This is a genomic window from Microvirga puerhi (assembly GCF_020089865.1).
GTDB classification, from domain to species: domain Bacteria; phylum Pseudomonadota; class Alphaproteobacteria; order Rhizobiales; family Beijerinckiaceae; genus Microvirga; species Microvirga puerhi.
In genome coordinates, this window is the sequence record NZ_JAIRBM010000013.1 from 1 (window position 1) to 55,925 (window position 55,925).

General features: G+C 62.3%; 57 protein-coding genes and 1 tRNA gene (1 of these 58 running past the window's edge). 33 read left to right on the forward strand and 25 right to left on the reverse strand.

Annotated features, from left to right (window positions below; translation table 11 throughout):
- On the reverse strand, positions 1-934 hold a 934-nt coding region (locus tag K9B37_RS16365), incomplete at its 3' end, for a right-handed parallel beta-helix repeat-containing protein (protein WP_224314616.1).
- 919 nt (positions 935-1,853) lie between these two features.
- Here K9B37_RS16365 and K9B37_RS16370 point away from each other — a divergent pair.
- Positions 1,854-2,612, forward strand: coding sequence for a hypothetical protein (locus K9B37_RS16370; protein WP_224314617.1), 759 nt, complete (start codon positions 1,854-1,856; stop codon positions 2,610-2,612).
- Between the two features lie 112 nt (positions 2,613-2,724).
- On the opposite strand, the gene K9B37_RS16375 is transcribed toward K9B37_RS16370, so the two are convergent.
- From K9B37_RS16375 to K9B37_RS16395, 5 genes are all read right to left on the reverse strand, one after another.
- Entirely contained in the window at positions 2,725-3,381 is a 657-nt protein-coding gene (locus tag K9B37_RS16375) for a metallophosphoesterase family protein (protein WP_224314618.1), read from the reverse strand.
- Positions 3,382-3,454: 73 nt separating this feature from the next.
- Positions 3,455-4,207, reverse strand: a complete 753-nt coding sequence (locus K9B37_RS16380; RefSeq protein WP_224314619.1) for a L,D-transpeptidase — start codon at positions 4,205-4,207, stop codon at positions 3,455-3,457.
- 229 nt (positions 4,208-4,436) lie between these two features.
- Positions 4,437-4,910 (reverse strand): Cu(I)-responsive transcriptional regulator, encoded by a 474-nt coding sequence (gene cueR, locus K9B37_RS16385; protein WP_224314620.1) that lies wholly within the window; start codon positions 4,908-4,910, stop codon positions 4,437-4,439.
- Positions 4,907-7,435 carry a heavy metal translocating P-type ATPase gene (locus K9B37_RS16390; RefSeq protein ID WP_224314621.1) on the reverse strand — a complete coding sequence of 843 codons (2,529 nt, stop codon included), beginning with the start codon at positions 7,433-7,435 and terminating at the stop codon, positions 4,907-4,909. Before K9B37_RS16390 ends, cueR begins: the two co-directional genes overlap by 4 nt.
- 160 nt (positions 7,436-7,595) lie before the next feature.
- A complete protein-coding gene (locus K9B37_RS16395) occupies positions 7,596-7,751 on the reverse strand; it encodes a hypothetical protein (protein ID WP_224314622.1) in 156 nt (51 codons plus the stop codon).
- 289 nt (positions 7,752-8,040) lie between these two features.
- On the opposite strand from K9B37_RS16395, the gene K9B37_RS16400 reads away from it, so the two are divergent.
- The 3 genes from K9B37_RS16400 to K9B37_RS16410 all read left to right on the forward strand — a co-directional run bounded on the left by K9B37_RS16400 (position 8,041) and on the right by K9B37_RS16410 (position 10,492).
- Positions 8,041-8,856: an endonuclease/exonuclease/phosphatase family protein gene (locus K9B37_RS16400; protein ID WP_224314623.1), complete on the forward strand. Its 816-nt coding sequence runs from the start codon at positions 8,041-8,043 to the stop codon at positions 8,854-8,856.
- 129 nt (positions 8,857-8,985) lie between these two features.
- On the forward strand, positions 8,986-9,597 hold the full coding sequence (gstA, locus tag K9B37_RS16405; RefSeq protein WP_224314731.1) for a glutathione transferase GstA: 612 nt from the start codon (positions 8,986-8,988) through the stop codon (positions 9,595-9,597).
- Positions 9,598-9,694: 97 nt separating this feature from the next.
- Positions 9,695-10,492 (forward strand): glycosyltransferase family 2 protein, encoded by a 798-nt coding sequence (locus K9B37_RS16410; protein WP_224314624.1) that lies wholly within the window; start codon positions 9,695-9,697, stop codon positions 10,490-10,492.
- Between the two features lie 16 nt (positions 10,493-10,508).
- On the opposite strand, the gene K9B37_RS16415 is transcribed toward K9B37_RS16410, so the two are convergent.
- A complete protein-coding gene (locus K9B37_RS16415; protein WP_224314625.1) occupies positions 10,509-10,763 on the reverse strand; it encodes a hypothetical protein in 255 nt (84 codons plus the stop codon).
- A gap of 239 nt (positions 10,764-11,002) precedes the next feature.
- Here K9B37_RS16415 and K9B37_RS16420 point away from each other — a divergent pair.
- From K9B37_RS16420 to K9B37_RS16435, 4 genes are all read left to right on the forward strand, one after another.
- A tRNA-Ser gene (locus K9B37_RS16420) sits at positions 11,003-11,093 on the forward strand.
- Between the two features lie 121 nt (positions 11,094-11,214).
- Positions 11,215-11,607 (forward strand): GFA family protein, encoded by a 393-nt coding sequence (locus K9B37_RS16425; protein WP_224314626.1) that lies wholly within the window; start codon positions 11,215-11,217, stop codon positions 11,605-11,607.
- Between the two features lie 215 nt (positions 11,608-11,822).
- Entirely contained in the window at positions 11,823-12,344 is a 522-nt protein-coding gene (locus K9B37_RS16430) for a hypothetical protein (RefSeq protein ID WP_224314627.1), read from the forward strand.
- A 380-nt stretch (positions 12,345-12,724) separates the two neighbouring features.
- A complete protein-coding gene (locus tag K9B37_RS16435; protein ID WP_224314628.1) occupies positions 12,725-12,961 on the forward strand; it encodes a hypothetical protein in 237 nt (78 codons plus the stop codon).
- Between the two features lie 102 nt (positions 12,962-13,063).
- Here the strand turns inward: K9B37_RS16435 and K9B37_RS16440 are convergent, their stop codons facing one another.
- From K9B37_RS16440 to glsA, 3 genes are all read right to left on the reverse strand, one after another.
- The gene (locus K9B37_RS16440; protein ID WP_369414335.1) at positions 13,064-14,422 is read right to left on the reverse strand and encodes a metal-dependent hydrolase family protein; all 1,359 of its coding nucleotides are present in this window, start codon (positions 14,420-14,422) and stop codon (positions 13,064-13,066) included.
- Between the two features lie 211 nt (positions 14,423-14,633).
- Positions 14,634-16,253 carry an MFS transporter gene (locus K9B37_RS16445; protein WP_224314630.1) on the reverse strand — a complete coding sequence of 540 codons (1,620 nt, stop codon included), beginning with the start codon at positions 16,251-16,253 and terminating at the stop codon, positions 14,634-14,636.
- Between the two features lie 59 nt (positions 16,254-16,312).
- Positions 16,313-17,314, reverse strand: coding sequence for a glutaminase A (glsA, locus tag K9B37_RS16450; protein WP_224314631.1), 1,002 nt, complete (start codon positions 17,312-17,314; stop codon positions 16,313-16,315).
- A gap of 366 nt (positions 17,315-17,680) precedes the next feature.
- Here glsA and K9B37_RS16455 point away from each other — a divergent pair, with 366 nt between their 5' ends.
- Positions 17,681-18,124 (forward strand): response regulator, encoded by a 444-nt coding sequence (locus tag K9B37_RS16455; RefSeq protein WP_369414336.1) that lies wholly within the window; start codon positions 17,681-17,683, stop codon positions 18,122-18,124.
- Between the two features lie 45 nt (positions 18,125-18,169).
- On the opposite strand, the gene K9B37_RS16460 is transcribed toward K9B37_RS16455, so the two are convergent.
- The 3 genes from K9B37_RS16460 to K9B37_RS16470 all read right to left on the reverse strand — a co-directional run bounded on the left by K9B37_RS16460 (position 18,170) and on the right by K9B37_RS16470 (position 20,427).
- Positions 18,170-18,931 carry an ABC transporter permease gene (locus K9B37_RS16460; protein ID WP_224314632.1) on the reverse strand — a complete coding sequence of 254 codons (762 nt, stop codon included), beginning with the start codon at positions 18,929-18,931 and terminating at the stop codon, positions 18,170-18,172.
- A complete protein-coding gene (locus tag K9B37_RS16465) occupies positions 18,928-19,899 on the reverse strand; it encodes an ABC transporter ATP-binding protein (RefSeq protein ID WP_224314633.1) in 972 nt (323 codons plus the stop codon). The genes K9B37_RS16460 and K9B37_RS16465 overlap by 4 nt, the downstream gene beginning before the upstream one ends.
- Before the next feature lie 129 nt (positions 19,900-20,028).
- Positions 20,029-20,427 (reverse strand): hypothetical protein, encoded by a 399-nt coding sequence (locus K9B37_RS16470; protein ID WP_224314634.1) that lies wholly within the window; start codon positions 20,425-20,427, stop codon positions 20,029-20,031.
- A gap of 211 nt (positions 20,428-20,638) precedes the next feature.
- Between K9B37_RS16470 and K9B37_RS16475 the strand changes: the two genes are divergently transcribed.
- On the forward strand, positions 20,639-21,115 hold the full coding sequence (locus K9B37_RS16475) for an invasion associated locus B family protein (RefSeq protein ID WP_224314732.1): 477 nt from the start codon (positions 20,639-20,641) through the stop codon (positions 21,113-21,115).
- Complete coding sequence (locus K9B37_RS16480; RefSeq protein WP_224314635.1) at positions 21,106-21,651, forward strand: SH3 domain-containing protein; 546 nt, start codon at positions 21,106-21,108, stop codon at positions 21,649-21,651. Before K9B37_RS16475 ends, K9B37_RS16480 begins: the two co-directional genes overlap by 10 nt.
- Here K9B37_RS16480 and xylB read toward each other — a convergent pair.
- Together xylB and K9B37_RS16490 are read right to left on the reverse strand one after the other, a co-directional pair.
- Positions 21,615-23,072 carry a xylulokinase gene (xylB, locus tag K9B37_RS16485; RefSeq protein ID WP_224314636.1) on the reverse strand — a complete coding sequence of 486 codons (1,458 nt, stop codon included), beginning with the start codon at positions 23,070-23,072 and terminating at the stop codon, positions 21,615-21,617. The genes K9B37_RS16480 and xylB overlap by 37 nt on opposite strands.
- Positions 23,069-24,031 carry a sugar-binding transcriptional regulator gene (locus K9B37_RS16490; RefSeq protein ID WP_224314637.1) on the reverse strand — a complete coding sequence of 321 codons (963 nt, stop codon included), beginning with the start codon at positions 24,029-24,031 and terminating at the stop codon, positions 23,069-23,071. The genes xylB and K9B37_RS16490 overlap by 4 nt, the downstream gene beginning before the upstream one ends.
- 197 nt (positions 24,032-24,228) lie before the next feature.
- Here K9B37_RS16490 and K9B37_RS16495 point away from each other — a divergent pair, with 197 nt between their 5' ends.
- The 5 genes from K9B37_RS16495 (at position 24,229) to K9B37_RS16515 (ending at position 29,632) form a co-directional block, all read left to right on the forward strand.
- Positions 24,229-25,611 carry a sn-glycerol-1-phosphate dehydrogenase gene (locus K9B37_RS16495; RefSeq protein ID WP_224314638.1) on the forward strand — a complete coding sequence of 461 codons (1,383 nt, stop codon included), beginning with the start codon at positions 24,229-24,231 and terminating at the stop codon, positions 25,609-25,611.
- A 103-nt stretch (positions 25,612-25,714) separates the two neighbouring features.
- Positions 25,715-26,965: an extracellular solute-binding protein gene (locus K9B37_RS16500; protein WP_224314733.1), complete on the forward strand. Its 1,251-nt coding sequence runs from the start codon at positions 25,715-25,717 to the stop codon at positions 26,963-26,965.
- 67 nt (positions 26,966-27,032) lie between these two features.
- Entirely contained in the window at positions 27,033-27,944 is a 912-nt protein-coding gene (locus K9B37_RS16505) for an ABC transporter permease subunit (protein ID WP_439651741.1), read from the forward strand.
- A 2-nt stretch (positions 27,945-27,946) separates the two neighbouring features.
- Positions 27,947-28,867, forward strand: coding sequence for an ABC transporter permease subunit (locus tag K9B37_RS16510; RefSeq protein WP_224314639.1), 921 nt, complete (start codon positions 27,947-27,949; stop codon positions 28,865-28,867).
- Positions 28,868-28,879: 12 nt separating this feature from the next.
- Complete coding sequence (locus tag K9B37_RS16515) at positions 28,880-29,632, forward strand: glycerophosphodiester phosphodiesterase family protein (RefSeq protein WP_224314640.1); 753 nt, start codon at positions 28,880-28,882, stop codon at positions 29,630-29,632.
- Positions 29,633-29,647: 15 nt separating this feature from the next.
- On the opposite strand, the gene purU is transcribed toward K9B37_RS16515, so the two are convergent.
- Both purU and K9B37_RS16525 read right to left on the reverse strand, forming a co-directional pair.
- Entirely contained in the window at positions 29,648-30,511 is an 864-nt protein-coding gene (gene purU, locus K9B37_RS16520) for a formyltetrahydrofolate deformylase (RefSeq protein ID WP_224314641.1), read from the reverse strand.
- Between the two features lie 62 nt (positions 30,512-30,573).
- Positions 30,574-31,356, reverse strand: coding sequence for an IclR family transcriptional regulator domain-containing protein (locus K9B37_RS16525; protein WP_224314642.1), 783 nt, complete (start codon positions 31,354-31,356; stop codon positions 30,574-30,576).
- 177 nt (positions 31,357-31,533) lie between these two features.
- Here K9B37_RS16525 and K9B37_RS16530 point away from each other — a divergent pair, with 177 nt between their 5' ends.
- The 13 genes from K9B37_RS16530 (at position 31,534) to K9B37_RS16590 (ending at position 42,673) form a co-directional block, all read left to right on the forward strand.
- On the forward strand, positions 31,534-32,712 hold the full coding sequence (locus K9B37_RS16530) for an ABC transporter substrate-binding protein (RefSeq protein ID WP_224314643.1): 1,179 nt from the start codon (positions 31,534-31,536) through the stop codon (positions 32,710-32,712).
- Positions 32,713-32,791: 79 nt separating this feature from the next.
- The gene (locus K9B37_RS16535) at positions 32,792-33,655 is read left to right on the forward strand and encodes a branched-chain amino acid ABC transporter permease (protein ID WP_224314644.1); all 864 of its coding nucleotides are present in this window, start codon (positions 32,792-32,794) and stop codon (positions 33,653-33,655) included.
- A gap of 10 nt (positions 33,656-33,665) precedes the next feature.
- Positions 33,666-34,670 carry a branched-chain amino acid ABC transporter permease gene (locus K9B37_RS16540; RefSeq protein WP_439651745.1) on the forward strand — a complete coding sequence of 335 codons (1,005 nt, stop codon included), beginning with the start codon at positions 33,666-33,668 and terminating at the stop codon, positions 34,668-34,670.
- Positions 34,667-35,431, forward strand: a complete 765-nt coding sequence (locus K9B37_RS16545; RefSeq protein ID WP_224314645.1) for an ABC transporter ATP-binding protein — start codon at positions 34,667-34,669, stop codon at positions 35,429-35,431. Before K9B37_RS16540 ends, K9B37_RS16545 begins: the two co-directional genes overlap by 4 nt.
- The gene (locus tag K9B37_RS16550; protein WP_224314646.1) at positions 35,412-36,128 is read left to right on the forward strand and encodes an ABC transporter ATP-binding protein; all 717 of its coding nucleotides are present in this window, start codon (positions 35,412-35,414) and stop codon (positions 36,126-36,128) included. The genes K9B37_RS16545 and K9B37_RS16550 overlap by 20 nt, the downstream gene beginning before the upstream one ends.
- 9 nt (positions 36,129-36,137) lie before the next feature.
- Complete coding sequence (gene pcaD / locus K9B37_RS16555) at positions 36,138-36,932, forward strand: 3-oxoadipate enol-lactonase (RefSeq protein WP_224314647.1); 795 nt, start codon at positions 36,138-36,140, stop codon at positions 36,930-36,932.
- A 22-nt stretch (positions 36,933-36,954) separates the two neighbouring features.
- On the forward strand, positions 36,955-37,323 hold the full coding sequence (pcaC, locus tag K9B37_RS16560) for a 4-carboxymuconolactone decarboxylase (protein ID WP_255616643.1): 369 nt from the start codon (positions 36,955-36,957) through the stop codon (positions 37,321-37,323).
- A gap of 47 nt (positions 37,324-37,370) precedes the next feature.
- Positions 37,371-38,096, forward strand: coding sequence for a protocatechuate 3,4-dioxygenase subunit beta (gene pcaH, locus K9B37_RS16565; RefSeq protein ID WP_224314649.1), 726 nt, complete (start codon positions 37,371-37,373; stop codon positions 38,094-38,096).
- Entirely contained in the window at positions 38,096-38,722 is a 627-nt protein-coding gene (pcaG, locus tag K9B37_RS16570; RefSeq protein ID WP_224314650.1) for a protocatechuate 3,4-dioxygenase subunit alpha, read from the forward strand. The genes pcaH and pcaG overlap by 1 nt, the downstream gene beginning before the upstream one ends.
- Positions 38,723-38,742: 20 nt before the next feature.
- Entirely contained in the window at positions 38,743-39,588 is an 846-nt protein-coding gene (locus tag K9B37_RS16575) for a CoA transferase subunit A (protein ID WP_224314651.1), read from the forward strand.
- 4 nt (positions 39,589-39,592) lie between these two features.
- Positions 39,593-40,378: a CoA-transferase subunit beta gene (locus K9B37_RS16580; protein WP_224314652.1), complete on the forward strand. Its 786-nt coding sequence runs from the start codon at positions 39,593-39,595 to the stop codon at positions 40,376-40,378.
- 2 nt (positions 40,379-40,380) lie between these two features.
- Positions 40,381-41,586 carry a 3-oxoadipyl-CoA thiolase gene (pcaF, locus tag K9B37_RS16585; protein ID WP_224314653.1) on the forward strand — a complete coding sequence of 402 codons (1,206 nt, stop codon included), beginning with the start codon at positions 40,381-40,383 and terminating at the stop codon, positions 41,584-41,586.
- 10 nt (positions 41,587-41,596) lie between these two features.
- A complete protein-coding gene (locus tag K9B37_RS16590) occupies positions 41,597-42,673 on the forward strand; it encodes a 3-carboxy-cis,cis-muconate cycloisomerase (RefSeq protein WP_224314654.1) in 1,077 nt (358 codons plus the stop codon).
- Positions 42,674-42,869: 196 nt separating this feature from the next.
- Here K9B37_RS16590 and K9B37_RS16595 read toward each other — a convergent pair whose 3' ends face one another.
- Entirely contained in the window at positions 42,870-43,745 is an 876-nt protein-coding gene (locus tag K9B37_RS16595) for a helix-turn-helix domain-containing protein (protein WP_224314655.1), read from the reverse strand.
- A 134-nt stretch (positions 43,746-43,879) separates the two neighbouring features.
- Here K9B37_RS16595 and pobA point away from each other — a divergent pair, with 134 nt between their 5' ends.
- Complete coding sequence (gene pobA / locus K9B37_RS16600) at positions 43,880-45,049, forward strand: 4-hydroxybenzoate 3-monooxygenase (protein WP_224314656.1); 1,170 nt, start codon at positions 43,880-43,882, stop codon at positions 45,047-45,049.
- Positions 45,050-45,057: 8 nt separating this feature from the next.
- Here the strand turns inward: pobA and K9B37_RS16605 are convergent, their stop codons facing one another.
- Entirely contained in the window at positions 45,058-45,693 is a 636-nt protein-coding gene (locus K9B37_RS16605) for a glutathione S-transferase N-terminal domain-containing protein (protein WP_224314657.1), read from the reverse strand.
- 82 nt (positions 45,694-45,775) lie between these two features.
- On the opposite strand from K9B37_RS16605, the gene K9B37_RS16610 reads away from it, so the two are divergent.
- On the forward strand, positions 45,776-46,423 hold the full coding sequence (locus K9B37_RS16610; RefSeq protein WP_224314658.1) for a TetR/AcrR family transcriptional regulator: 648 nt from the start codon (positions 45,776-45,778) through the stop codon (positions 46,421-46,423).
- A gap of 162 nt (positions 46,424-46,585) precedes the next feature.
- The gene (locus tag K9B37_RS16615) at positions 46,586-47,968 is read left to right on the forward strand and encodes an amidase (protein ID WP_224314736.1); all 1,383 of its coding nucleotides are present in this window, start codon (positions 46,586-46,588) and stop codon (positions 47,966-47,968) included.
- Positions 47,969-47,971: 3 nt separating this feature from the next.
- Here the strand turns inward: K9B37_RS16615 and K9B37_RS16620 are convergent, their stop codons facing one another.
- A complete protein-coding gene (locus K9B37_RS16620; protein ID WP_224314659.1) occupies positions 47,972-48,739 on the reverse strand; it encodes a prolipoprotein diacylglyceryl transferase in 768 nt (255 codons plus the stop codon).
- 261 nt (positions 48,740-49,000) lie between these two features.
- On the opposite strand from K9B37_RS16620, the gene K9B37_RS16625 reads away from it, so the two are divergent.
- The gene (locus tag K9B37_RS16625; protein WP_224314660.1) at positions 49,001-50,008 is read left to right on the forward strand and encodes an LLM class flavin-dependent oxidoreductase; all 1,008 of its coding nucleotides are present in this window, start codon (positions 49,001-49,003) and stop codon (positions 50,006-50,008) included.
- Positions 50,009-50,020: 12 nt separating this feature from the next.
- On the opposite strand, the gene K9B37_RS16630 is transcribed toward K9B37_RS16625, so the two are convergent.
- From K9B37_RS16630 to K9B37_RS16650, 5 genes are all read right to left on the reverse strand, one after another.
- Positions 50,021-50,857 carry an ABC transporter permease gene (locus tag K9B37_RS16630; protein ID WP_224314661.1) on the reverse strand — a complete coding sequence of 279 codons (837 nt, stop codon included), beginning with the start codon at positions 50,855-50,857 and terminating at the stop codon, positions 50,021-50,023.
- On the reverse strand, positions 50,854-51,801 hold the full coding sequence (locus K9B37_RS16635; protein ID WP_224314662.1) for an ABC transporter permease: 948 nt from the start codon (positions 51,799-51,801) through the stop codon (positions 50,854-50,856). Before K9B37_RS16635 ends, K9B37_RS16630 begins: the two co-directional genes overlap by 4 nt.
- A gap of 246 nt (positions 51,802-52,047) precedes the next feature.
- Positions 52,048-53,529: an ABC transporter substrate-binding protein gene (locus K9B37_RS16640; RefSeq protein ID WP_224314663.1), complete on the reverse strand. Its 1,482-nt coding sequence runs from the start codon at positions 53,527-53,529 to the stop codon at positions 52,048-52,050.
- Between the two features lie 212 nt (positions 53,530-53,741).
- Complete coding sequence (locus tag K9B37_RS16645; protein WP_224314664.1) at positions 53,742-54,491, reverse strand: glucose 1-dehydrogenase; 750 nt, start codon at positions 54,489-54,491, stop codon at positions 53,742-53,744.
- 30 nt (positions 54,492-54,521) lie between these two features.
- A protein-coding gene (locus tag K9B37_RS16650; protein ID WP_439651742.1) for an aldehyde dehydrogenase family protein crosses the window boundary here: on the reverse strand, positions 54,522-55,925 show its 3' portion. 69 nt of this gene lie beyond the right edge of the window; only the last 1,404 of its 1,473 coding nucleotides appear in the window; the start codon falls outside the window, past its right edge; it ends in the stop codon at positions 54,522-54,524.

Below are 55,925 nucleotides of genomic sequence, written 5' to 3' on the forward strand. Positions count from 1 at the left end.
TATCGCCGCTGTGGTTGACGGTGTAGGTGTCGTTGCCGGCGAGGCCCTTCATGACATCACCGCCGGTGGTGCCCTTGAGGGTGTCGTTGCCGCTGGTGCCGACGATGTCGCCCGGCGTCGGGGTTGGGGTTGGCGTGGGTGTCGGATCCGGGGTCGGGGTGGGCGTTGAGCCGCCGGCATAGCTGTCGGGGGCCTTGTCGGGAGAGAGGCCGGTGGCGATTTCCGTGTTGTTGATCATGGTCGGCATATGACCCTGGCTGTCGGCGCGGATATACTCGTAGCCGTAGTAGCCTTTGGGAACGTAGTTGTTCGCCCAAGTCACGTTGGTGATCGGCGAGTTGGTGTAGGTGCCGAGGTTGTAGATCGGGTAATTTCCGGGCGACGACAGGTAGTTGTCGTGGATGTTGACCTTGTCGACGGCGCCGAAGGTATTGGCGACGAACACGGCGGAGACGCCGTTCGGCGAACCGTCGTTGATGATGGTGTTGTGCACGACCTCGACATTGGAATTGCCGCCGAAGATCTGAATGCCGTCGAAGTGACCCCCCTCGCTGTTGAGGAAGTTATGAATGTAGTTGCCTTCGATCTTGGTGGCGACGTTGCCCTCGACGTTGATGCCGTTCTCGCAGCCGTGGATGTTGTTGTTGAGGAAAGTGCCGGCGCCGCCGATGCCGTTGAGCACCTGGCCCGTACCATCGATGTCGCAATTCTTGACCGTCACGCCCTTGAGGCCCTGGTCGATGCGCACGCCATAATAGTCGCTCGAGGTGATCTTGCAGTTCTGGATGGTGACGTTCTCGGCCCGGACCCAGATCTGACCATGAACATCAAGGTTGCTGAGAACCGTGCCGGCCTTGGTGACGACGATATCGCCGGACGCCGTCAGCGTCACGCCAGCTGGAAGTCCTGTCGTCGATGCAGTTGGAAAAGTCATGATGAATACCTGCCCTAGTGAGTTCAAAAAAACCGATTGAAGGTGAAACGGCTCGGGTGAGAGAAGCCGCCAGACGAGCCATGGCTGTCGGCCTTACGCGGAGCCCGATCGGGAAATGGACCTGCCTGCAGCATTCGATGAAGCAAACGAAGCCGAGGCTCCGGAGCCGTGCATCACGCAACAGCCGGTTCTCCAAGGCCTTCTCAGCACCTTGGATGTCCATTCCAAGAGTTGGACTTACTGAAACTTTGTCGATGAGTGTGCGGATGACGGCTGAGTGCTTCGCAAAACCAAAGTCTTGGCGATAGCCGATCCGTTAGGTGAAGGCCGCAGGTCGATAGTCTAACGATAAGGAACTAAGGATCGTTGGCCATGACGACTGTCAATGAATGATATCGTGCTCCTTAATGAATATCGTGAGTATGAACTTTGGCGCCCCCGTTCGCATGAGTGATGCGCTCGAGAATATCAACGCCACTTAAATATTTGCTTTAGTAAAGCCCCGTGTGAGTAGTTTATATTGCCTATATAAACGTATAGTTCTATTGAAGCTGATTGGTATCAAGTACACTTGACTCGATTACACATTGCTGGCGGCGACAGTCTTGTGAAATCCGGACACATGCTTGGTATGGGGCGCCATTTTGCGGCCCTTGCCCTAATGCCAAGCTCTCACGGCAGTGGCTTTGAGAGGATAGTTGAGCAAATGCTATATGAATAAATAGTATAGATTTTCAGCCCGTTATCGGTGTCTGGCTGCGTAACGCGCACTCACCGATTGATCGGGAGAACAAGCCACCGGAACTGATCCGGGATCGCGAGAGGGTGAACGTTCAAGCAGCTTGGATATTGCCAATAGCCGTGAGGGATGAAACTTTAATGCCTCCCAGAGCGCATGAGAAACAGGCCGGCAGAGACCATGACCGCATTGACGGCGACATTCCCTCTTGTAGAGTTTGCTGCTCGCAACAACGCTCTATGGTGTGATGCCGTTTGCAAGGCTCATGGTCGCCCTGGGGAGTTCCAGGGCGGGCTCTGGCTGAATCGCCTTGGCACCCCACGTTTCTATCCCGATGCGGTAACGACGGCAGGTCCTGACGCATCCCAACAGCAATTGGCAGCGATATCTGCCCTGATTGAAGCTCCACACACTGGGCCTTGGGCCGTGAAGGACAGCTTCTCATGCCTTGGCCTCGGTTCGTTCGGATTTCAATCGCTGTTCGAAGCAGAGTGGATCGGCCTTAACCCATCGACGCTGGAGATCGGTGCTCTTCCGGCAGATTGTTCTTTGTTCGAAATCCGTAAGGTATCGGAGTTGGCGACTTGGGAAAGCGCCTGGAGAGGGGATGACGATCAGACGGCGACGGGGCCTGACGAGCGGACCTTTCCGGAATCCCTCTTGGCGCATCACGAAATCCATTTCATCGCCATCAGGCGCGATGATCGGATTATCGGTGGTGGCATCTTGAGTTTGGGGGGAGAGGTGGTCGGGCTCTCCAATGTCTTTGCCTCGGGCGTCGATCCCGAGATCATTTGGAAGGGCCTCGTGAAGCGAGCCGTTGACACTTTTCCGGGGATGACATTGGTCGGTTATGAAAGTGAGCGCAATCTTGCCCCTGCTCTCCGATCGGGCTTCCAAACGCTTGGGCCGCTCAGAGTGTGGCTATCCGCATGTTGAGGCTCGCTGCCCTTCCGGGGGCTAAGGCAATACACTCCTCGAAGATCTCTCAGTGGGGTGAATTCAGTTCGCCGTCAAAATGGGGGGCGCGAAGATAGGAGGTTGTTCCACGTCACTCTGCCTGCAGGAATTCCTGCGGCGAGCCCGTGCCATCCTCAAAAATACCTGCCGTCAGGACGCCGCCGAAAACAGCAGCCGTATCGAGATTGGTGCGATGGGGCCATGTTTCGGGCGTCGTTGTCGCCAACGGCGTGTGACCATGCACCACATGCTTTCCGAAGTCGTAAGGAACGTCGAGAAAAGGCTCACGGATCCAGAGCTTGTCCATGTCTGTCTGCCTGTCCATTGCGCGCCCCGGTATCAGGCCCGCATGGACGAAATATCGCCATTCGTCTTCATAGAAAGTCGGAAGGGATCGCAGCCACGCCAGCACATCGGGCGGGAGATCGCGCGGGTGGCCAAGACCGTACGAGGCAAGGGTCGCGTTGCCGCCGTTCATCAGCCATTGAAGCAGGAACGAAGGATCCTCGACGGCATCGAGCAGCATCGCTTCGTGATTGCCCATCAGACAGACGGTTCTGTCCGGTGCCTTCGCCGCTTCGGCACGAACCGTAGCGACAACTGCAGCGCTGTCGGGACCACGATCGATGTAATCGCCAAGGAAGACTATTCGATGTGGGCGATCGCCCGCATGTTTCCGAATCTTTTCCAGCAGTTGCTCGAGAAGATCGTGCCGTCCGTGGATGTCGCCGATGGCATAGGTCAGCATAAGTCTGATGTAGGGGAGTGTCCACATTCCTGAAAGGAGGCGGACACTCTCAGGTCGCATCAGGCCGATGCGTTCAGAAGCTCTCGATCTCGATCGGGTTGCCGGAGACCCGCATTCCGTCTTCCGGTTCGCTCGGCCGTCCGCGGTTGATGACCACGACGGGCGTGCCGGTCGGCACACGGCTGAAGAGATCGATGATATCCTGGTTGAACATGCGGATGCATCCGCTGGAAACGGATTCTCCGATCGACCAGGGTTCCGACGTGCCGTGAATCCGGTACAAGGTGTCCTGGCCGTTCTTATAGAGATACAGCGCGCGAGCGCCGAGCGGATTGCCGAGACCGGCAGGCATGCCACCGGCCCAGGGGCGGTTGCGCTCTGGTTCGCGCCGGATCATGTCCGCCGTCGGCGTCCAGCGCGGCCAGGAAGCCTTGCGGCCCACCTGCGCGCGACCGGCCCAGGCCCGTCCCTCCTTGCCGACGCCGATGCCGTAGCGCATGGCGCGGCCATTCTCCCGAACGAGATAGAGATAACGGTTGTCGGTATCCACCACGATGGTGCCCGGCTGCTCGGCACCGTTATAGGCCACCTCGCGCCTCAGGAAGCGGGGATCGACCTCGGAGATGTCCGTTGCGGGGATGGAGAACTGCTCGTCCGGCATCGGTCCGTACATCGCCATGTAAGCCGGATCGATTGCGCGGGCGACAGGTTGCTGAGGCTGCTGGGTAGACACGCATCCGGCCATCACGAGCGGCAGGAGGAGGATGCTAAGACGCGGTAGAAGACGCCGAAGAGATCGGCTTGAGATCAGGTCTGCGACAAACATCAGTAGAGACTCGTCGTTTCTTGGTTTTGAACTTGCACTTGCTCAACGGCACATAGAGCGAGAGCGCTGAAGAAAAGGTTCAATTCCCGCGCATGGCCGGAAGGTGGATGCCATGCGGCCAAAATGTGGCGACGACGACGTGTGATACTAAGGACACAGATGCGATGGGTGAGAGGCTTGTTTTTCCTTTAGCGACAAGGCTTTGCGATGGGCAGGGGATCCGTCGCGATCATGCCCCGGATTTCGTTCTGCCCCGCTGCGGCGTCAGAGGCAGGCCGAATTTTGTCTCGCGCTTCGCGCAATTGTGAAGATCGTCCTCGCTCGCGAGCTCGTCGAGGATCGGGCATTCGGGACGTCCGTCGCCGTGACAATGCTGGGCGAGATGTTTCAGAGTCTCGGTCATGGAGCGCAATTCCGTAATCTTGCGCTCCAGCGCCTCGATGTGGCCGAGGGCGATGTGCTTCACATCGGTGCTGGCACGGCTGCGGTCCTGCCACAGGGATACGAGCTCTCCGATCTGCTCGACGGAGAAGCCGAGGTCGCGCGCTCGGCGGATGAAACGCAACGTATGCACGTCGGTCTCCGAATAGACGCGATAGCCCGCTTCCGTCCGCACCGTCTTCGGGATCAATCCGATGGATTCGTAGTAGCGGATCATTTTTGCGGAAACGCCCGAGCGTTCTGCGGCCTGTCCGATATTCATGCGGCTTCTCCTGCGATTGACTGGGCCTGCGCACTCTGTCCATTGTCGTCGAAGGCCGGTCGAACCCAGCGCAGCCGCAGAGCATTGCCGACGACGAAGACGCTCGATAGCGCCATCGCAGCGGCGGCGATCATGGGCGACAACGATAACCCGTTGACGGGATAGAGAGCCCCGGCAGCGACGGGAATGAGAATCGCGTTGTAGGCGAAGGCCCAGAACAAGTTCTCTCTGATGTTGCGGATCGTCGCCTGCGACAGGGCCACCGCATTCACGATGCCGCGCAGGTCGCCGGACATGAGCACCACGTCGGCGCTTTCGATGGCGATATCCGTGCCGGTTCCGATGGCCAGACCCACATCCGCATCTGCGAGGGCGAGAGCGTCGTTGATGCCGTCACCCACGAAGGCGACCTTGCCATGCTGCGCGCGAAGGCGCCGGATGGATTCCACCTTCTGGCCGGGAAGAACTTCCGAGACGACCTCGTCAATGCCGACCTGACGCGCGATGGCCTCGGCGGTGTGACGGTTGTCACCGGTGATCATAGCGACCTTCAGGTTCAACCGATGCAGCGCCGCGATGGCCGAGCGCGTCGTCGGCTTGATCGGGTCCGCCACGGCGATGATCGCCGCAAGTTGGCCGTCGACTGCCGCGTAGAGCGGGGACTTGCCTTCGCTTCCGAGGCGCCCAGCGACGTCCGCGAAATGCTCGACGGTCAATCCGAGTTTGCCCATGAAGCGATCAGCGCCGATCTCGACCTTCCTGCCGTCAACAAAAGCTGCCACGCCGAAGCCGGGTATTGCTTCGAACTGCCGAGGCTCCGGCCATGCCAAGTCGCGATGGCGCGCGGTTTCGACGATGGCCCCCGCAATCGGATGCTCCGACCGGCCTTCGACCGATGCGACGAGGCGCAGGACCTCGCCCTTGGAAAAGCCCGGAGCGACCATGAAGTCGGTCAGGGTGGGTTTGCCGAGCGTCAGCGTTCCGGTCTTGTCGAAGGCAACGACCTTGATGTCCTTCAGGCCTTGGAGCGCCTCGCCCTGGCGGAAGAGCACGCCGAGCTCGGCGGCGCGGCCGGTTCCGACCATGATCGAGGTCGGGGTCGCAAGTCCCATGGCACAGGGGCAGGCGATGATCAGCACGGCGACGGCATTCACCAGCGCAAAGGAGAGAGCCGGATCGGGGCCCGCCCAAAGCCAGACGGCGAATGTGATGAGGGCCGCCGCCATCACAGCCGGGACGAACCAGCCGGTGACACGATCCACGATCTGCTGGATCGGCAGCTTGGACCCTTGCGCCTCCTCGACCATGCGGATGATCTGGGCGAGCACCGTATCGGCGCCGATCCTGGTGGCGAGGAACGTGAAGCTTCCCGTCTTGTTGATCGTGCCGCCCACGACCGTTGCGCCTTTGGCCTTCTGCACCGGGAGAGGTTCGCCGGTGATCATGGACTCGTCCACATAGGACGATCCTTCCGTGACTTCCCCGTCGACCGGGATCCGCTCGCCCGGGCGGACCTGGACCACATCGCCGGCCCGGACCTCCGCCAGAGGCACCTCCATGGCCGTGCCGTCGCGAACGACGCGCGCCGTCTTGGCCTGAAGACCCATCAGCCGCCTGATCGCATCCGATGTCCGACCCTTCGCGCGGGCCTCCAGAAAACGCCCCAGGAGGATCAATGTCACGATGACGGCCGCGGCTTCATAATAGACGTTCCAGGCATCGTCCGGTAGGAGATCGGGCAGGAAGGTCGCGACCAGGGAGTAGCCGTAGGCGGCACTCGTGCCGAGCACCACGAGGGAATCCATGTTTGGCGCGAGGCGGAGAAGGGCAGGGATCCCCTTTCTGAAGAAGCGAAGGCCAGACCCGAAGAGAACGACGGTCGTCAGGACGAATTCGAGATACAGGGTCTCCTGATGGCCGATCGTCTCGAAGATCCATTCGTGGACGCCGGGAATGAAATGCGACCCCATTTCGATCAGGAAAACCGGCAGAGTCAGGATGAGCGCGAGAAGCAGCGATCGGTGGAGGGCGGCATTCTCGGCCGCCCTGGCGGCCGCATCCCGGTCGGTATCCCGCTCTGCGTTGTCGATGGGCCGCGCCTCGTAGCCCGTGGCGGCAACCGCCGAGGCAAGACGGTCTGACATGCTTGCGTCGCCAAGATAGCGGATGGTGGCACGGCCCGTCGCGAGATTGACGTTTGCTTCCAGGACGCCCGGAACGCGCCGGAGCGCTTTTTCCACGCGCCCGACGCAGGAAGCACAGGTCATGCCTTCGATCGCCAGCTCGACCTTGCCCGTGCGGGCCTCGTACCCGGCATTCCTGATCGCCTCTATGACGCGCTCGGGAGCGGCATGGGCCGGATCGAGGGAGACCCGGGCCCGTTCCGTCGCCAGATTAACGCTCGCCGAGGTCACGCCCCCGATGGCCCGGATGGCCTTCTCGACACGGCTCACGCAGGAGGCACAGGACATCCCCTCAATGGGGATATCGATGCTCGTGTCAGAAGGGGAGAGAGCGTTAGCCACGGCGGAACTCCTGATTCAACGTCCTGGCCTATCTTATGGTCCTTCCCATGATGGGAAGGTCAAGGGCAGCGGTGAAAGGTTCCCAGCTGGGCGGTCGACATGGGTCGTTCAAGGGGAGTTATGTCGAAGCGTGAAGCTATTTCCGGACGCGCAGGATCGATCAGCGAACCTGGATCGTCACGGTCGCGATGATGAGCAACACGCTGAGGCCGAATGACAATCCGGCCCAATCCAGAATGCGCGCTAATACATCTTCGCCAGGGCGTTTGGCATAACGATGCGACATGCGAATCAAGCTTTTGACACGAAGCATCATGCTTCGCTTTAGGATATTGTTAAGGTAAACGAGCCGGAACCAAAACTCTCATTTTGGCTAAGGAATGGTATTACCTATCGTTGCATGGGGTGAGAGGACCTGATGTCGCGGGCATCCTAGCCGAACGTTGGGGGCGAACGGGGCTCCGGAAATTGCCATAATTGGAGGCCGATGCGGAACCTTGGCCTCTGTCCGGTCATTGATCCGACACGGTCACACACTAGCCGATGCCGGACTTCCCATAGCAGACGCTTCCATTCCGCCTGCCCCTAACGATCGAGACTGAGCTTTGAAGCACGTTGACCAGCCAGGGCGGAACGTCCGAGTTCTCACCTACAACGTCCACCGTTGGCTTGGAACAGACAGGCAGATTTCGCCAGGGCGGATTGCCGAGGTGATTGCCTCCTGCGAGGCAGACATCGTGGCGCTTCAGGAGGTGCGGGTCGGGAGGGTGCACAAGGGGCATCCGGATCAGGCCGAGATTCTGGCAAAACATCTCGGAATGGATCTGCATTTCCAGCCGACGATCCGAATGCTCGGAGAGCAATATGGGATTGCCGTGCTGACGCGCCATCCGTCGGACATTGTTCGAGCAGGACGCCTACCGAGCCTGGTTTCAGGCCCGTCGTTCGAGAAGCGATGCGCTCTCTGGGTGGCCGTCGAGATCGACGGGCGTCGCCTCAACGTGGTCAACGCGCATCTGTCCCTTCGTTCCCGCGAGAGGCGAGCGCAGGCCGCTGCGCTGCTGGGGGAAGAGTGGATGGGGCATCCGGATTGCGCGGATCCGGCTGTGCTGCTTGGCGATTTCAATGCGCCGCCCTATTCGCGATCCTATCGCTTCATCGCGGGACACCTGAGGGATGCGCAGCTGGCGAACCAGACAGGGGATCCGCAACCCACCTTCCACACACGGGCACCGGTGCTGCGCCTGGATCATGTCTTCGTCACGCCCTCAATCGAGGTCATCACCGCTGCTCCCGTCCGCAATGCGCTGACCCGCGTCGCGTCCGATCACTTTCCGCTGCTGACCGAGATGCGGGTCGGGCATCGACTTCAGGCCGTCTCAGACGCACAGACTCTGGCTTCCGAACAGGAACTCTTGTGAGAACTTGCAAAGTTGCAAGGTTTTATTGCGGAATGCGTCAAGAGAATATTGCTACGTTTCATTTGTCATATTAGCTTCCGCCGGTCTCGCTGCATTGGCGAAGATCAATCGCCCGGACGGGAGAATATGATGAAGCTTTATTATTCGTCCGGATCTTGCGCTCTTGCCCCACACATCGTGGCCCTTGAAGCTGGTCTCGAACTTGAGTTGGACAGGGTCAACTTAAGGACAAAAACGACTGAGTCAGGCTGCGACTTCCTCACCGTAAATCCGAAAGGCTACGTTCCGGCATTGATATTGGACAACGGGGAGGTCCTGACAGAGGCGCCCGTCGTCTTGCAGTTCCTGGCAGATCTTGCGCCGGCATCCGGCCTATTGCCGCAATCCGGCTCGCCGGAGCGAATCCGGGTTCTCGAATGGCTCTCCTTCATCGCCACCGAGCTGCACAAGGGGTTCGGGCCTCTCTGGAAACCCGTCTCAGAAGATATTAGGGCGGCGACCCTCTCTCACCTTCACAAGCGCTTTCGCGTCGTGGATATGGCGCTGGAAGGCCGATCCTACCTGATGGGGGAGAGCTTCACGGTTGCGGATGCCTACGCCTTCACGATCCTGAACTGGTCCCATTTCCATAAGGTGGACCTTTCGGCACATGCCCATTTGAAAGCCTATATGGCGCGAATTGAGATGCGCCCGCGGGTGAGAAGGGCCATGCACGAAGAGGGCCTTCTCCGAGCCGCGTGACGGGCGAGCGACGATCCGTGTAGCCGTGAGATGGTCAAAGCCCTTGCAAGCGCGGACATCTGCGGCTAGGCAGCCCGATCATTCGGCGCCTGTTATCATGCTTCCTGTTTCCGTTTTCATCATTGCCAAGAACGAAGCCGACCGGATCGGTGACACCATCCGCGCCGTTCGTGATCTCACGGACGACCTGATCGTGGTCGATTCCGGATCCACGGACGGCACACAGGCCGTGGCCGAGGAGCTCGGGGCACGGGTTATCTTCAATCCCTGGCCGGGCTATGGCCCGCAGAAGAGGTTCGCCGAGGAGCAATGCCGCTACGATTGGCTCCTGAACGTGGATGCCGATGAAGTCGTGCCTCCGAAGCTGGCAGAGGAGATCCGGAAGCTCTTCGCCAAGGGAGAGCCGTCGCGGCAGGCCTATCGCATCGGAATTGCCGAGATCTTCCCCGGAGAGAAGGCGCCGCATCCGCTCGCGTATACCCTCTATCCGGTCAGGCTTTATCGCAAGGATTGGGGCCGCTATTCGCCCTCCCTGGTCCATGACCGGGTGGATCTCAAGCCCGGCACGAAGGTGGGGCGGCTGCGGAGCGTCATCCATCACTGGTCAGTGCGTTCCCTCGGCGACCAGCTGGACAAGCTCAACCGTTACTCTGATCAGCAAGCGGTGGATCTCGAAATCCGCGGAATATCGATTCCCACCTGGCGCGTGTTCTTCGAGCTGCCGGCGAATTTCATCAAAGCCTATATCGGCCGCCGCCATGCCCTGCGCGGCACATACGGCTTCCTGACGGCCATGAACTACGCGATTTCCCGCCACCTTCGCCTGGCGAAGCATTATGAGAAGCGACGGCTGAACGCCCTGAAGGGCCCGGGGGCAGGGCGCGACCAAGCCTGACGCCGCAGCTGATGCCTCATCGACCTCCTGCCAGGGATGGGGGCTTCGCGGCGTCCTGGCTCGTCCAACGCTCGGAAACTTCGAAGGCATAGGAGCCGAGCCAGGAGAACAGGCCGATCCAGAGGCCGGCGAGCATCAGCAGCGCTGCCACGAGAAGGCGCCCGGGTGGCGCTCGTGGTGTCTCCTGCAGGAACTGCTCCCTGATCTCGAACAAGGCCTTGCCGGCTTGCTCCCGCCGCGCTCGATCTCGAACGTTGCAATCCGAATCCACTCACGAATCCCTTTTCGCCCTTCGAGGATCGAAGCTAGACGGGGCGGATTGCGGGCGGCGTGCAAATGCACACAGGCCGAGGGGAGGGTTGGACTGGAATCGGGCAAGCCGGCGTCACCATCCGCTGGAGCGTTCAGGCTATCTGGATTCCCCTCAGATCGTCCTTGACGAAGGGGGCATTATCGCGCCATATGCGCCGCCGGTGGGGCGATCTGGAGTAGATTCCATCCCCTGTCGCTGGAGACGTGGCCGAGAGGCTGAAGGCACTCGTTTGCTAAATGAGCATACCCCAAAAGGGTATCGAGGGTTCGAATCCCTCCGTCTCCGCCATATTCCTGAAATCATCGAAATTTTTATGCCGAGGCTAGCGCTGGGATAACCCGGCTCTAAATCGAACTCCGGTTTCGCTTCCCCATATTGGGCGAGCTATCAGAGCCGAAGGAGCCGCAGCATGGATCGATTCACAGGCGGTTGCCTGTGCGGCAATGTTCGAATTGTAGCGTCGGGACTCCCATACCGGGTCGGCCTCTGTCACTGCCTCGACTGCCGCAAGCATCATGGTGCTCTTTTTCACGCGTCTGCGGTGTTCCCTCGGGATGCGGTGACGATCGACGGCGAAACCCGCGATTATGCCGGGCGATTTTTCTGTCCCCGCTGCGGTTCGTCCGTTTTCTCATGCAGTGCGGATGAAATCGAAGTGAGCCTGGGATCCTTCGATGCCCCTGATCAGCTGATGCCGACTTACGAACTCTGGACGGTCCGTCGCGAATCCTGGTTGCCGCCGTTTCCGATTACGAGACGATATGACCGTGATCGTGACGCGACGAGTCGCTTTGAGGTGTAAATCGCGCGAACGGTGCAAAGAGGCACCGCTCCAGGATCTTACGTACAGCAGGAAAACAGCGAGCGGAACGAAGCGGCCATGCGCATGCCAGCTCGTCGGACATGATGCACATCCGCGAAGCAAACGATGTTGAAAGAGATGCCGCTTGAGATGTTGCACTTCTCGTCTAGGGGTGCTCATGCATTCCTAGCGTGAATGTATTCTGGGGGCATGAAATGCTAAAACAAATCATCGTAGGCGTGGCAGTTGTGATCGTTCTTGTCGGCTGCAAGACAACGGAGGAGGCTGCTCAGTCCGTTCGCGCGAAATGGATCGGCCAGCCCGTCGATCAATTCTTCATCGAGAATGGACCTCCCGTCTCGAGCTTCCCACTCGAGTCCGGTGGGACTATCTACACGTGGCGCGGCGGCGAGGTGAATTATGTGCGTCCTGCCCAATACGAGACACGTCCCGCCTTTGGTGCATCTCCCCTGAAAGTGTCGGAGAGAACCACGACTGTGACCACGCAGCCCTCACCGGGTGTCACTGTCACGCAAACGAGGACGACGAATTCGTCCTTCGGATATTCCGGGCCTCAGGTCACGACTTTGGTGCGCCCGGCGCAGAATGTTCATCTCGCCTGCGAAGCACAGATTACGGCTGATCAGGACGGAACGATCATCTCTGCCAGGATCAATAAAGATTCTGAGGGCGCTGGATTTTCGTTTTCGCGTTGCGCCGAGGTCTTCGGCGAGTAAGTCAATCTGGTACACCTGCAGCGCGATTGAATGACCGGCTGGAAGAGGGTTTCGCGGAATGAAAATTGAACACAGGCCATCCGCGAAACTCCAATGAAGACGGTTATCGAAGCCGGAAGCGGCACAGTGGCTGAACAGCCACAGTGACGTGTTCCTGTATAGCTTGCAGGTTGCTTCGGCTTTTCTTCCTGAAGATATTAGGTTACGCTTCGCCTATGATCACACGTATCACCATGCGCGGTTCCAATCTTTACGTGCTCCCGAGAGGGTTGCGCTGGATCGGTGCTGCGCTGATGCGTATGTGATCATTCAGAGGCCCCTCCCGAGGCGGGTGGGGTCTTCTGCTTCTGCTCTCCTCGGCTTTTGTTTGGAGAGCAGTTATGAAAATCGATCTTCCCTTTAATGACAGAGACCATCGCCTTGATCATGCCCGTCGCCTTCCGGCACGGCCAGGCTCCTGGGTGGAGTGCGCGCATCGATGGTTCCTCGTGCGCGTACATTGGTGGCAACTGGGATCGCTGGAACGCCTCAACGATCATCTGTTGCGCGACATCGGCATGGATCGTCCGCCGCCGAGCCGAATAGAAGCCTGGTGGCAGAAACCTCCGCCTCTTTAGTGCGGCCTCTCCGGTCGCGAGCTCGTAGCCGGAGAAGCCAGAGGCAAGCAACCTGGAGCGCCCACGGGCGCTCCTTTCATCCGGATCATCGCTCACCTGCTTCTAGGCGGGCAGGGTGTTCTTATAGATTTTTCCGTCCTTCATGATGACCGCGAGGTTCTTGTCCGGATTGGCGATGAGCCCTATGTCGTCGATGGGGTTGCCATCGATCACCAGCAAATCCGCGAGAGCATTGTCTTCGAGGACGCCCAATTTTCCCTGGTAGGGATTGCGCGGGCCGGACATCGCCAGGAGTTCGCCGTTCACGGACGTCGCCATCGCCAGGATGTCGGCATTGTCGTACCAGCGTTTCAGATGAGTCAGCATGAAACCCTGCCGCGTGGCAATCGCACTGGAAAACAACAGGTCGGTACCAAAGGCGGTCTTTATCTTGTGTTCCTTCGCGAGTGTGTAGACGGTGTCTGTCCCGGCGATGACCTGAAGCAGGTTGATGCGGCTCTGGCCTGTCAGCGGAGTTGTATCCTCGTCACTGACGAAGGGTTGTGTACTGAGCCATATGCCCTTGTCTGCCATAAGGCTGGCAGTTGCCTCGTCCATGAGGTGTCCATGCTCGATACATTGAGCCCCCGCGCTAATTGCTCGTTGGATCGCTGCAGGCGGATAGGCGTGTACCGCCGCATAGGTGTTCCGGTCGGCGGCGGCTTGGACTCCCGCACGCAGCTCAGACTCGCTGAACGTCAACATGTCCAGAGTCGTGCGCGGTGAGGAGACGCCTCCGCCTCCCACGAGTTTGATCTGCGACGCTCCCTGAAGCAGCTGTTCGCGGGCGCGCAATCGGATTTCATCTGCGCTGTCGGCGATATTTGCGCCACCTGTCTTCTCCAAAGCGCTCAGCGGGCCGCCCGGCCTCCTCGGCAGATCGGACAGGGGACGAATATCCCCGTGGCCGCCCGTGGTCGTGATCATGGCGCCCGACGGATAGATGCGAGGCCCGGTGGCGAGCCCATCATCGATGGCCTGCTTCAGCGGGAAGGATGGGCCGCCGAGGTCCCGGACTGTCGTGAAGCCGCGCATCAGCGTCCGCTCAGCCTCGGCGCTCGCCGCAAGAAAGATGAATCCGATATCCGCCGAAACGAGAGCGGATATGGGAAGCGCTGCGAAGATCGTATGCCAGTGCGCGTCGATCAGCCCCGGCATGATGACCCGCCCGCCGCAATCGATCATGCGTGCGCCATCCGGCGGAGACGGGTTGCCGCTGGCGATCTGTTTGATCCGATTGCCCTCGACAAGAAGGCGAAGCCCGCCTCGCAGGCCTTTGGACCGTCCGTCGAACAGCAGGAAATTCGAGAAGACGACCGGGGGAATAGATCGAGGCGGAGCCGGTTGCGCTGCAGCCGATCGTGCAAGTCCGAGCGAAGCGAGGGAGACGCCTGCTCCGGCGATGAAGCCGCGTCGGGACAATTCTCCGTCGATCCGGCGAGCGGCCGCCCGAAGCTGCGGCTGGCAACATGAACAACTTGGAGATTCCGAAGAGCCGATTTGATCGGCGGAGACGCACGAAAACATGGACAACCTCCCGCTCGTTACGAGCAACCTCTGTCGTTCGTGAAAGCATGGTCCGAGGAGCCGGTCGATCAGGAGGTTCCTCTTCCCACGCTTGACGTCTGGTGCGCTATTCGGCCGGGATCTCTCCCGGGCGATAATTCGGAAGTCGGCCAGCGGGGAAAATGCTCAGGAGCGCCAGGCCCGCCATGACCAGAAGCCCGAACTTGAGGGCCTGGAGCCTCGCTTCCGTATTCACCCTGACAGCCTCGGCCTTCTGCTCCGGCGTTGCGGTCGTGCGGGCGATCACACTCGCGAGTTGCTCATTGCTGATGAACGTAATGCTGTCGAGATTGACCTGGGACTGGATCTCCGGCGGCAGCATGGGGTTCTCGGCAATCTTGCGTATGACGGCCGAACTGAGGAGACCGACAAGCAGGGCGCCGGCGACCGCCGTTCCGACCGCTGATGCGAGATTGTTCGTCGTGCCGCGCACCGAGCCGACATCTCCGGCAAGCTCCTTGGGTGAAGCTGTCACCAGCACGTTGAACAGGAGCGTGACGAGCGAGCCCTGGCCGATGCCGAAAATCACGAGACCGATGAGGACTGGAACGGCGCTCCAATCGTTGCGGACCACGAAAGCGAGCCACAGCAGGGCCAGAGTGCATAGGATGAATCCATATCGCCCGATCTGTCGCGGCGTAAACCGGTCGTAGAACCTGACGATGAGCATTGCTGCAATGAAGACCGTCAGGTTGAAGGGCAGCATCGCCACGGCCGTGGCAAGCGGTGAGCGTCCTTGCACGATCTGGATGTAGAGCGGCACCGAGAAATTCAGAGCCGCTTCGAGGGCCACGACGGAGAACATGGCATAGACGGCTGCACGCTCCTGGGGCGAGTCGAGCACTTCGAGCGCCACCAGGGGTGTCTGTCCGGCGGCCTCGCGACGTCGGGTCCAGGCGAGAAAGGTCTGCCCAAGGGCCGCGCCCACGACGATCATGACCGGAGCCGGCGAGAAGCCCAGAAGGCTGAAGGGCGCACCGGGTTGAGCAAGCCCGAGCCCCCACCGGTTGAGGTTGTTGAAGCCGAAGCTGATGAGGATGATGGCTGCCGCCGCGAGGATGACGCCGACCATGTCAATTCGGACATCCGGGCGCCCATGATCCGGCTTGAGACGGAAGCTGAGTACGAAAACGAGAGCGGATACGGCGATCAGAATTCCGAAGACCGGTCGCCAACCGATATAGGTGCCGAGCACGCCGCCGATGAGGAAGGCCGCGACACCTGCGCCGGCCCGCGCAGATCCAAGGGCGCCCAGTGCCGTTGCCTGCTGGTTGCCGTGGTAGTTCTCCGCGATCAGGGCAACGAGAGAGGGGACGATGACAGCAGCGGCAGCCCCGCAAAGGGACTGTGCCGTAATCATGAGCGTCGCGTTGGGGCTGAACGTCATCAGCACCTGCGCGATGCCGAATACCACGACGGCGGCGCGGAATACGTACAGAGCGCCGTATCTCTGTGTCAGCTTCGCACCGAGCATGACGAAGCCTGCCACGAGCATGGAATAGGCGACGATGCCGGTGGCTATCGTCGTCGGTGGAACCTGGAAGCTGTTCACCATGCCGCTCAACGCGACCGGCAAGGAGGCGACATTGAACGACATGATCGCCTGGCCGAGGGCGATGGCGATCATCGGGACCCAGGATTCCTTCGCTTCGGCTTGAGCCTGGTTGAAGGTCGTCGCTCCAGTCATGAATGCCTCCGTTGTTGGCAGGCGGTGAGGTGATGTTCGATGAGTCCCCGAAATGTCGGCTAGCGCCTCGCCATCGAGACCAGCAGGTCCATGCCTAGGCGCTGCGACAGGAACTGGGCGACCAGCTGTCCCTTGATGCTGTTTCCGGCTGAATCGAGCGGGGGCGCAAACGTGCCGAGGCCGCCCTTGCCGGGCGAGACCGTGACGATGCCGCCCCCGATACCGCTCTTGCCGGGCAGGCCGATCTCATAGAGCCAGTCGCCGGATGTTTCGTACAATCCCGCGGTCAGCATGACGGCGAGCGCGTAGTGGCAGGCATCGGGACTGACGACCTGCTCTCTCGTGACAGGATTGAACCCGCCGTCGGCCAGCGTCGCGCCCATGACGGCAAGGTCCTTCGCGCTCACGTTGAGCGAGCATTGCCGGGTGTAGAGATCCGTGGCCTCGGCCGGATCACAGTAGATGCGGCCTACGCTCTGAAGCATCCAGGCAATGCTTCTGTTGCGGAAATTCGTCTTGGACGCCGAGGCGTAAACTTCGTCGTTTAGCGGCAATTCGCGGCCGGCGAAGCGAGATAGCCCCTCGTGGATGAAGCGCCATTTCGCGTCCGTAGTTTCGCCCGGAACCAGGCTGGTGGTCGCGATCGCGCCCGCATTCACCATGGGATTGGTCCGACCGTCCGGGCTCCGCTCGATGGCCGCGAGCGAGTTGAAGGCAAGGCCCGTTCCGTTGACGCCCAGCTTCTCGCGGGCCTCCGTCGCCCCGATCCGATCGCAGACGAGCGCGAACAGAAACGGCTTCGAGACACTCATGATCGAGAAGTCATGCTCGGCATCACCGACGGAGAAGATGCCGCCATCGGTTCCCACGACACAGATTCCGAAAAGTTCGTGCGGAACCCTAGCGAGTGCCGGATAGACCTGCGAGTTTTGCCCGTCGGTGACGGATCGAAAACGCGTGTGAGCCTCGAGAATGAGCCGTCTGACATCCTCATCCGAGGGCAAATGACCGGTGGAGACATAAGTTGTTTCAGGACTGACAAAGGGATTCAGCAGGTCCATGTCCCAATTCCCTTGAATGTATCTCCCCCGAGATGCGACGATGCCGAGGATCGTAGGCTCTTTCCTTCTCAGCCCCGGCGCAGTTTCTGCGCACAGATCGGACTTGAAAATCGGGTGAAACCCTGAAGTGGGTTCTAGTAACCCCCCGGAAATCTAAGGGAGGTCGAGCGACGACCCTGCTGTATTGCACACTTGGGGTAATGCCATGGTTCAAATAGCCCAGCTCACCATGCTTGAGAGGCATGGCCCATCAGCCCGCATGCGAATTGACGAATTTGTGCTTAGGTCTACAGTCTTACCGTAGAGTTGGTTGTACTTGCAGTTTGCCTGCCATAACGGGCCGTCGCCCGCCGGAGATATCCAGTGATGCTGCAAAATCAACGAATCCTGGTCGTCGAGGACGAAGCGGCTATCAGTATCCTGCTCGAGGACATGGTGACGGATTTGGGCGCCGTGACGGTGGGGCCGGCGGGCCGTCTCGACCAGGCGCTCACTCTGGCGCTTCAGGCCGATATCGATGTGGGCCTGCTCGATATCAATGTTGATGGCCGCGTCGTCTATCCTGTTGCGGATGTGCTCGCTTTTCGGGGAATTCCCTTCGTTTTCTCAACCGGCTATGGCCGCGACATGCTGCCGGAGCGCTTTTCTTCAAGTCTCGTCTTGAACAAGCCGTTTTCGTACGCGGAATTCGCCGAGGCTCTACAGAAGGCGTTGTGCGCTCGGGCGGACATCCGACCTCCCGCAATGACTGAGATTGAGCAGCTGGGATCCCGGGCCGGCTCGTCTCAAGCCGTTCCGAAGATCATGTAAAGAAACAAAGCCTTCTGAAAAACTGTCGTCGTGAGGGACAAGCCCTCACGCTTTCAGCCGATAACCCGTCCTGAACATCATCCAGATGATCACCAGGCAAAGGGCCATGAACACGAAGGTCATGCTGAGGCTGAGGTCGACGGCGACGTCGGAGATGTCGAAGAAGCTCCAGCGGAAACCGCTCACCAGATAGACCACCGGATTGAACAGCGTGACCTTCTGCCAGAAGGGCGGCAACATATTGATGGAATAGAAGCTGCCGCCGAGGAACGTGAGGGGCGTGACGATCATCATCGGCACGAGCTGCAACTTCTCGAACCCGTCGGCCCAGATGCCGATGATGAAACCGAAGAGGCTGAAGGTCACCGACGTCAGAACGAGGAAGCCGAGCATCGTGAGGGGATGGGTGACGGAAAACGACACGAAGAACCGTGCCGTCACGAGGATGACCAGCCCGAGGATGATCGATTTCGTCGCCGCTGCTCCGACATAGCCGATGACGATTTCGAGGGCTGAGATCGGGGCCGAGAGAACTTCGTAAATGGTCCCCGTGAATTTCGGCATATAGATCCCGAACGATGCATTCGAGATGCTGGTCGTCAGGATCGTCAGCATGATCAGCCCCGGCACGATGAAGGCGCCATAGCTGACCCCGTCGATTTCCGCCATATGGCCGCCGATCGCCGAGCCGAAGACGATGAAGTAGAGCGAGGTCGAGATGACGGGCGATGCGATGCTCTGCAGCAGCGTGCGAAACATGCGCGCCATCTCGAAGACGTAAATAGCCTTGATGGCATGGATGTTCATGCGCGTGCTCCCACGAGGCTGACGAAGATCTCCTCGAGCGAGCTCTGCGTCGTGTTGAGATCCTTGAAGTCGATGCCGTGTTCGGTCAGGTGCCGTAGGAGCTCGGTGATCCCCGTCTGATCGCTTTGTGCATCGAAGGTGTAGACCAGCTCCGTGCCGTCGGCCGAGAGTTCGAGCTGCGGATTGCGCAGATCGGGCGGAAGGACCTGAAGCGGCGCCTGCAGATGCAGGGTCAGCTGCTTCTTGCCGAGCTTTCGCATCAGCGCCGTCTTATCTTCGACGAGAATGATTTCGCCCTTGCTGATCACGCCCACACGATCGGCCATTTCCTCGGCCTCTTCGATATAGTGGGTGGTCAGGATGATGGTCACGCCATTCTCGCGCAGGCGACGGACCATCTCCCACATGTCGCGCCGCAACTCGACGTCGACGCCGGCCGTCGGCTCGTCGAGGAACAGGATTTCGGGTTCGTGGGACAGTGCCTTGGCGATCATCACCCGGCGCTTCATGCCCCCGGAGAGCGCGCGGATCTTTGTGTCGCGCTTGTCCCAGAGCGAGAGATCCTTGAGGATTTTCTCGATATAGGCCGGATTGGGAGCCTTGCCGAAGAGTCCGCGGCTGAACTTCACCGTGTCCCATACGCTCTCGAACGCATCGGTGGAGAGTTCCTGCGGGACAAGGCCGATTTTGGTTCGCGCGGCCCGGTAGTCGCGGATGATGTCGTGCCCGTCGACGTTGACCTGTCCCGTGGTCGGGTTGACGATGCCGCAGATGGTGCTGATCAGCGTCGTCTTGCCGGCGCCGTTCGGGCCGAGAAGGGCGAAGATCTCCTGACGGCGGATGGTCAGGTTGACATCCCGCAGAGCCTGGAAACCGGAGGCGTAGGTCTTGCTGAGCCCGGAGACCGCGATCACCGCGTCCGGGCCGCTGGCGGAATGCGGCGCCAGCCTGTCATCGAGCGGCTTCATCGGCCCCCTCCCTTGCGCACAGAATAACGTGACTGCAAAAGTTCCGCCGAATCTGTTGTGCGGCGGGGCAAGGGGTTTACGACTGCGGCGGCCTTTCAGCAACCCTTCCGGCGAGGGGGCAAGGCCCGATCAGCGCCGGCGCTCCGGCACCACCAGCGGAACCTCAGCCAGAACATCGACGGGGGCGGGTTTGGGGGGCGGCGCTGGCGTCACGACGGGCGGAACATTCGTATTCGCAGGCGCAAGGCGTCTCTCCAGCGCGGCGATCTGCTTGGTCAGGGCATCGATGCTGGCCTTGAGTGCTAGGATATCGGCCGCATCCGGGACGGTGGGGGCGGGTGCGGTGGGGGTCAGGGCCGGCTCGCGGCGCTGGGAAGTCGGCTCCGGCCTGTCCGCGAATGCCGGCTCCCGGCGCTCGACGCGGGGCGCTCCTGCCAGCCGGCGAAAGACGCGCCAGAGCAACCAGATCAGGCAAAGGCCCAAGAATAGGGCCGCGGCCATCGGTGCGAGTTCAGTCAATCCGCCCATAGGCAATCTCCTCTTTGTCGAGGGGCTAGTCGGCGAGTGTGGTGACTTTCGGGCATGCGAGCGTGTCTGTCGAGAAGACTTGTCCCGCGTTCACGCTCACGCGAGCGTTCCGCTTCTTTAATCTTTCGGTAAGTTTCGGCTGAAAGATTTGCGCGCATTCTAAGACTAAAAAGTGAGTATTTTTTGAATGAAACAATCTTTCGCTTCAGCAATGCTGCTCGTCATTCTGGGATCATCGAGCGTTTTAGCCCAGGACATCAAGCCGCTAGGGACCTTTCAAAACTGGAGCGCCTGGTCCTCTTATGAAGGAAAAACGAAGGTCTGTTATATCTATTCAGACGCGGACACCATGAAACCTGAAAATCTCGACCATGGACGCGTCAGTTTTGCTGTCCGCCATCACAGGCAAGGCGCGAGCGAGACCGAGGCGAGCCTTCGCGCCGGATATGAATTCGCGCCCGAGGCGATCCGCGTCTCGGTGGACGAAACGAATTTCAGCATGCTGCCGAGGGGACAATATGCATGGCTGCGCCGAGAGGAGCGGGAGGGAGAGTTCATGGAGGCGCTGCGGAAGGGTCGGACCATGACGGTGGAGGCACGTTCGCAACGCGGGAACCAGACGACCTACACCTTCTCTCTCAAGGGCGTGACGGCCGCCATCAAACGGGCTGCTCAGGCATGCCGCTGACGGGGAGGTTCATTCTTCTCGCCGTGCTCTTGGCCCTGGCGGCTCCCGCGCAGGCGAAGCCCGATCCCGGACGTCCCCTTGCGGTTCCCTATTTTGCGTCCCTCAAGCGATCCGAGGCGAATGTACGGGTTGGGCCGGGCCGCGGCTATCCGATCCGGTGGGTCTACAAGCAGCGTGGGTTGCCGGTCGAGGTGCTCGCGGTCTTCGGCAATTGGCGGCATATCCGCACCAGCGACGGCGGCGAGGGTTGGATCAGTGGCGTGCTCCTGTCGCCGCGTCGGACGGCTCTCGTCGATCCCTGGAGCGAAGAGCCGATCCTGCTGCGGTCGTCGGCGCGGGAGGAGGGCAGCATCGCCGCGCGCCTGCAGCCTAGGGTGCTCGTCGGATTGCGATGGTGCGACCGCGTCTGGTGCGCCGTGCGCCTATCCGGCTCGGATAGGAGCGGTTATGTGAAGCAGACGCGCCTCTGGGGCGTCTATCCCGACGAGGAGATCCGGGATCAGAGCGTCTGGAGCGTCATCCGCAAGCTGCTATAGGCGGACTTCTTTCGACCGAGGGCGTCGGCCAAGCGCGGGCAGGGCGCTGTCGTATAGGCGACCTCGCGTCCTTTGTCGGCGATGAGATCGCCGCCCATCGCCTTGCGGGCGAGCCGCGCTGCACCCAGTGCCGGGCCGACCACTGCGCTCAGCGGAGCGGTCATGGGTCGGTCGATGACGCTGGCGATCAATTGCGACCAGTAGCGGCTGCGCGACCCGCCGCCGACGAGCGCCACCTGCTCGATCGAGACGCCGCTGGAGAGTAGCGCTTCGTGACAGCCGCCCAAGGCCAGCGCCACGCCTTCCATGACGCTCTGCACGAGGTGCCGCCGAGTCGTCGCGAAGGTCATTCCGGCAAAGGAAGCTGTGAGGGTCGGATCGTTGTGTGGCGTGCGTTCGCCGGCGAGATAGGGCGTAAAGACAGGCGTCTCGTCGGGAGAGAGAGGATTCGCCTCGACCGAGCTAACAAGCGCGCCGACATCCTCGCCGCCGGTGACCTCGGCGATCCAGGACAAGGCTGCCGTGGCACTGAGCACGACGCCGTGCTGTGCGAAGAGGCCGTCGATCGCATGACGGTGGGTATGCATGCCGCGATCGAGCGCCGGCAGAAAGTCGTGGTTGGCGACGAAATAGACGCCGGATGTTCCAAGGCTGATGAAGGCCTGCCCGGTTGCGGCGATGCCCGCGCCGACCGCTCCGGCCATGTTGTCGCCCGCGCCACCGACGACAGGGATGTTCGGCTTCAGCCCCCAGCGGGATGCGAGAGACGATCTGAGCCGGCCGCCGACGCCATCGCTTGCAATGATCGGCGGCAGGCGGGAAGCGTCCAGGCCGCAATGATCGATGATCGGTGCATGATAGGTGCCGCGTCGCGCATCGACGAGCAGGGTCGCGGAGCCGTCCGCCAGATCTGTGACGATGTCGCCTGTGAGCTGGAGCCGGACATAATCCTTGGGAAGCAGCACCCAGCGCGCCGCAGCGAGCGTGTCCGGTTCGTGCTTTGAAAGCCAGCGCAATTTCGGCGCTGAGAAGCCTGGCATCGGCTGGCTACCGGTGATGCGCGCGAAGTCCGGGATCAGGTCGCGCAGTTCCTCGCATTCCGCGCCGGCCCGCCCATCGTTCCACAGAAGGGCGGGGCGCAGCGGCCTGCCGTCCTCGTCGAGCAGGGCAACTCCGAGCATCTGACCGGAGAGGCCGATGGCTTCGACGGCGGCCATGGCGGCTCCATCTTGCGTCGCCAAGTCGTCGAGGGTCTGGACCACCGCTTGCCACCAGGCGTCCGGCTGCTGCTCCGACCAGAGAGGCCGCGGGCGCTGAACATTCAGCGGTGCGCGGGCCTCCGCCATCACCCTGTCGTCGACATCGACGAGCACCGACTTGACGCCGGACGTCCCGATGTCGATGCCAAGGAACAGGCTCATGCGATGGCCTCTCCACGCACCAGTTCACATGCCTTACGCGCCGTATCCTCGTCGCAGACCAGAACGGTCGCGCGCTTGGCGCGCAGGGCGCCTGCGACGGCAAGCGTCTTGTTGGCCCCGCCTGATGCCAGGACGACGGTGGGAATCCGCGACAGATCGTCGAGCGGGAGCGCAATGGCGCGGCGGTTGAGCGGATGATCGATCAGGCGGCCGTTCTCGTCGTAGAACTGGCCCATAATGTCGCCCACGGCGCCCTTGGCACGCAGGTCTTCGGTGGAGACATCCCGTGGCAGGCCGTAGCGCACGAGAAGCGACCGTTCAGACAGGTCGCCGATGCTCAGCACGGCGATGTCGTTGGCGGCGATACGCTCGAACGTCTCGCGGAAGACGTCCTGCGCCAGGATGATGTCGCGGGATTTCGGGCTGCCGGCATAGATCGGCGCGGCCAGATACTGGCATTCCGCGTTCAACCGATTGGCAAGATCGCTCGCGGTTTCGAACGTGTTGAGTTCCGACCCGTGCGTCAGGCCGCCCATCATCGAATTCACGCACAGATCCGGGTAGCGCCCGGCGCGCATGTTGCGGATGGTTTCGCGCAGCGTCGCTCCCCAGCCGAGGCCAAGGCCCTGGATCGTGTTCTCGGCGAGATAGCTAGAGAGATATTCGCCCGTCGCCTGTCCGAGCAGCACCGGAATGAGACCCGGATCCTGCGGCGTCGGGACGATGATGGCGGCCTTGAGGCCGAATTCCTTGACGAGCCTCTGTTCGAGCGCCGCGCAGCTCGCGAAGCGCGAATTGAGCGTGATGCTGACGAGGCCACTGGTGCGGGCTTCCACCAGCATGCGGTTCACCCGCAGACGCGTCATTCCGAGTTTCTCGGCGATGTCCGCCTGCGTCAGGCCTTCCATGAAATAGAGCCACGCGACGCGGGCTTCGATCTGCTCGTCGGATTGGGTCATGGCCGAGGCTTTCGAGAAACGCTGTTGCCGTCCGCCATTGTCACAGGTGTCCTCAATGCACAAGCCGCTCGCGCCTTGCAGACGTCCTTCCCAGGTCCGCCGATCTCGATCCTTCTCCGACAGTGGGAAGGCGTCCGTTGCCTTCGTCATACAATTGTAATAGAAGTTATTCAAATGTATTTTTCAGCGAGGAATTAATGGCCGATCAGGCGCGCGCACTCAACCGGGCAGTCCAGAAAGCCGCGGTCACCCGCAGTGTCTTCGTAGCACCGGGCGCCCTGGGCGCGCTGCCTGAGAGCGTCAAGGATTTCGAAGGAAAACAATTGGTCGTCATTGCGGACGATAACACGATGGAAGCGGCCGGCCGTCAGGCCATCACCGTTCTCGAGGGGGCAGGGCATCGGGTCGCTGCGCCGATCGTGCTGGAGGATAAGCCGCGCGCGAAACCTCATGCGCGGACGGCGCGTGAGATAGCAGCCGCGATTCGCGACAGCGGCGCGGTTCCCATCTCGGTGGGGTCCGGCGTCATCAACGATCTGACGAAGTACGCGGCCGAGGTCGCCGGCGTACCTTATGTCTGCGTCGCCACGGCCGCTTCGATGGATGGATACGCCGCCTCCGGCGCGGCGCTTCTCGACGATGGCTTCAAGCGCACGCTCGATTGTGCGCCGCCGGTCTCCGTCGTGGCGGATCTCGACATCGTCGCGAAAGCGCCGCGCCGCATGGCCGGCTGGGGTTATGGCGATCTCGCCGGCAAGATCGTCGCCGGCCTCGACTGGAAACTTGCCGATGCACTCGGCGAAGAGGCGATCAATCCCGAGCCCTTCGCGATGGTGCAGGACAATGTCCGCGAATGGCTGTCGCAGCCGAAAATGGTCGGGGCAGGGGACGCGGCCGCGACGGGCGACCTCGTCAACGGTCTCCTCGTTTCCGGTTTCGCCATGCAGGCCCACGGCAATTCGCGCCCGGCGAGCGGGGCGGAACATCTCATCTCTCATGTGTGGGAAATGGAGCGGCTGACTTTCCAGGGCGAACCGGCGGCGCACGGCGCCTGCGTTGGCATTGGTACTGTCGGCCTGCTGGCGCTCTACGAATGGCTCCTCGCGCAGGACATCACTGAGGACACGATCCGTAACGCGGAGGGGGCTGCATCGTCTCCGGAACGCATCGAAGCGGAAATCGCTGCGGGTTTTCCGGAAGGGCACCTGGCGGACAGCGCGCGAACCGAAATGGCCGTTAAGGGCAAGGGCGCAAGCCGCCGTGCCGGACGCCTGTCGGTGCTGGCCAGGACCTGGCGGGACCTACGCAACGAATTGCAGCGGACCTGTGTGCCTGCAGAAACGATGGAAACGTGGCTGCGCGAGGCGGGGGCGCCTGCGCACCCGAACGATCTCGGCATGCCGCTGAAGAAACTTGCGGCGGATTACCGCCGCGCGCGCCTGATCCGTCGGCGCTACACCATTCTCGATCTCCTCGACGATCTGGGATGGCTCGACAAGGGAATTGCCGCCCTCTTTGCCGCAGATGGCTTTTGGGGACGGCGCTCGGCGGCAGAGATGCAGAAAATGGCATCGGCCTAATCAAACGAAACGATATCGAAAGGGAGAACCACCCGTGAAGACATTTTCTCTGAAAGCCTGCGTCGGCGCCGCTGCCGTCATCGTCGGGCTGTCGAGCGCCGCAATGGCGGCGCCGGTCGAAGTCCAATGGTGGCATGCCATGACGGGCGTCAACGGTGAGCGCGTCGATGAGCTGGTCAAGAAATTCAACGAGTCCAACGACCAGTACAAGGTCGTCGCGGTTGCCAAGGGCAATTACGACGAGGTGATCAACAGCACCATCGCGGCCTATCGCGCCAAGCGTCCGCCCCACATCGTTCAGATCTACGAGCGCGGCTTCATGACGATGCTGCTCTCCGATGCCATCGTTCCGGTTCAGGACCTGATGGACAAGACCGGTCACAAGGTCGACTGGAACGATCTGATCAAGCCGGTTGCGGGATTCTATTCATACAAGGGCAAGCTCGCAGCCATGCCCTTCAACTCGTCCTCGCCGATCCTGTACTACAACCAGGAACAGTTCCAGAAAGCAGGCTTCGACAAGCCGGCCGAGACCTGGGGCGAGTTCGAGAAGCAGCTCTACGCGATCAAGAAGTCCGGCGCGGCCGAGTGCGGCACTGCCCTCGCAACGGATTATCACTGGAGCATGATCGAGAACTACAGCGCCATCAACGATCAGCCCTATGCGACCAAGGCCAACGGGTATGACGGGCTCGATACCGAGTTCGTCTACAACAAGACGCTGGTGGTCCCGCAGGTCGCGCGCATGAAGCGTTGGCTCGATGACGGTATTCTGCAGATCGCGGGTCAGGGCTTCAGCCCGGAGCAGCTTTTCACCTCCGGCACCTGCGCGACCTATTTCGCATCGACGGCGGCGCATAGCGGCATCGAGAAGAACTCCAAGATCAAGTGGAGTGCGACCTACCTGCCGTGGGAGGAGGGCCGCCAGCCGAAGAACAGCACCATCGGCGGTGCCGCGCTCTGGGTCATCAAGGGCCATAAGCCGGAAGAGGAAAAGGCCATTGCCGCCTTCTTCGACTTCCTGGCGAAGCCCGAGACGCAGCTCTGGTGGCACAAGGCGACAGGTTACGTTCCGCTGACCAACAAGGCCTACGAGCTCGCCAAGTCGCAAGGCTACTACAAGGAAAGCCCGACCCGCGAGATCGCCATTCTCCAGCTCAACCGCGGCACGCCGACGGATAACTCCCTCGGCTTCCATTTCGGCAACTTCACGCAGTCGATGTTCGCGCAGCGTGAGGAAGTCGAGGCTCTGTTCGCCGGCAAGAAGGACGCGCAGCAGGCCATGGACGATGCGGTCAAGCGCGGGAATGAGATTCTCCGCCAGTACGAGCGCCTGAACAAGGGCAAGTACTGATCGGCGAAGCGGCACGGGCTCTCCTCCCTCCCGTGCCGCTTCCACATTTGTCGCGCGGAGTATCGACGTGGTTGCACGGACTCACGAACCCGGCCTGAAGCAGGCGCATTTCCGGACGGCTGGCTTGCCGGCCCTGCTTCTTTTGCCGCAGCTTTTGATCCTTCTGTTCTTTTTCTTCATTCCGTCCATCCGGGCACTGATGCAGGCCTTCCTGCTCGCGGACCCTTTCGGAGCGACTGTTCATTTCGTCGGGTTTGACAATTTCAAGGCTCTCTTCGAAAGCGAGAGCTATCGCAACTCCATCTGGATCACGGTCCAGTTCACCCTCGCCCAGAACATCCTGACGATCGTGGTCGCCCTCATTCTCGCCTTCGCGACGGACAGGGTGGTGCGCTTTCAATCCGCCTATAAGGGCGTGATCCTTCTGCCTTACGCTATTGCGCCCGTCATCGCCGGCGTCATGTGGGCCTTTCTGTTCAATCCCGCCGTCGGGCCGGTCGCGTTCCTCATCAAGTCGTTCGGCATCGCCTGGGATCCGAACCGCAATGGCGGTGACGCCATGCTGCTGGTGGTTCTCGCCGCGTCGTGGAAGCATATCTGCTACGACTACATTTTCCTTGTCGCCGGTCTCCTTGCCGTGCCGAGATCTCTCATGGAAGCTGCTGCCGTCGATGGAGCGGGGCCGATCAAGCGGTTCTTCCAGATCGCCCTGCCTCTCCTCGGCCCGACGCTTTTCTTCCTGACCACGATGAATTTCGTCTACGGGTTCTTCGAGACCTTTGCGATCATCGATGCCGTGACACACGGCGGACCTGCCGGCGCCACCAACATCCTCGTGTACAAAGTCTACCAGGATGGATTCATCAATCTTGATCTCGGCTCCTCCGCGGCACAATCGGTGCTGCTCATGAGCTTTGCGCTGCTGCTCACGCTGCTGCAGTTCAAATATGTCGAGCGCAAGGTGAACTACAGCATCTGATCATGGTCGAACGTTCTCCCATTCTCACGGCAATCTGCCACCTCATCCTGATCGGCGGCATCGTTCTGGTCTGCCTGCCGCTGTATTTCGCATTCATCGCGGGCTCGCTCACCATGCAGGAGGTGCAGCAGGTTCCCATGCCCTGGCTTCCTGGCACTCATTTCCTGGAGAATGTGGCGACGGCCTGGAGCAAGGTGAATTTCGGCCAGCTTCTCGTGAATTCCTTCATCGTGTCGATCGGTATCACGGTGGGAAAGGTCGCGATCTCGCTCCTGTCGGCCTTCGCGATCACCTATTTCCGGTTTCGCTTCCGGCTCCTGGCCTTCTGGCTGATCTTCATGTCCCTAATGCTTCCGGTGGAAGTTCGCATCGTGCCGACCTACGAGTCGGTGGCGAACGCGGCCCTGCCGATCCAGTGGATCATCGACGGGCTTAATCTCTCCGGCCTATGGGAGACGCTGACCGGATACCATGTCGAGATCGCCCTCGAATGGAACATGCTGAACACCTATCAGGGCCTGATCCTGCCGCTCATCGCCTCCGCCTCCGCAACCTTCCTTTTCCGGCAGTTCTTCCTCACGGTTCCCGAGGAGCTTCTGGAGGCGGCGCGCCTCGATGGGGCCTCCGCGATGCGCTTCTTCTGGACGATCCTGCTGCCGCTCTCGCGCTCCAATATCGTCGCTTTGTCGATCATCCTTTTCCTTTACGGGTGGAACCAGTATCTCTGGCCGCTCCTGTTCACCACCGACAAGGACATGGCGACGGCGGTGATCGGCGTCAAAAATCTCATCCCGCGCTCCGATACGGAGCCGGCCTGGAACGTTGCCATGAGCGGTGCGCTCCTGACCATGCTGCCTCCGGTTCTGGTGGTGCTCGTCATGCAGCGCTGGTTCGTTCGCGGTCTCGTCGACAGCAGCAAGTAAGGTTCGTTTCTCATGGTCATGATCATCGGTCATCGCGGCGCCAGAAATCTCTGGCCCGAGAACAGCCTCGAAGGCTTCCGCAACCTGATCGCGCTCGGTGTCGAGGGCGTGGAGTTCGACGTGCACCAGACCCGTGACGGCAAGCTCGCCGTGATCCACGATCCGACCCTGGAGCGCACCACGCTCGGCTCCGGTCCGGTGGGCGAAAAGACCCTCGCCGAATTGCAGGCGATCATCCTGCGCGACAGTAGCGAGACAATCCCCAGTCTCGACGAAGTGCTCGGCGTATTGGGGCAGAGCAAGCTCGAGCTGCATATCGAGATCAAGACCGATATTGTCGGAAATCCCTATGCCGGGCTGGAGGCACGTGCTCTCGAAGCCGTGCGCCGGCATGGCCTTCAGGATCGCTCGATCCTCACCTGCTTCGCGCCGGAGGTGCTGGACCAGGTGAGGAAACTCGACCGGGATATCGGGGTTCTTGCCTCCCTTGACCGTCGTTCTGCCGAGATGATGGGTGGCCTCGATCGTGTGATCGGACGCTTCGCCGCCATTCCGGGCTGCTATCTCGCGGTCGAGAAGGCCCTGCTCATCCACACGATGGATCACTTCCTCGGCGCTGTCGGATCCGAGCGGCTCGGTGCATGGGTTCCGAACGACGAGGTTGACCTGGCCTATTGGCTCGCGCAACCCATTCGGCAGATTACGACGGACAGGCCCGATCTGGGCCTCGAGGCAAGGCGCCGTCTTACGGGAGCTGCCGCCTGACGGCGACGGCCTGCGTCAGTCACGGAAGACGACCGTCTTGCTGCCGTTCGCCAGAACCCGGCCGTCGAGATGCCATGCGATGGCACGGGCGAGAACCTGACGCTCGATGTCGCGGCCTTTTCTGACCAGATCGTCAGGCGTGTCGTAGTGGCTGATCCGTTCGACATCCTGCTCGATAATCGGCCCTTCATCGAGGGCGGCGGTCACGTAGTGAGCGGTTGCGCCTATGAGTTTCACCCCGCGCTCATGTGCCTGATGATAGGGCTTTGCACCTTTGAAGCCGGGCAGAAACGAGTGATGGATGTTGATGCAGCGGCCTGAGAGCTTCGCCGCAAGGTCGTCCGAAAGCACCTGCATGTAGCGCGCCAGGACGACGAGATCCGTCCCGGTCGACTGAACGAGGCTCCAGAGCTGCGCCTCCTGCTCCTGCTTCGTCTCGTGACTGATCTTCAGGAAGTGGAAGTTCAGGCCCGAGAAGTCGTGGTGCGCAAAGGTCTCTCGCGGGTGATTGGAGACGATTCCGGCAATGTCCATCGGCAGCTCGCCCGTCCGCCAGCGATAGAGAAGATCGGCGAGGCAGTGATCGAACCGGGAGACCAGGATCAGGACGCGTTGCCGCTCGCTCCGGTTCCTGATCGAGAAGTCCATACCGTATGTCGAGGCCACCGGCACAAACTCACTCCGCTGCGTCTCCAGGGAGCGCGCACTCTCCACGAAATTGTAGACGACCCGCATGAAGAAGAGATCGCTCTGCCGATCGTCGAATTGTTGCGCCTCCAGGATATTGCAGCCAGCCCTGAACAAATGGGTGGAGACGGCCGCCACGATACCGGGACGGTTCTGGCAGGATAGGGTCAGGATGAACTGTTCGGCGTACATGAGCTGTTCCCGATGCGAGGCACACCTCCTTAGAGAAGTTTCCCGTGCCAGGAAATCTGCTGCTACAGGATTCCGTGCAGGGTCTCGGTCGCTTCCAGCAGGGGCGGGAGGAAGCGTGTCTTCATTTCTGCCAGTGGCACCCGAGCAGCCTGCGTTCCGATGTTCAGGGCGATCCGGACGGGGCCATTCGCTTGGACGAGGGGCACTGCGATCGAACGCAGCCCTAGCTCCAGCTCCTCGTCGATCAAGGCGCAGCCCTCCTGCCGCACAGTCTCAAGAGCGGCGCGCAGGTCCGGTTTCCTTGTAATCGTTTTCAACGTGCGCGGCTCAAGCCGGACGCGCTTGAGATAGGCCTCGAGCACGTCCTCCGGTTGAAAGGCCAGGATCGCCCGACCGAGGGAAGTGCAATAGGCGGGGAGGCGGGTTCCGACCCCGAGGCTTACCGACATGATGCGCTGGGTTGCCGAGCGGGCGATGTAAACGATTTCATCGCCGTCCAGGATCGCCGCCGAGCTCGACTCGCCCGTTTGCGCGGAGATCTTCTCCAAGAAGGGCTGAACGCGCGTCGAAAGCGACGACGAGGCGAGATAGGCGTAGCCGAGGCGAAGGATCCGGGGGCTCAGGCTGAAATAACGCCCATCGAAATCGGCATAGCTGAGCTTGGTGAGGGTCTTCAGATAGCGGCGGGCTGCAGCACGGGTGATGCCGGTCCGCTTCGCCACGTCCGTCAGCGTCAGGCGGGGAGATTCCGCATCGAAGGCTTCGATCACGGCGAGGCCCTTCTCCAGGCTGGCGACGAAATCCCGATCCTCTGTCGCTCCCAATTCCTGTTCAAACTTTTGCATCGAAACCCTGACGGCATGCGGTGGACTTTGGTAGCCTTGACACCGTTCGGGAAGTTGTAGTTCATGTTCGGTATGGTTTTCAATGTTCGTAATGCGAACAATTTATGAGACCATAGGCTAACGAAACCGCGGGTCCTGCGAAAATGAGACCGAGGCGGCTCCTGGGAGGAGATAGGAATGTCTGGAAGGAAGCTTCTCTGCGCCGCCATCGGCGCGCTGCTCGCTGGCTCGGTCGCGGCGTCGGCGGATACCATCAAGGTGGGCATCATCGGACCGTTCTCCGGGCCATTCGCCCTGCAGGGCAAGAATTTCCAGGCCGGCGTCGAGGCCTACATGGCCCTCAACGGCAAGTCGGTGAAAGGTCACGATATCGAGGTGATCTATCGCGACCTGCCGGCGGCCAATCCGCAGCAGTCGCGCGCCCTCGCGCAGGAGCTGGTCGTCAAGGACAAGGTGCAGTATCTCGGCGGCGTCTATTTCACGCCCGACGCCATGGCGATCACGCCGCTCCTGACGCAGGCCAATACGCCGCTCGTCATCTTCAACGCGGCGACCTCTGCCATCATGACCCAGTCGCCGCTGGTGGTGCGTACCTCGTTCACGACTGCACAGACCACGACGCCTCTCGGCAAGATCGCGGTCGAGCGCGGAATCAAGAAGGTGATCACCGCGGTGAGCGATTACGGCCCCGGCATCGATGCGGAGGTGGCATTCAAGAAAGCCTTCGAGGCCGCGGGCGGGCAGGTGGTCGAGTCTGTCCGGATGCCGCTCAACACCAACGATTTCAGCCCGATCATGCAGCGCGTACGGGATTCGAAGGCCGATGCGGTCTTTGCCTTCCTGCCGTCCGGTCCGACGACGCTCGGCTTCGTGAAGGCCTATAACGAGACCGGCCTCAAGCAGGCTGGCATCAAGTTCCTGGCTCCCGGCGATCTGACGCAGGAATCCGACCTGCCAGCGCTGGGCGACGGCGCCTTGGGCCTCCTCACCACCTTCCACTACGCGGTGTCGCACGACTCGCCCGAGAACAAGAAGTTCGTCGAAGCGGCCGCGAAGGCCGTGGGCGGCATCGATCAGCTCTCCTTCCCGGCGGTCGGTGCGTTCGACGGCATGCATGTCATCTACAAGATGATCGAAGCGACCGACGGCAAGCAGGACGCGCAGAAGGCGGTGAATGCCGTGAAGGGCCTCGCCTGGACGAGCCCGCGCGGGCCGGTGAGCATCGATTCCGAGACACGCCACATCACGGAGAACATCTATCTCCGCGAGGTCGCTAAGGGCGCGGACGGCAAGACCTACAACAAGGAAATCCAGACCTTCCCGAACCAAAAGGATCCGGGCCTCCCGACGCCGTAACGGTGTCCGCTTCAGGCCGGGGGCGCATTGTTTGCGCCTTCGCCAACTGCTTGATGATCATCGCTGATCGGACGACTTTATGCAGACGGTTTTCAGCATCGCGATCGATGCCTTCGCCTATGGCATGGCGCTGTTCATCATCTGCATCGGCCTCTCGCTGACGATGGGGCTGATGCGGGTGATCAACCTGGCGCACGGCGCCTTCGCGATGATCGCGGGCTATATCGCCTCCTACGCCCAGCGCGAGCTCGGCACCGGCTATGCGATTGCGCTCCTTCTCTCCATCCTCGGAACGATCGTGATCTCGATTCCCGTCGAGCGCTTTCTCTATCGCCGGATCTACGGCAGCCCGCAGCTGACCCAGGTGCTCATGACCATCGGGATCACCTTCTGCGTGATCGGCATCACCAATTTCTTCTTCGGCCCGACCCTGAAGACGATCCCCCTGCCTGCGAGCCTCGCGGCGCCCGTGGATATCGGCTTCAGGACCGTGGCGGGACACCGGCTCTTCGTCATGGCCTGCGGTCTCGTGGTCGCGGCAGGGCTGTGGTTCCTCATCGAGAAGACCGCTTTCGGCATCAAGCTGCGGGCGACCGTCGACAATGCCGGCATGGCGGATGCGCTGGGCATCAAGACCCAGGTGGTCTACGCGATCAGCTTCGCCATCGCGCTGGGGCTTGCGGCGTTCGGCGGTGTCGTGGGAGCCGAGTTCCTTCCCATCGAGCCCTATTATGCCCTGCGCTACATGGTGACCTTCCTGGTGGTGGTCTCCGTGGGCGGGGCCGGATCGATTCCGGGTGCGTTGCTTGCATGCCTCGTGCTCGGAGCCATCGACACGACAGCCCGCTACCTCATGCCCGATTTCGGCAATTTCTTCTTCTATGCCGCCGTGATCGCCATCGTCTGCGTCTTCCCGCGCGGTTTTCTCGGAAGGGCCCAGTAGCGTGCAGGCGATCGCGAAATCCCGTCAGGCTGCGACCGTTTCCGGCGGCAACACGCATCTGTTACGAGACGGATTGGGCCTGCTCCTCATCATCGCGGCGGGCGCCGCCGGCTACTGGCTGTTCCCCGACAACCTTGCCTTGCTCACCCGCGTGATCGCCGTGGCCCTGCTGGTCCTGTCGATCGACCTGATCGTCGGATATTGCGGCGTCGCGACCCTCGGCCAGGCGACGCTCTATGGCGCCGGCGCATATGCGGCCGGCATGGCCTGCCTGCGGGGCGTCACGGAACCCATGACGCTGATCGTCATCGGCGCGGCGGCCGGCGCGATGGCGGGGCTCGTCATGGGAACGATCATGCTCCGGGCCCATGGCCTCGCACAGCTCGTCCTCTCCATCGCCATCGTGCAGCTCGCCCATGAAGCAGCCAACAAGGCTTCGGCCTATACCGGAGGCAGCGACGGATTGGCGGGCTTCAGTCCGAGCCCGCTTTTCGGGACCTTCGAATTCGATCTCTGGGGACGGACCGCGTATCTGTTCGGCCTCGCGCTCCTGGTGCTCGTGTTCATCCTCCTGAAGTTCGTCGTCGCATCGCCCTTCGGCATGCTCTGCCGCGGCATCAAGGAGGACCCGGTCCGCATCCGTTCCATGGGAGCCTTCGTGTTTCCGGTGCTGCTCAAGATGTTCATCATTTCCGGTGCCGTCGCCGGAATGGGCGGCGCGCTTGCGGCGATCTCCACCCAGGTGGTCGGCCTCGACAGCGTGAGCTTCGAGCTTTCCGCCAATTCCCTCGTGATGCTGGTGCTCGGCGGCCTCGGCAGCCTCTATGGGGCACTGATCGGAACCGTGATCTTCATGGGCTTCGAGCACTTCGTCTCCGCCATCAATCCGTTCCATTGGATGACCATGGTCGGCGCGCTGCTGATCGCGGTGGTGCTCGTCGCGCCCGGCGGTCTTAGCGGCCTCATCGACAGAGCGCTTCCCGGCATGCGCGACAAGGGAGGGCAGCGGCCATGAGCGATCTCTTTCGCGTCGAGGGTCTCTCGAAATCCTTCGGCGGCCTGGCCGTGAGCCGCAATATCGATCTCGCCATGGCGGCGGGTGATCGTCTGGCCCTGATCGGTCCCAACGGCGCAGGCAAGACCACCTTCGTCAATCTGGTGACGGGGCAGATCCGGCCGAGTGCAGGGCGTGTCCTGCTGAACGGCGAGGATGTCACTGGGCTCGGGGCGGTCCGCCGGGTCCGCAGGGGGCTCGTGCGCACGTTCCAGGTAACGCGCCTGTTCTCCGACATGACGCCCGAGGAACATGTGACCCTCACGGTGCTCCAGCGGGAGGGGAAGGCATCCCGTATTCTCGGGCGCTTCCGCGGTAGCGCCGAGGTTGCGGGTGAGGTGGAAACGCTCCTCCGCACTCTCGGTCTCCTTGATGTCGCTCGACGGAAGGTCGGGGAGATCGCCTATGGCCAGCAGCGGCTGCTGGAGATCGCCATCGCCTTGGCCTTGAAGCCGAAGGTCCTGCTCCTCGACGAGCCAGCGGCGGGCGTGCCGTCCAGCGAGACGCCGCGCATCGAGCAGGCGCTCGAACATCTGCCTTCCAGCCTCGCGGTGTTGATGATCGAGCACGACATGGATCTGGTTTTCCGCTTCGCCCGGCGTGTCGTCGTGCTGGCCGCCGGCGAAATCATCTTCGAAGGTCTTCCGTCGCAGGTGGCTGCGAACGAGAAGGTCCGTGAAGCCTATCTTGGAAACTACGCCCATGCCCGCAGAGTCGCTTGAAGTCCGCAATCTGAGTGCGGGCTACGGCCCGACGGTAGTGCTCGAGGACATGTCGTTCTCGGTCTCGGCAGGCTCGCGCCTGTCGATCCTCGGTCGCAACGGCATGGGCAAGACGACGCTTCTGGCGAGCCTCATGGGGCTGACGAAGCGCTATGGCGGTGAGATCCGGCTCGACGGCAAGGACGTGGCGAACCTGAAAAGCTGCGACAGGGCGAGGCAAGGTCTTGGACTGGTTCCGCAGACCCGCGACATCTTCCGCTCCCTGACGGTGGAAGAGAACCTGCTCGCCGGCCTGAAGGGCCGGCCGCGCAGCGCCCTTCAGGAGGCCTACGAGATGTTTCCGCGCCTGCGTGAGCGCAGGCGCAATCTCGGGTGGCAGCTGTCCGGCGGCGAACAGCAGATGCTCTCCACCGCCCGCACGATTCTGGGACGCCCGTCGGTGCTGCTGCTCGACGAACCTCTGGAAGGCTTGGCGCCGGTGATCTGCGACGAACTGATGGCGGCGTTCGCACGCCTTGCCGCGACGGGCGAGATGACGATCCTTCTGGTCGAGCAGCGCATCGAGAGCGCTCTCGATTTCGCGGATTCCGTCATGATCCTCGAACGCGGTCACATCGTCTGGCAGGGAACGAGCGAGGCTCTGCGGGCGGATCAGAATCTCGTCGAGCAATACATCGGCGTCGGCTCTCTGCACTGAGGGAAACCCATGGCCTTCATACGCGCAAACGGCATCGTCCTGCATTATCAGGTTCTCGGTCGCTCCGATGGGCCGGCCCTCGTCTTCTCCAATTCGCTGGGCAGCGATTTCCGCATCTGGCAGGAGGTGGCGCCGGCCTTCCTCGACCGTTTCAGGGTCGTTGTCTACGACAAGCGCGGGCACGGCCTCTCCGATGCTCCGCCCGCGCCCTATTCGGTCGACGACCATGTCGATGATCTTCTGGCGCTCCTCGACACTCTGGGCATTCGCAAGGCGGCCGTCGTCGGCCTGTCGGTCGGCGGCATGATCGGGCAGCGGATCGCCGTGCGCGAACCCTCCCGCGTGTCCGCGCTCGTGCTGTGCTGCACGGCGACGAAAATCGGTACGGCGGAGACGTGGGCCGAGCGGATCGCGGCCGTCGAGAAGCATGGCATCGAGGCGGTCGTCGAGGGCGTCCTGACGCGCTGGTTCACCTCTGCCTTCCGCAGCGAGCGGGCCGACGAATGCGCGGGGTGGCGCAACATGCTCGTCCGCACGCCGCGCGACGGCTATGCTGGAACCTGCGCGGCCGTTCGCGATGCGGACCTCACGGCCGATGCGGGCAGGATCAGCGTGCCGACCCTCTGTGTGGCGGGCGACCAGGACGGATCGACGCCGCCGGAACTGGTGAGCCAGACGGCGGCGCTCATCCCTGGGGCTGCGTTCCGTGTCATCGCAGGCGCCGGGCATATTCCTTGCGTCGAGCAGCCACGGGCGCTGACGGCGCTCATCGAGACTCATCTCAAGGAGGCCGGACTTGTCTGAGAGCGAACGTTACAAGGCCGGCATGGTGGTGCGCCGCGAGGTTCTCGGCGATGCCCATGTGGATCGCGCCACGGCCCAGATGACGGAATTCGACGCCGATTTCCAGACCTTCATTACGGAGGGAGCATGGGGTTCGGTGTGGGCAAGGTCGCAATTCACCAAGCGGGAACGCTCCATCGTGACCCTCGCGCTCCTTGCGGCGCTCGGTCAGGACGAGGAGATCGCCATGCACGTGCGCGCCACCCGCAATACAGGCGCGACGAAGGAGGACATCCGCGAAGCGCTGCTGCACGTGGCGGTCTATGCCGGCGTTCCCGCGGCCAACCACGCCTTCAAGATCGTCAAGAAGACTTTCGCCGAGATGGATCAGGCTTCCCAGGCGGCACAGTGAAACGGGAGCCGTGTCGCCCGGCGGCACGGTTCGAAGGAGGACGAGCGATGTCTGAGGACGGAACGTATTATCAGCGGGACCGGAGCTGGCACCCGCCGGCGTACACGCCGCAATACAAGACTTCGGTGCTCCGCGCGCCGCAATATCCGCTTCTTTCCCTCGAGAACACGATCTCCGAAATGACCGGGCCCGTCTTCGGGCACGATAAGCTCGGGCCGCTCGACAACGACCTCATCCGGAATTACGCCAAGACCGGTGATCCGATCGGCCAGCGCATCATCGTCTATGGCCGCGTGCTCGATGAGAACGCGCGCCCCGTGCCGGGCGCCTTGCTGGAGTTCTGGCAGGCCAATGCCGGCGGGCGCTATCGCCACAGGAAGGAAAGCTATCTTGCCGCCCTCGACCCGAATTTTGGCGGTTGCGGACGCACGATCACAGATCAGGAAGGCCATTACCGGTTCAGGACCATCAAGCCGGGCGCCTATCCCTGGCCGAACGGCGTCAACGACTGGCGACCGGCGCACATTCACTTCTCGGTCTTCGGCCATGCCTTCGCGCAGCGCCTGATCACGCAGATGTATTTCGAAGGCGATCCGATGATCTGGCAATGCCCGATCGTCTCGACCATTCCGGACAAGGAAGCCATTCGGCAGCTGATCGCAGCGCTCGACCGCAACAACACCATTCACATGGACGCGCTGGCCTACAAGTTCGACATCGTGCTGCGAGGCCGCCGCTCGACCCTGTTCGAGAACCGCATGGAGGGCAACTGATGGTCCAGAGGCTCGGTCACCTGAAGGAGTCGCCCTCGCAGACGGCGGGACCTTACGTCCATATCGGCGCGACGCCGAATTGGGTCGAGATCACCGGCGTGTGGCAGGAGGATCTGGGCCTCGTCCTCGTCGGCCCCGAGGCGAAGGGCGAGCGCATCATCGTCAAGGGCCGGATCTTCGACGGCAGCGGAACCCCGCTCAAGGATGCGCTGATCGAGATCTGGCAGGCCGACGCGGCCGGCCTCTACAACGCACCGCAGGAGCGGCGCGGGCGGGCCGACCCCCATTTCGTCGGCTGGGGACGCCAGTCAACGGACGGTGTGACCGGCGAATTCAGTTTCGAGACGATCAAGCCGGGCCGCGTTCCGTTCAGCGACGGGCGGATGATGGCGCCGCACATCACGTTCTGGATCGTGGCGCGCGGCATCAATATCGGCCTGCATACCCGGATGTATTTCGGCGACGAGGAAGCCGCGAATGCGGAATGCCCGGTCCTCGCGCGCATCGAGCATAAGGTGCGGGTGCCGACGCTGATCGCGCCGCGCACGGAAGAGAACGGTCTGGCGACCTACACCTTCGACATCCGCCTGCAGGGCGACAACGAAACCGTCTTCTTCGATATCTGACAGACTTTCGAAAGCGTATCATGGCCAAGTTTCAAAGCCTCAAGGAGGCCGTTGCCGACAATTTGCGCGACGGAGACACCGTTGCCTTCGAGGGCTTCACGCATCTCATTCCCCATGCGGCCGCGCACGAGGTTATCCGCCAGGGCATCAAGGACCTGACGCTGATCCGCATGACGCCGGACATCATCTACGACCAGCTCATCGGCATGGGACTCGCGAAGAAGGTCGTTTTCTCCTACGCGGGCAACCCCGGCGTCGGACTCCTGCGCCGCATGCGGGATGCGATCGAGAACAAATGGCCCCGCGCCATCGAGACCGTCGAGCACAGCCACGCGGCGATGGCCAACGCCTATGAAGCGGGAGCGGCGGGACTGCCATGCGCGGTTTTCCGGGGCTATCGCGGCGCTGGGTTGAAGGAGGTCAATCCGGCGATCAAGAGCGTCGTCTGTCCCTTCACGGGCGAGGAGCTGGCCGCGGTGCCCGCACACCGGCCCGACGTGACCTTCATCCACGCTCAGAAGGCGAGCCGGCGCGGAGACGTGCTCATCGAAGGCATCATCGGCGTGCAGAAGGAGGCGGTTCTCGCCGCCAAGCGGGCCGTCGTGACCGTGGAGGAGATCGTCGACGATTTCAATGACCTGCACCCCAATCTCTGCGTCCTGCCGCATTGGACCGTGACGTCTTTGGTGCATGTGCCGGGCGGCGCGCACCCCTCCTATACCCATGGCTATTACAGCCGCGACAACGCTTCCTATCTCGAATGGGACAAGATCTCCGCCGACCGCGATCTCTTCACCCAGTGGATGAAGGCGAACGTGCTCGACGTGGGGCCCGACGTGTTTGCATCCCGTGTGAAGGGGCTTTGAGGAAATGACCGTGTCCGCTTTCACCCCCAACGAGATGATGACCATCGCGGCCTCGCGCGCGCTTTCCAACGACGATGTCTGCTTCGTCGGCATCGGCGCTCCTTCCGCCGCTTGCAACGTCGCGCGTCTCACGCATGCTCCCGACATCACCCTGATCTATGAGAGCGGCACCATCGGCACCGCGCCGGACGTGCTGCCGCTCTCCATCGGCGACGGCGAGTTGTGCGAAACCGCGCTCACCACCGTCTCGGTCCCGGAAATGTTCCGGTACTGGCTGCAGGGCGGGCGCATCTCCATCGGCTTCCTGGGAGCCGCGCAGCTCGACCGCTTCGGCAACATCAATACCACGGTCATCGGCGACTATCATCATCCCAAGGTGCGCCTGCCGGGAGGCGGCGGCGCGCCGGAAATCGCGACCTCCTGTAAGGAGGTGTTTATCACCATGAAGCAGGCGACCCGCGGCATGGTGGAGAAGATCGATTTTTACACGTCCTTCGGGCACGGAGACGGCGGCGATCATCGCAAGCGCCTCGGCATCGACACCAAGGGGCCGACCTTGCTCATCACCGATCTCGCGCTCTGGAAGCCGGACCCGGAGAGCAAGGAATTCACCGTGGTTTCCATGCATCCTGGCGTCACGCGCGAGCAGGTGCAGGAGACTTGTGGCTGGAGGGTGCGCTTTGCGGAGCGCGTCGAGGAAACACCGCCGCCCACCGCGCTGGAGCTGACGACGCTTCGCGATCTGCAGGCCCGCACCGAGGGGGCCCATAGCGGCAAGAAGGGAGCCTGAACATGCCTGAGGCGTATATCTGCGCATACGTGCGCACGCCAATCGGCCGCTACGGCGGCAGCCTGTCCTCGGTGCGCGCGGACGATCTCGGTGCCGTTCCGCTGAAGGCATTGATGGAGCGCCATCCGACTGTCGATTTCGAAGCCGTCGACGACGTCATCTTCGGTTGCGCCAATCAGGCCGGCGAGGACAACCGCAACGTCGCGCGCATGGCGCTGCTACTGTCAGGTCTGCCCACGACAGTTCCAGGCACCACCATCAATCGCCTCTGTGGCTCGGGCATGGACGCGGTGATCGCCGCCTCCCGCGCCATCCGGGCGGGCGAGGCCGAGCTGATGATCGCCGGCGGCGTGGAAAGCATGTCCCGCGCGCCCTTCGTCATGCCGAAGGCGGACACCGCTTTCTCGCGAGCCAACGAGATCCACGACACCACCATCGGCTGGCGCTTCGTCAATCCTGTCATGAAGGCGCAATACGGCATCGATTCCATGCCCGAGACCGGCGAGAACGTGGCCGAGGATTTCCGCGTGTCCCGCGAGGATCAGGACGCCTTCGCCGTGCGCTCGCAGAAGAAGGCTGCCGCCGCGCAAGGCAATGGCCGTCTGGCGCAGGAGATCGTCCCGGTCACGATTCCGCAGCGCAAGGGCGATCCGCGCATCGTCGACAAGGACGAGCATCCCCGCGGCGACACGACCCTGGAGGCGCTGGCCAAGTTGTCCACGCCGTTCCGCAAGAATGGCACGGTGACGGCGGGCAATGCCTCCGGCGTCAATGACGGCGCTGCTGCGCTGATCGTCGCCTCCGAGGCTGCCATGCGAAAGTATGGTCTTGAGCCGATCGCGCGCGTTCTCGGCGGGGCGACGGCGGGTGTTCCGCCGCGCATCATGGGGATGGGGCCGGCGCCGGCGACGAAGAAGCTTTGTGCACGCCTCGGCTTGAAGCCCGCCGACTTCGATGTCATCGAGCTCAACGAAGCGTTTGCCAGCCAGGGCATCGCCGTCCTACGCGAACTCGGCATTCCTGAGGATGCCGGGCATGTGAACCCGAATGGTGGCGCGATCGCACTCGGCCATCCGCTCGGCATGTCAGGGGCGCGGATCACCGGGACGGCGGCTCTGGAGCTGAAACTGAGCGGGAGGAAGCGGGCGCTCGCCACCATGTGCATCGGCGTCGGTCAGGGCATTTCCATCGCCCTCGAGGCCGTCTAGGCTCTGGATCATGACCGGCAGCGGACTTCCATTTCCGATCCTGCAAGCCCTCGTCGGGGACGAGGAGGTCGGTGCCTTCTTCTCCAACGAGGCCGAGCTTGCCGCCATGCTCAGGGTGGAGGTCGCGCTTGCCGAGGCGGAGGCGGAACTCGGGCTGATCGGCGAAGATGCGGCCGACCGGATCGCGAGCGCATGCAAAGGATTCGTGCCGGATTGGAACGCCTTGGCGAAAGGGCTCGCGCAGGACGGGGTGGCGGTGCCTGAATTCGTCAGGCAATTGCGCCGGGCCGTCGGCGAGCCGCACGACAAGGCCGTTCATCTCGGAGCCACCAGCCAGGATATCGTCGATACGGCGCTGATCCTGCGGTTGAAGGATCTGGCGGCCGTGTTCAGCCGGCGCATCGAGACGCTGATCGATGCCTTGCAACGCCTGGGGGAGAGGGACGGCTCAATCGCGCTCATGGCGCATACGCGCATGCAGCGGGCCCTGCCTTTCACGGCGGCGGACAAGATCAAGACGTGGATTCAACCTCTGGAGCGCCACGCGGAAACCCTGCGCGAACTGCTCCCGCGTCTCCTGGTGATCCAGCTCGGCGGTCCCGTGGGGACGCGGGCCGAGCTGCGCGACCATGGCGATGCCGTGGCCGATTCCATGGCCGAGAGGCTTGGTCTCGGCTTTGCGCCGGCCTGGCACGCGCAGCGGGACAGGATCGGTGAGTTCGGCGCGTGGCTGTCACTTCTCTCGGGAACGCTCGGCAAGTTCGGGCAAGACCTCGCTCTGATGGCGCAGAACGAGGTCGGTGAAGTCGCGCTCCCTGGTGGAGGTGGCTCCTCCGCCATGGCGCACAAGTCGAATCCGGTTCAGGCCGAGGTGCTCGTGGCACTGGCTCGCTTCAACGTGGGATTGGTGGGCATCCTGCACCAGGGATTGGTTCACGAGAACGAACGTTCGGGTACGGCCTGGACTTTGGAGTGGCTCGTTCTGCCGCAGATGGCCGTTGCGGCCGGGGCTGGCCTCGCCAAGGCCCATGCGCTGGCGGAGGGCATGCGATTTGTAGCGTCTGCCCCACCGGAGCGGAAAGCCTAGACGCTTCCACTGTCATTCCGGGACAGCTCGGAGAGCTGGGCCCGACCCGTAGGGCCACGCGAAGCGGGGAAACCCATGACCATCAATGTATGACAAAAGAGCGCAGCGATTGCCGCCGCGTGCTCCTGCACCGCCAGTGTTTGTAGGTTCCGGGCTCCGCTACGCGGCCCCGGAATGACAGTGGATTACTCAGGTTTCATCCCTTGCGCATGGCACGAAACGCCATGGGAGTCTGGCCGGTCTGACGCTTGAAGAAGCGGTTGAAATACGACGGGTCCTCGAAGGCGAGCGCCAGGGCGATCTCCTTGGCACTCAAGGATGTGAAGGTGAGATAACGCCGGGCCTCGAGAGCGAGGCGCTGCTGAATGATGCCGAGCGCCGTCTCGCCCAACTGGTCGCGGCAAATCCGGTTAAGATGCGTCGCCGTCAGGCCGAGGCGACGGGCGTAGTCCGCGACGGGCTTGTGCGTGCGGAAATCCTGATCGACCATTTGGCGAAAGCGGCCGAGATGCTGCAGCGCTCTGTCCCTCGGGCCCGAAAGAGCCTCACGGCCATGCCCCTGCAGGCGATACAAGGCGACCAGCGCGAGTGCCAGATGCGCTTCGACGGCGGCGAGCCGGCCGGGGGCTTGGCTACCGAGCTCGTCGGCAATGGCAGCGACATGATTTTCGAGGGCTGATGCGGCTTCCGGTTTCTGTGCGAGCGAAACGACCCGCACGGAATCGAAAGCTTCGAGAAGATTCTTCGCAGCATCGAGGACGGACGGCAATCTGTTCTCGAACAGCGTCAGCACCACGCCTTCCACATCCGGCGTGAACCTGTAGCCATGCACCACCATGGCGGGCAGGGTGACGATGCAGGGCGCATGAAGGACGCGATGCTGTTCGTCGTGAATGAAATCAGCCTGTCCATTCGCCAAATACAGGATCTGAAACAGGTGCTCATGCCGGTGTGGCTCGATCACGTAATTGTGCAAGCGGCTGCGAAATTGAATCGTTTCGCAATGAATCCAGTCGACGCTCGGATCGTCTTTGTATTCGCCATAAAGGGCATAGGTCGGAATCGTCGTCATCGAGCACGCAGGTTTGTTCCGGATGTTCGAATTGTCCTATGCAATGCCTGCTTTGTCCATTGGCCCATAGGGCGCCGCTGAGCCATTTATCGTCCAATAGATGCAGCGCAAAGCTGCCGTTGGAGGAAGCGACCATGCGTACCCAGGTAGCCATCGTCGGCGCCGGTCCGGCCGGTCTTCTTCTTGGGCAACTCCTGGAGCAGCACGGAATCGACACCGTGATCCTGGAACGGCGCAGCCAGGATTATGTTCTGAGCCGCATTCGCGCAGGCGTGTTGGAGCAGGGCAGCGTCGATCTCCTCGACAAGGCCGGCGTCGGCACGCGCATGCATGGAGAGGGCCTCGTCCACGACGGCGTGGAATTCTGCTTCGACGGCGACAAGTATCGCTTCAATTTCCGGGAACTGATCGGGCGCACCGTCATGGTCTACGGGCAGACCGAGGTGACGCGCGATCTGATGCATGCCCGCGAAGCTTCCGGCGCCAAGACGATTTATGAAGCCGAGGATGTGTCGCTCCATGCCTTCGATGGCGACCATCCGAAAGTCCGCTACGTCAAGGACGGCGTCGAGCACGACATCAGCTGCGACTTCATCGCTGGCTGCGACGGCTATCACGGGATTTCCCGCGCGAGCGTACCGGAAGAGGCGTTGCGGACCTTCGAGCGCGTCTATCCGTTCGGCTGGCTGGGCGTCCTCGTCGACCGTCCACCCGTCGCCGACGAGCTGATCTATGCTCATCACGCGCGTGGCTTCGCGCTGTGTTCCATGCGGTCCCCGACGCGCAGCCGCTACTACGTTCAGGTGCCGGCCAATGAGGCCATCGACTCCTGGTCCGACGACCGCTTCTGGGACGAACTGCGCCGACGTGTGGATCCAGAGACGGCAGACAACTTAGTGACCGGACCGTCCATCGAGAAATCCATCGCGCCCTTGCGCAGCTTCGTGGCCGAGCCGCTTCGGTTCGGCCGTCTGTTCCTGGCGGGCGATGCTGCGCATATCGTGCCGCCGACCGGCGCAAAAGGGCTCAATCTGGCGCTCAATGATGTCGGGTGTCTCGCGGAATCCTTCACCGAATTCTACCGCGACAAGTCGTCGGCAGGCATCGACCATTATTCGGAGCGGGTCCTGAAACGCGTCTGGAAGGCCGAGCGCTTCTCCTGGTGGATGACCTCGATCCTTCACACGTTCCCTGACACCGACACGTTCGGCAGACGGATCCAGCGCGCGGAGTTCGACTATCTCGTCGGCTCCAAGGCTGCGCAATGCGCGCTGGCCGAAAACTACACCGGGCTCCCGGTGTAGTTCGTGTGTCAGGCCGCCTTGTGGCGCTCCTGTTCGAGGGCGTAGAGAGCGCCTTCCTCCGCCAGCGCGCGTGCGATGCTCGGCCGCTTCTTCAGGCGGACATAATAGTCGTGAACCGCCGGCCATTTCTCGAGGTCGACCGGGGTAGCGATCTTCCAGTTCAGGACGGTCACGAGATAGGCATCGGCGACGCTGAACCGGTCGAGCAGGAATTCCCGGTCTGTCAGATGGGCGTTGAGATAGGCGAGGCGGCTGTCGCCCTTCGCGAGCGTCCGCGTTTTCATCTCCTCCGGCATCGTCGGATCGAAGAGCGGAATGAACAGCGCCTTGTGCAGCTCCGTGCCAATGAAGCACAGCCATTGATGCAGGCGCGAGCGGGCCATGCCGTCGGAGGGGGCGAGACCAGCGTCAGGGAAGCGGTCCGCGATGTATTGTAGGATCGCGGCATTCTCGGTGAGGACCTCTCCGTCATCGGTCCTGATCGCCGGCACCAGGCCAAGCGGGTTGACGGTCATGAAGTCCTCCCCGTCGAGGGTGAACTTGCTCAAAGGGTCGACTTCCCGGAAACGCGCAGACGCATCAGCCTCGTAGAGCGCGATGCGGGAGGCCATCGAGCAGGCGAGGGGGGAGAAGTAGAGATCCATGACAGGGCTCGCAGGTTGAATTTTTGTACCGACCCGCATAAATTATTCCCCGGGAAAGGCGCGTCAAGGAATTTCTTTCGAAATGGTACAAAAAAGAGAAGAAGCGGCGCCCAAGCGGCGCGGCCGGCCTCGAGCCTACGATCCCGACGCTGCTCTCCAGAGCGCCCTCGAAGCGTTCTGGAGTGCGGGCTATTCGGGGACTTCCCTGGATGACATCGCTGGGGCAACGGGCATGAACCGTCCGAGCCTCTATGCCGCCTTCGGGGACAAGCACGATCTCTATGTGAAGGCTCTCAACCGCTATTGGACATTGGGTTTCGAGGCGATGCGCGACGCGCTCGCCAACGCGCGTCCGGTCTCCGAGGAGATCATGGACGTCTATGAGCGGGCTCTGTCGATCTACTTCTCCGGCGACGGCCCACCGCGCGGCTGTTTCGCGATCGGCACCGCCACCACGGAGGCCGTGTTGCATCCCGAGATCCGGTTCGCTTTCGCGGCGGGTTTGGAGACGCTCGACAAGGCATTCGAGGAGCGTATTCGCCTTGCGCAGGAGAAGGGTGAGGTGCGTCAGGATGCCGATCCCGAGGCGCTGGCGATGCTGGCCTCCTCGACCTTGCATACGATCGCCATCCGGGCCCGCCTGGGAACGCCGCGCGCGGCGCTGCGGAGGCTGGCGCAAAAGGCGGTCGGCATAATCTGCGAAGGTCCTACGAAAGGAGCCAAACGCTGATCGATCGCGGCCCTGCGGCCAGGGCTCCGCAGGTCTTCGCGGAAAGCGGTTTACGCTGGAAGGGCGATGACGCAGCATGGGCTCCGACGAATCCGAAAACGGACCGAGGAGAACGGACACTTGAGCGCGCCATCCCTTTCACATTCTGCGTCGACGGGCCGTTTGACAGATCCGGCGGACTGGACGGCAGCGGAGATGCTTGAGGCCTTCGCCAGCAGACAGGTCTCTCCCGTGGAGGTCGCAAGGTCTGTCATCGCGCGTATCGAGGCATACGAACCCAAGCTCCAGGCGCTGTATGCCTTCGATCCCGATGGGGTGATGGCGGATGCGAAGGCCTCCGAGGCGCGCTGGATTCACGGGGAGGCGAAGCCGCTCGACGGCATCCCGGCGACGATCAAGGAGAACATCGCCACGCGCGGCACGCCGGTGCCGCTCGGAACCGCCGCGCGCGATCTGGTGCCGGCAGCTGAGGACGCACCTCCGGCAGCCCGGCTGCGCGAGGACGGCGTCGTCATTCTCGCCAAGACGACGATGCCGGATTACGGAATGCTGTCGTCAGGCCTTTCAAGCTTCCATCCGCTGGCCCGCAATCCATGGAATCTGTCCAAGAATCCTGGCGGCAGTTCCGCCGGTGCGGGCGCTGCGGCGGCGGCGGGCTATGGGCCATTCCATATCGGCACCGATATTGGCGGCTCGATCCGCCTGCCGGCCGGGTGGTGCGGCGTATTCGGGTTGAAGCCGAGCTTCGGCCGCATTCCGATCGATCCGGCCTATTACGGTCGCGTCGCAGGACCGATGACGCGCACGGTGCACGATGCGGCGCTCATGATGAGAAGCCTCGTGCGTCCGGATGTGCGTGACACGATGAGCTTGCCTTTCCAGGAACTGCCCTGGCTCGACCTCGAAATCGACGTCGCGGGGCTGAAGATCGGCGTGATGATGGAAGCGGGCATCGGCATTTCACTCGACGCGGAGGTTCGCACCTGCATCGAGAAAGCCGTGAAGAAGTTTGCGGCCGCCGGCGCCGTGATCGAAGAGATCCCGCCTTTCGTGACGCGGGAGATGTTGGATGGCTTGGACGATTTCTGGCGGCAGCGAGCCTGGATGGACATCGGCGCTCTCGACGAGGAGCAGCGCTCACGGGTTCTTCCCTATATCCTCGCCTGGGCCGAAGGCGGAAAATCGCTGACCGGCAGCGAGGTCTATTCCGGCATGAACCAGATGATGGTGATGCGCCATGCAGCGGTTGCCGCAACGAAGGACTTCGATTTTGTCCTGTCGCCCGTTGCGCCCGTCGTCGCCTATCAGGCGGAACTCGCTTCCCCGGTCCACGATCCGGAGGAGCCGTTCGAGCATATCGGCTATACGGTGGCCTTCAACATGTCGGACCAGCCGGCCGCGTCGGTCAATGCCGGGTTTACCGCGGCAGGGCTGCCCATCGGGCTGCAGATTATCGGCCGGCGCTTCGACGATATCGGCGTGATGCGCGTCAGCCGGGCCTGGGAGCGCATGCGGGACGCCCAGAGGCCCTGGCCGACGCCATGAACCTCAATGTTGCGTGGGGGCGATGCTGGCAGCGTCGGCCCGCGTCGTCGATCCGGTCGTCTCCTCCGGAGCGGCTTTGCGGATCTGCTTCACGAAATCCGTGAGGCTTCCCGAGCTGTCCTGTTCGAAGGCGAGCTTCTCCACCATCCCGGTATCGAACGGCTCCTCCTGGATCGAGCCGTCGGACATGATGATGGTCTTGATGCCCGATCCAACATCGAAGGAGACCGACTTCACCATCGGCTTGGCGACAACCTGCGTCTCGGGTTCCGGTGTCGTCGTCATGGACAGCGACTTCGCCGTCGCCGGCTGCTTGTCGTCCTGCGCTTGTGTGGCAGTTTGGCTCTGCTCTGGCCCCTCCTGATCAGCATCCGGTGCGCGTGCCTGCTCATCGGAAGACTTCTGAGGCTGCGCCTCTTTCCGGGAGGCCGAACGTTCCTGCTTCCTTGCGGCATCCGCGGCGTCCTGCTCGGCGAGCACCTGCTCGAGATGAGCCTTGGTATTCGCGGCTTCCATCTGCGCCTCCGATCCGAAGACCGACACGAGCGGCGTCGCGGTCTTTTCCGCTTCGGCCTTCGTGCGGGCTGCATCCGCCGCATTGGCGGCTTCGATGCGTTTTCTGGCTGATTCGACCTGTTGCGGATCGTTCGTTTCGTAGGTGTAGCGCTTGCCGTTGATCTCGTAAGATGCTTTTCGGGCCTCTGCGCTCCCGCACAATAGCGGCAGGGCCAGTACGGTGGCTCCTAGGCTCGTCCATATGTTTTTGTTCATGCCATCGGTCCTCGCGATGGTTAAAACTCAGTTAATGATTATGGCCTCCATATGACGTAGCGGTAGCTGCGGCTGATACGTTGCAACACTCGCATTGGAGCGAATGCGACAAAAGAAACGTTATCCAGATCCATTGGTCGCCCGCTGACTGAAGGAAGTGGTAGCGCCGGGCTTGCATCCGCCGTGCACCAACCTGATCTGATAGAACGCCCGTGTCGCCGATCCTCGGCCCCCTGACGTCCGTCACCAAGGTTGTCCGCCATGCCCCCGATTTCCGTTCTCGATCTTGCGCCGGTTCCCGAAGGTTCCGTCCCCGCGGATGCCTTGCGCAATACCTTGGACCTGGCGCAACACGCGGAGAAATGGGGATACCAACGCTATTGGCTGGCCGAGCACCACAACATGGTGGGGATTGCCAGCGCTGCGACGAGCATCGTCATCGCGCATGTGGCAGGAGGAACGAAGACCATCCGCGTCGGGGCAGGGGGCATCATGCTTCCAAATCACGCGCCGCTGATCATCGCCGAGCAGTTCGGTACCCTGGAAGCGCTGTTTCCCGGCCGCATCGATCTCGGTGTCGGACGGGCGCCGGGAACGGATCAAATGACCCTCCGTGCCCTGCGGCGGGATCCGATGAGCGCCGATACCTTTCCGCAGGATGTGGTGGAGCTCCAGGCTTTGCTCGGAGCGCTTCAGCCCGGGCAGGCGGTGCAGGCCGTGCCGGGGACGGATTCGCACGTGCCGATCTGGATCCTGGGATCGAGCCTCTTCGGCGCGCAACTCGCGGCCATGCTCGGGTTGCCATACGCCTTCGCGTCGCACTTCGCGCCGAATGCGCTGCTGCAGGCGCTCCAGGTCTATCGCGAGCGTTTCCAGCCTTCGAAACAGCTCGACCGTCCTTATGCGATGGTGGGGCTGAACGTGATCGCCGCGGAAACGGACGAGGAGGCGCGCCATCTCTTCACGTCGCCGCAGCAGCAATTCACCAACCTGTTCCGCGGCGCGCGCGGGAAGCTGCGGCCGCCGATCGACGATATCGAGAGCTACTGGACGCCCGCCGAAAAGGCTCAGGCGATGAACATGCTGGCCTGCTCCGTCGTGGGTTCCGATGCAACGATCCGGAAGGGCCTGGAAGACTTCATCGCGCAGACGCAGGCCGATGAACTGATCGTCGCCTCCGCCATCTTCGATCACGCGAAGCGTCTGCGCTCCTATGAAATCCTCGCGGATGTTCACAAGGCCATGGGCCGGGAGCCGGCGCTCGCCTGAGCGCCGCAGCTCTCAAGCCGAAGCGCTGCGGCTGCGCAGGGTCGGGTCGATGGCGTCACGCAATCCGTCTCCCAGAAGATTGAGGCCAAGCACCGACAGAGCGATGGCAAGACCGGGAGCGATGGCAAGGTGCGGAGCCTGGGACAGATAGGTCTGCGCATCGCTGAGCATGCGCCCCCAGCTCGGATTGGGCGGGCGCACGCCGAGGCCGAGATAGCTCAAGCCCGCCTCCGTGAGGATGGCCAGCGCCAGTTGGATCGTGACCTGCACGATGAGCGCGCCCGCGATGTTGGGGATCACGTCCTCCAGCGTGATGCGCAGGGGCGGCTTGCCCAGCGCCCGGGCAGCGGCGATGTAGTCGAGGGTCCAGACCTGCAGGGCGACGCCTCTCGTCACGCGGGCGAAGACCGGAATGTTGAAGACCGCAATGGCGAGAATTGCAGCCAGCGGACCGGAGCCGAGAAGCGCTCCGATCATGATGGCCGACAGAACCGCCGGAAAGGCGAACACCACGTCCGAGACGCGCATTGCGATTTCGTCGGCAAGGCCCTTCCATGCCGCAGCCGCGCAGCCGATGGCTGTGCCGATCGCGGCTCCGAGGAGAACGGCGGGCCATGCGATGGCAAGAGAGTTCCACGCGCCGGCCATCAGCATCGAAGCGACATCGCGTCCGAAATGATCCGTTCCGAGAAGGCCGACATCCAATGGCGCCTTGAGGCGCATGGCGATGCGAACGCGGGTCGGTGGTTCCGGCGTCCAGACGAGGGACAGAAGCGCGGTGCCGATGAGCAGGGCGGTCAGAATGCCGCCGATGACGAGAGCCGCGTTCGGACGCAGTCGGGATCTCATGCGCGGCTCCTCAGGCGTGGGTCGAGGATCGCGTAGCCGATATCGACGAGAAAGTTGATGACGATAACAAGGCCGGAGAAGATCAGCACGATGTCCTTGATCACCACGAGGTCGCGTTGGTTGAGCGCCTGATAGGCGAGGCGGCCGAGCCCCGGCAGATTGAACACGTTCTCGACCAGGATTGCACCGCCGAAGAAGAACGACAGCTGCAGTCCCAGGATCGTGGTGACGGGGATCAAGGCGTTAGGCACGACGTGCCGACGAAGGGTTGCGCCCCTGTCGACACCTTTCGCGCGGGCGGTGCGCACGAAATCCGCGCCGATGACTTCGAGCGTCGCGGAGCGCGTGACGCGGGTCAGAACAGCGGCTTGCGGCAGCGCGAGCGCGACGGCAGGCAACAGGAGTGCCTTGAGGCCGATCCAGAAGCCCGCATGCCATCCGGGGAAGCCTCCGGCCGGAAACCAGCCGAGCCATGTGGCGAAGAACAGGATGAACAGAATGCCGATCCAGAAATTCGGCACCGCGACACCGAGCGAGCTGAAGACCAGCACGGCCCGGTCCGTCGCCCGATCTTGGCGCGCGGCTGCCATGACGCCGAGCGGAAGCGCCAAGGCCGTGGAAATCAGAATGGCCAGCAGGCTCAAGGGGAGCGTCACGGCCATTCGTTCCGAGACCAGCGTCGATACCGGCATCTTGTAGGTGATGGATTGACCGAGATCGCCGTGGAGAAGCCCGCCGATCCAGATCATGTATCGCACGAGCGCCGGCTGATCGAGGCCAAGCTCCTGCCGCAGCGCCGCAAGCGTATCCTCCCGCGCAGAGGTGCCAAGCATGATCGCCGCGGGGTCACCCGGAAGGACCTCGAGGATCAGGAAGATCGCAAGGGACACCGCGATCAGCGTCACGATCAGCGAGACGAGGCGGGAGAGAACGAGACGCAGCATGAAATCAAGTCATCCAGCGGTGGGCAAGCGATTGCCTCCAACGTCATTCCGGGGCGAGCGGTAGCGAGAGCCCGGAACCCATAAACTCCAGTGTTGAAGGGGAGAGTTCCGGTGGCCACCGTGTCTTATCCTCGGTTGCTCGCGGTTATGGGTTCCGGGCCCAGCGCTTCGCACTGTCCCGGAATGACGGAGAAATGGTCCCGAGATGGATTGCCATTCCTGTAAGGCGCTTTGAATCCCGATCCCTCAATCCGACCACGACACCTCCGTCACGTCGTTCGCCGGAACCGGGGAGTTTTCCCAGAGGCCGCTCAGCTTCGCGTTCCACACTCCGAGCTTCGGCAGCTGGAACAGGAAGAGGGCCGGCACGTCCTCGGCAAGGATCTTCTGGGCTTCTGCATATTTGGCGAAGCGCGCGTTCTCGCTAGTCGTCCTGCCGGCATCCGCGATCAGTGCCTTGAAGCGGTCGTTCTTGTAGTTGAAGTAGTAGTTGTCGCGGGCGAAGATGTCGATGTCGAGCGGCTCCGTATGGGCCACGATGGTGACGTCGTAATCCTTGTTCTTGAAGACCTCCTCGATCCACTTGGCCGGGAATTCGGTCGGGATGATCTTCATGTCGATGCCCACTTCCGCGAACATCGCCGCGAGAAGTTCCGCCGAGCGACTGGCATAGGCCATCTGCGGGGTCTTGATGGTGATCGAGAGGCCGTTGCCGTAGCCCGCCTCGGCGAGCAGCGCCTTCGCCTTCTCCTGATCGTAGGGGATGACGCCGGTCATATCGACGAAGGCCGGATGATTGGGCGAGAAGAAGCTCCCGATCGGCTGGCCATAGCCCGAATAAGCACCTTCGACGAGAGCCTTGCGGTCGACGGCGTGCATGAGCGCACGGCGAACGCGCACATCGTTAAAGGGCTTCTTCGCATTGTTCATCCCGGCGACGACTTCGCCTTCGGTGTTGCCGGCAACCGCCGTGAAGCGCGGATCCTTCTTCAATTCGCTGAAGAGCTCGGGCGCACCGATATTCGGGAACGCATCCACGTCGCCGGCGCGCAATGCCGCGACCTGCGCTTGCGGATCGTTGATGAACCGGAAGGTGACGGTTTCGAGCTTCGTCTTGTCTGGCTGCCAGTAATCCGGGTTGCGCACGAGCTCGACGCGATCGCCGCGTGTCCACGATTTGAACTTGAACGGACCTGTGCCGACCGGATTGGCCTTGTTGTTCTCGGCCGTCTCCGGCGCGATGATGACGGCATCGCCCCAGCCGAGATAGTAGAGGAAGTTGCCCGACGTCTCCTTCAGCTTGATGACGACCGTCGCGGGGTCCGGCGTCTCGATGGAGTCGATCGGTGCGAAGATCTGTTTCTGCGCATTGGTCGAGTTCGGTGCCCGTGCCCGGTCGAATGCGAATTTCACGTCGGCCGAATCGAACGCAGAGCCGTCGTGGAACTTCACTCCGGTCTGGAGATGGAACGTATAGGTGAGCCCGTCCGGCGAAATGTCCCAGCGTTTGGCGAGAAGTGGCTGAACTTTGCCGTTCCGGTCGATCCGCACGAGACCTTCATAGAGATTGGCCCAGGTCACTTCCCGGATGGCGACGGGCGCCGCGATCGTCGGATCGAGGCCGGGCGGCTCGATGGGCATGCCGACGACGAGGGAGGTTTTCGCGGCAAGGGCCGGCCCGAAACTCGCGGAGACGATGAGGGCGGCGGCCAGTAAACGCTTCGACATGTGACGATGTCCCATCCGGTATATGACGAGCAGGGCTCGGATGGGGCAGCTTAGACGCAGTCGATTGCAGGATGGAAGATGTCTTGTGGCCGATAAGTGGGGAAGGCGAAGCCTGCCTCTCGGATGTCTCCGGGATCCATTCCTTGATGCGTAAGTCGGGGAGACCCGACTTACGTCCGAGAAGTGAAAAGAAATAAGGGACGGAGCCCCCGTCAGATACAGCGGCCGCCGTCGACCTCAAGGACGACGCCGGTGATCATGCTGGCTTCGTCCGATGCCAGATAGAGCGCGGCATTGGCGATATCCTCCGGCTTGGAGAAGCGTCCGAGCGGGATCGAATTGACGAACTGCTCCCGCTTCTGCGGGGTATCCTCGCCCATGAACGTCGCAAGGAGGGGCGTCTCGCCCGCCACGGGGGCGAGGGCGCAGACCCGGATGCGGTCGGGCGCGAGCTCAACCGCCATGGACTTGCTGATGAGATGAACCGCGCCCTTGGTGCCGTTGTACCAGGTCAGGCCCGGACGGGGGCGAATCCCGGCCGTGGAACCGACATTGATGAACACGCCGCCACCCTGGCCGCGCATCACCGGCACCGCCGCCTGGGCAAAGAGGTAGATCGACTTGACGTTGACCGCGAAGACCCGGTCAAATTCCGCTTCGTCGACCTCCAACATCGGCCGGTTCCGATGGCTGATACCGGCGTTGTTGACGACGATGTCGAGCCTTCCGAAGGTCTCGACGGTCTTTTGCACGGCAGCCTTCACGTCCGCGGCCTTCGACACGTCCGCCGCGAGCGCGAGGGCTGCTGCCCCGATCTGGCCGGCCGCAGCTTTCGCCGCTTCTTCCTTGATATCGACGACGGCGACTTTCGCGCCTTCGGCTGCGAACTTCTCGGCAATTCCCAAGCCGAAACCGGAGCCGGCGCCCGTGACGAGCGCCACCTTGCCTTCGAGGCGTTTCATGGTTCTTCCCCTGATGTGCTGATGCCGGATTTATCCGTGCGCGATGACGAGGGTCCTGGTCGTCGTGAATTCCACCAGTCCCTCGAAACCCTTTTCCCGGCCGTGGCCGGAGCGCCCGAAACCGCCGAACGGCAATTCGATGCCTCCGCCTGCGCCGTAGCAATTGACGAAAACCTGGCCGGCCCGCATGGCGCGGCCTACACGGGTCGAGCGCATGGCATCGCGGGTCCAAACACCGGCGACGAGACCATAGGCCGTGCCGTTGGCGAGGCGAACGGCCTCCGCCTCATCCTCGAACGGCGTGGCGACGAGAACGGGACCGAAGACCTCCTCCTGCGACAGAACGCTCTCGTGCGGGACCGGTGCGAAGAAGGCCGGCGCCACGTAGTAGCCTCCGGCTGGTGCATCCTCTGCAACACCGCCTGATGCCGCGACGGTCAGGCCTTCGCCCCTTCCACGCTCGAGATAGGCCTGGACGCGGCGCTGCTGCGCCTGGTTGATCATCGGGCCGAGATCCGGATTCGCTTCGGGACGCCCGGCCTTCAGAGCGCGGAAACGCTCAGAGACTGAATCGACCACCTTGTCGAAGATCCCGCGCTGGATCAGCAGGCGGCTTCCGGCCGAGCAGGTCTGGCCGCCGTTCTGGATGATGGCATTCACGAGGGTGGGAAGCGCGCGTTCGAGATCCGCGTCGTCGAACACGACCTGCGCGGACTTTCCGCCGAGTTCCAGGGTCACGCCCACATGGTTCTGTGCGGCGGCGGTCTGAACCGCCGTCCCGGTCTCGGGGCTGCCGGTGAACGACAGGAAGTCGATGCCCGGATGGGCCGCGAGGGCCGCGCCCGCCGTACGGCCGAGCCCGGTGACGACGTTGAGGGCGCCGTCCGGGAAACCGACCTCTCGCGCCAGCGATGCTACGCGGAGAATGGTGAGGGAAGCATCCTCGGCCGGCTTCACGACCGTCGCGTTGCCGGCGGCCAGGGCCGCGCCGACCGAGCGGCCGAAGATCTGCATGGGGTAGTTCCACGGCACGATGTGCCCGGTCACGCCATGGGGGACGCGCTCGACACCGATGAAATGTGTCGTGAGATAGGGGATCACGTCGCCATGCAGCTTGTCCGCAGCGCTGCCGTAGAATTCGAGATAGCGGGCGAGGGCCACCGCATCGGCGCGCGCTTGGCGAAGCGGCTTGCCGTTGTCGCAACTCTCCAGGGCCGCAAGCGCATCCGCGTCCGCTTCGACCGCCGCGGCGAGCCTGATGAGAAGGCGTCCGCGTTCGGTCGCAGTCAGGCGCGACCAGGCACCCTCGAAAGCGCCTCGCGCGGCCCGAACGGCCGCGTCGATATCCTGTTTCGTGCCGGACGCGATACGCGCGAAAACCTTGCCGTCGACGGGCGAGAGAACGTCCAGCATCTCGCCGTTCGAGGCCGGGAC

Bases quoted from the DNA above. Each gene is read 5' to 3' on its own strand.
- K9B37_RS16370 (WP_224314617.1), top strand. From the start codon at position 1,854: ATGACCGCATTGACGGCGACATTCCCTCTTGTAGAGTTTGCTGCTCGC.
- K9B37_RS16375 (WP_224314618.1), bottom strand. From the start codon at position 3,381: ATGCTGACCTATGCCATCGGCGACATCCACGGACGGCACGATCTTCTC.
- K9B37_RS16380 (WP_224314619.1), bottom strand. From the start codon at position 4,207: ATGTTTGTCGCAGACCTGATCTCAAGCCGATCTCTTCGGCGTCTTCTA.
- cueR (WP_224314620.1), bottom strand. From the start codon at position 4,910: ATGAATATCGGACAGGCCGCAGAACGCTCGGGCGTTTCCGCAAAAATG.
- K9B37_RS16395 (WP_224314622.1), bottom strand. From the start codon at position 7,751: ATGATGCTTCGTGTCAAAAGCTTGATTCGCATGTCGCATCGTTATGCC.
- gstA (WP_224314731.1), top strand. From the start codon at position 8,986: ATGAAGCTTTATTATTCGTCCGGATCTTGCGCTCTTGCCCCACACATC.
- K9B37_RS16410 (WP_224314624.1), top strand. From the start codon at position 9,695: ATGCTTCCTGTTTCCGTTTTCATCATTGCCAAGAACGAAGCCGACCGG.
- K9B37_RS16425 (WP_224314626.1), top strand. From the start codon at position 11,215: ATGGATCGATTCACAGGCGGTTGCCTGTGCGGCAATGTTCGAATTGTA.
- K9B37_RS16430 (WP_224314627.1), top strand. From the start codon at position 11,823: ATGCTAAAACAAATCATCGTAGGCGTGGCAGTTGTGATCGTTCTTGTC.
- K9B37_RS16435 (WP_224314628.1), top strand. From the start codon at position 12,725: ATGAAAATCGATCTTCCCTTTAATGACAGAGACCATCGCCTTGATCAT.
- K9B37_RS16445 (WP_224314630.1), bottom strand. From the start codon at position 16,253: ATGACTGGAGCGACGACCTTCAACCAGGCTCAAGCCGAAGCGAAGGAA.
- glsA (WP_224314631.1), bottom strand. From the start codon at position 17,314: ATGGACCTGCTGAATCCCTTTGTCAGTCCTGAAACAACTTATGTCTCC.
- K9B37_RS16455 (WP_369414336.1), top strand. From the start codon at position 17,681: ATGCTGCAAAATCAACGAATCCTGGTCGTCGAGGACGAAGCGGCTATC.
- K9B37_RS16460 (WP_224314632.1), bottom strand. From the start codon at position 18,931: ATGAACATCCATGCCATCAAGGCTATTTACGTCTTCGAGATGGCGCGC.
- K9B37_RS16465 (WP_224314633.1), bottom strand. From the start codon at position 19,899: ATGAAGCCGCTCGATGACAGGCTGGCGCCGCATTCCGCCAGCGGCCCG.
- K9B37_RS16470 (WP_224314634.1), bottom strand. From the start codon at position 20,427: ATGGGCGGATTGACTGAACTCGCACCGATGGCCGCGGCCCTATTCTTG.
- K9B37_RS16475 (WP_224314732.1), top strand. From the start codon at position 20,639: ATGCTGCTCGTCATTCTGGGATCATCGAGCGTTTTAGCCCAGGACATC.
- K9B37_RS16480 (WP_224314635.1), top strand. From the start codon at position 21,106: ATGCCGCTGACGGGGAGGTTCATTCTTCTCGCCGTGCTCTTGGCCCTG.
- xylB (WP_224314636.1), bottom strand. From the start codon at position 23,072: ATGAGCCTGTTCCTTGGCATCGACATCGGGACGTCCGGCGTCAAGTCG.
- K9B37_RS16490 (WP_224314637.1), bottom strand. From the start codon at position 24,031: ATGACCCAATCCGACGAGCAGATCGAAGCCCGCGTCGCGTGGCTCTAT.
- K9B37_RS16495 (WP_224314638.1), top strand. From the start codon at position 24,229: ATGGCCGATCAGGCGCGCGCACTCAACCGGGCAGTCCAGAAAGCCGCG.
- K9B37_RS16500 (WP_224314733.1), top strand. From the start codon at position 25,715: ATGGCGGCGCCGGTCGAAGTCCAATGGTGGCATGCCATGACGGGCGTC.
- K9B37_RS16510 (WP_224314639.1), top strand. From the start codon at position 27,947: ATGGTCGAACGTTCTCCCATTCTCACGGCAATCTGCCACCTCATCCTG.
- K9B37_RS16515 (WP_224314640.1), top strand. From the start codon at position 28,880: ATGGTCATGATCATCGGTCATCGCGGCGCCAGAAATCTCTGGCCCGAG.
- purU (WP_224314641.1), bottom strand. From the start codon at position 30,511: ATGTACGCCGAACAGTTCATCCTGACCCTATCCTGCCAGAACCGTCCC.
- K9B37_RS16525 (WP_224314642.1), bottom strand. From the start codon at position 31,356: ATGCAAAAGTTTGAACAGGAATTGGGAGCGACAGAGGATCGGGATTTC.
- K9B37_RS16530 (WP_224314643.1), top strand. From the start codon at position 31,534: ATGTCTGGAAGGAAGCTTCTCTGCGCCGCCATCGGCGCGCTGCTCGCT.
- K9B37_RS16535 (WP_224314644.1), top strand. From the start codon at position 32,792: ATGCAGACGGTTTTCAGCATCGCGATCGATGCCTTCGCCTATGGCATG.
- K9B37_RS16545 (WP_224314645.1), top strand. From the start codon at position 34,667: ATGAGCGATCTCTTTCGCGTCGAGGGTCTCTCGAAATCCTTCGGCGGC.
- K9B37_RS16550 (WP_224314646.1), top strand. From the start codon at position 35,412: ATGCCCGCAGAGTCGCTTGAAGTCCGCAATCTGAGTGCGGGCTACGGC.
- pcaD (WP_224314647.1), top strand. From the start codon at position 36,138: ATGGCCTTCATACGCGCAAACGGCATCGTCCTGCATTATCAGGTTCTC.
- pcaC (WP_255616643.1), top strand. From the start codon at position 36,955: ATGGTGGTGCGCCGCGAGGTTCTCGGCGATGCCCATGTGGATCGCGCC.
- pcaH (WP_224314649.1), top strand. From the start codon at position 37,371: ATGTCTGAGGACGGAACGTATTATCAGCGGGACCGGAGCTGGCACCCG.
- pcaG (WP_224314650.1), top strand. From the start codon at position 38,096: ATGGTCCAGAGGCTCGGTCACCTGAAGGAGTCGCCCTCGCAGACGGCG.
- K9B37_RS16575 (WP_224314651.1), top strand. From the start codon at position 38,743: ATGGCCAAGTTTCAAAGCCTCAAGGAGGCCGTTGCCGACAATTTGCGC.
- K9B37_RS16580 (WP_224314652.1), top strand. From the start codon at position 39,593: ATGACCGTGTCCGCTTTCACCCCCAACGAGATGATGACCATCGCGGCC.
- pcaF (WP_224314653.1), top strand. From the start codon at position 40,381: ATGCCTGAGGCGTATATCTGCGCATACGTGCGCACGCCAATCGGCCGC.
- K9B37_RS16590 (WP_224314654.1), top strand. From the start codon at position 41,597: ATGACCGGCAGCGGACTTCCATTTCCGATCCTGCAAGCCCTCGTCGGG.
- K9B37_RS16595 (WP_224314655.1), bottom strand. From the start codon at position 43,745: ATGACGACGATTCCGACCTATGCCCTTTATGGCGAATACAAAGACGAT.
- pobA (WP_224314656.1), top strand. From the start codon at position 43,880: ATGCGTACCCAGGTAGCCATCGTCGGCGCCGGTCCGGCCGGTCTTCTT.
- K9B37_RS16605 (WP_224314657.1), bottom strand. From the start codon at position 45,693: ATGGATCTCTACTTCTCCCCCCTCGCCTGCTCGATGGCCTCCCGCATC.
- K9B37_RS16610 (WP_224314658.1), top strand. From the start codon at position 45,776: ATGGTACAAAAAAGAGAAGAAGCGGCGCCCAAGCGGCGCGGCCGGCCT.
- K9B37_RS16620 (WP_224314659.1), bottom strand. From the start codon at position 48,739: ATGAACAAAAACATATGGACGAGCCTAGGAGCCACCGTACTGGCCCTG.
- K9B37_RS16625 (WP_224314660.1), top strand. From the start codon at position 49,001: ATGCCCCCGATTTCCGTTCTCGATCTTGCGCCGGTTCCCGAAGGTTCC.
- K9B37_RS16630 (WP_224314661.1), bottom strand. From the start codon at position 50,857: ATGAGATCCCGACTGCGTCCGAACGCGGCTCTCGTCATCGGCGGCATT.
- K9B37_RS16635 (WP_224314662.1), bottom strand. From the start codon at position 51,801: ATGCTGCGTCTCGTTCTCTCCCGCCTCGTCTCGCTGATCGTGACGCTG.
- K9B37_RS16640 (WP_224314663.1), bottom strand. From the start codon at position 53,529: ATGTCGAAGCGTTTACTGGCCGCCGCCCTCATCGTCTCCGCGAGTTTC.
- K9B37_RS16645 (WP_224314664.1), bottom strand. From the start codon at position 54,491: ATGAAACGCCTCGAAGGCAAGGTGGCGCTCGTCACGGGCGCCGGCTCC.